The sequence below is a fragment of the Chitinophaga parva genome (genome assembly GCF_003071345.1).
In the GTDB taxonomy this organism is placed as follows: domain Bacteria; phylum Bacteroidota; class Bacteroidia; order Chitinophagales; family Chitinophagaceae; genus Chitinophaga; species Chitinophaga parva.
Window position 1 is genome coordinate 1095757 of sequence record NZ_QCYK01000003.1, and the last position, 57671, is coordinate 1153427.

The following is a 57671-nucleotide window of genomic DNA, read 5'->3' on the forward strand; positions in this document are numbered from 1 at the left end:
CGAGGCAGCCGGCTATGCAGCCAAGGGCCAGCGTACCGGTGAGAAAGCCCTCCCACACCGGGTCCAGCACAAACTGTACCCGCAGGAAAGGCAACGCGCCGGCTATCACGGCAAAGTCAAAACCAAAGAGGTACCCGCCCAGCGCGGATATAAATGAGATGCCTATAATATAGGTGTTGTTGTATGTATTGGATGTCTGCATTACTGAGTTTAAAAATGGTGCAAATTCCCGCCGCAAACAATGGACGTTACTTTTGAATGGATGGATTATCTGACCATCGTATTTTTAAAATGATAAATGATCTGCTCCTGGTAGCGCTGGCCTGCCTTTAGCGTGATGGACGGAAACGTAACATGATTGGGCGCATCCGGGTAGTGCTGGCATTCCAGGCATACGCCGCCAAATGCCGCATAGGGTTCCCCCAGGATGCCCGCTGCCTTACTGGCTAAATAATCCGCAGCATATACCATCAGGCCCGGGTAAGTAGTATGCACTTCCAGACTATGACCGGATGCCGGGTGTTCCAGTATGGCGGCCAGTTTCAGCGGTTGCTTACTATCGAGTATATAATAATCGTTCAATCCCGTGCGGAGCAACTGCGGTGCTTCAAATGATTTGCTTTGTGCAGGGATCACCTTTCCCGTGGGAATATAGGCTGCGCTGGTTTCCAGCACCTGGCTGGCCGGTATGTGCAGCACGTGGTCCTGCACGTTGCCGTGCGCGCCGGACAAATTGAAGTAAGCGTGGTTGGTGATGTTCACAACAGCAGCTTTATCCGCCACTGCTTCGTAACGGATGCGCAGCATGCTGTTATCATCCCATTGATAATACACGGTGAGCTGTATATTCCCCGGAAATCCGCCATCGCCATTTGGCATAGTGTAATGCAGTACCAGCGCGTCTTCCGGCAGTTCCTTGTCAAATACTTTGGCATGCACGCCGGCGCTGCCGCTGTGATTGTTGTTTACACCATCATTGGCCTCCAGGTGATAAGTATGTCCATCCAGGGTAAAGCGTGCCGCCCCTATCCTGTTTGCCACGGGGCCTACGGTACTACCCATGTAGGCACGGTCTTCCAGGTAGGCCTGCAACGTATCAAAGCCCAGCACCTGGTGCGTTCCATCGGCCAGTTGCACCGCTACCAGGGTGGCCCCGTAGTTGGTCACCTGTACCCGGGCGCCGGCATTGTTGGCCAGCGTGTACAGGTACACGGACTTACCATCGTGTATGCCCCATTTTTCATACGTGATCTTCATCAGCCTTTAATCTTCTGCGCGTACAATATTGACCAGCACTGCATCAGCAGCATTCGCGGTCAGCGTGAAATTATTTTGTGTTTTATCTAACGTAGCCATAGTGGCATTGGTGAGAAAATCCTGCAGCACATATCCTTTGCCGGCTTCCAGGTGCAGTGAGTCACGGGTGAAGGTTTGCTGGAAAGCGTGCTGCCGGTCAAAGTTGAATAACGCCAGTTTGGGCACACTGTCCTGCAGGTAAAACACCATTTGCTGGTCCATGCTGTCGCCATCTGCAAACCGCAGGGGCGTGAATGCGTGCGGGTGGGCAAAAAAGGCGCACAGTGCCGGGTTGTCCAGGTACCTGCGGGCACGCTGTGCAGCCACCGGGTTGCGGTAGTCAGAACCATCGCCCAGGATGCTGCCCATTACCATCATGCTGTACAATCTCACTTTTATTTCCTGTTCTGAAAGATCGGGATTATGCTGGAAATTTTTCATGATGGCCACGTCCAGGTTCGTAAAGGGCCAGAGCGTACCCTGCACCCAGCCCAGGTGCGATCCATTGGCCAGCGAAGCCTCCGTGCTGCCCCAGTTGGGGAAGCCCGGCTGGTCATTGCGCAGGTGGGAATACACGTCTGTAGAGATAAAGCGGGTATGCGCATACTGGTGCGGGAACATGGGCGAAATGGCCTGGGTAATAAAAATATCCTGGCCCAGGATGGAATCTGCCAGGTGTTTCAGCATACGCATGCCCTGGTTGTAGGCCTGTATGCCGGTGCGCACCGTGGTATCGTACCGGTAAGTGGTTTCCATGGCGCCGGCAGTGAGAAAATCTATTTTCAGGAAAGTGGCGCCAATGGCCTTTGCCTTCTGCAACTGGGAGATCACATGCGCACGGATGGCGGGATGCGTGGGGTCCATGGCGTAGGCGCAGAAATCGCCGGCCTTGTACAGGATGGGCTCATTGTGCGTATCGCGGAGCACTACGTCTTTCAAAAGGTATTCGGAGCCGGGCACTTTTTGGGTGTTGATATTGTTTTTCCAGGTCCACATGGCAAAGGGGGTGAAGTAGAAGCCCATCTGCTGGTGGTTGTGGGCGGCATACCGGCCCAGGGAAGCCAGCAGCTCCGTGGTGTAGATCTGCTGGTCGTAAGAGTCTACGCTCATGACAGGCTTCGAGTAGGCGTTCACGTTAGTGAGGCTGTGCAGGAAGTCGCTGATCTTACTGACGCCGGGGGGCATCATTACTTTTTCGTAACCAAGCACCCCTTCCACGCCAAAGGAGTTCCAGTACACCGGCGCAGGGCCGCTCCAGGACTGGCTTCCATTAATGAGGGCGTTTAGTTTACCATAAGCGGTGAGTGCGGCGCGCATGTCCATGCCGCCAGCCAGGAAGATGAGTGGGGAGTGCACGCGCAGGCCTTGCAGGGTGCCATGGGGCACTACATCGTGGGTGCCGTCTTTGCCACCGTAGTTCGGCGGAAGTTTGTCATTGTCGGCGGTGGCGGCACCACCGTAGATGATGAGGGAATCCCCGCCGCCGGGGAGGTGGCTCCCCTGCCCTGCCCCGCGGAGACTTTGCATATTATAAGCTATGCCTGTTTTCCATGTATCGTGCTGCACGCTGCCGGCTACGATGCCGGTGAAAGTCTGCTGATCGTAGAGTGCTGCAAATTCATAACTGGTACCGGAACCAGGCCTGGCCCAGTTGCGTTCCACGATGTCTGTCCAGTTATCATTATCAAAAGGAACGTCCAGGATGCGGGGGTGGCTGCCGGCTACCTGGTATGTTCCGCCATGGGCGCTACTTACAGCCAGCGGGGAAATATTGCGGGTTTCCACCGGCCGGGTACCGTGCTGCTGCGCTACCACATCGAGCAGCAGGTAGTCCAGTTCGGGGTACAGTGTAATGTGCTGCTCCAGGGAAAGCGGGTGTTGATCGTCGCGGTGTTGCAATGTTAGTTTCAGGCCGGTGCCCAGGTCATCGCGCACCTGGTCCAGCTGGTAAGTGTGGTTACCAAAGTCCGTGCTGGCCAGCATCCCGGCGTGCACGTCTTCCACGTATGCTACCGTGTTTTGCAAATAGCTGCCGCCGGCATAGCGGTAAGTGACCGTGCCGGTGCGGAGGTTTACTGTGCAGCGCAGGCGGGCGGTGGCCAGCACCACGCTGTCTTTATACTCCTGTAGTTCCTGTGCAAACAGCCTGCTGCCAAAGGTTAGCATGCAGGCTGTTATCAAAGCGGTTCTTTTCAAATACATATGTTAGTAACCTGGATTTTGACTGGTAAGGCTCAGGGCCGGGTTGTTCTGCAGTTCAGACAGTGGTATGGGATACAGGTAGTTGATATCCGATACGTTCTGCGGCAGGTGCGGGTCTCCTTCCCCATTGCGGGCCACGTAGTAGGGCCTTGGGTTGTCGTGCGTCCGCACGCGCTGCACCAGGGTGTTGGTTCGCTTCAGGTCAAACCAGCGCCAGCCTTCACCGCCCAGTTCACGGCTTCTTTCATCCATGATGGTATCGCGGAGGGCGGCTTGTGCGGTGGGTGGCACTTCGTGCAATGCATTCCCAAACGCGCGGTCACGCACTTTGTTAAGCGGCGCCAGCGCGGCGTTGGGTTGTCCCAGTTCATTGAGCACTTCCGCATACATAAGGAACACGTCTGCGCTGCGCAGGTAGATCACGTTCTTGGCAGAGTTATAAATGTCAATAGAGCCGGAGCTGGTAGTGATATCATATTTCTTCAGGTGGGGCAGGCCAATGTCTACCCACCAGTCGTAGTTAGAACTGGGATCACTGCTGGCATAGAAGTGCGGGGTGATGGACGCGGCATAGCGTTTATCATTCACTTTGTCAAACAGGGAGTCTGCATACCACGCGGTGGTGATCACTACGTTGCCGCCGTAACCCGGTGTAGTGCTGCCGGTGGGGCCGCCCGGTGTGCTGGCCAGGGAAGCGCCGAAGATATTCTGCAAGCCGTTCGTGGCGCCGCTTTGCGGGGAGTACTGTACTTCCAGTAATGACTCTGCCGTGTTCTCTTTATTGAACAGGTCTGCGTAATCGGTATTGAGCACGATGCCTTTATTGTTGATCAGATCTTCAAACAGGGGCTTTGCATCGTTGTAGCGGTGCAGGGTCAGGTACACCTTGCCCAGCAGGGCTTCCGCCGCTTCCACGGTGGCGCGGCCGGCATCAGGTGTTTTGCTTCTTACCCACAGGTTTTGCTGCGCGTATTGCAGGTCGGCAATGATCAGTTCATAGATCTTGTCCTGCGGTGCACGGGGCACTCCATCGCCAAAGGGCATGTTCTCTATCCGCAAGGGCACGTCGCCCCAGAATTGTACTAACTGGAAGTAGAACAATGCGCGCAGGAACCTGGCTTCTGCCAGCAGGCGGTTCTGCACTGTCACATCTGCAAAATTCTTGATCTGCGGAATATACTGGATAGCATAATTGGCATTGGCAATGCCCACGTAGCAATAGTTCCAGTAATAACCCATTACGTCATTCTGGCTGTTAAAGGTAATGTCGTAACTGTCCAAGCCGGCTACCTTGGCCCAATAGCCGCCCCAGGCCTGCGCCTGGTATTCAAACCGCATTTCATCCGTGCCAATGATGCCCATGAGGGACACTTCGTTCTTCTTAATGGATTGCAGTTGCTGGTAAATCCCGGTTACGCCGGCGGTAGCTCCTGCCTGGTCTTTGTACACCTGCTGTGCGGACAGGAACACTTCCGGTGTGTAATCGAGGTCTTTTTTGCAGCTGCTGCCGGCCAGCAACAGCAGCGCGGCGGGAAGCAACAGTAATTTTTTATGCAGTTGTTTATAGCGTGTCATGTGTAAGGTCTTTAGTGATTACAGTCCCAGTTTTAAGCCCAGCAGGAAAGTGCGGTAACGCGGGTACAGCTCATTGGAGGAGTTGCCGCCGGAAACGTCCGGGTCCACGCCCTTGTAGCCGGTGAAGAGGAAGGGGTTCAGCACCTGTGCATATACATTCAGGCTGTTCATGTGCATACGTTTCAGCACGTTGCCATCCACATCATAGCCCAGGGTAATGTGCTGGATCTTGATGTAGGCTGCCTTCTGGATAGAATAGCTGGAACCCTGTCCTGTGCCGCCTGGCAGTGTACGCAGGGAGGTGCCAAATGCATCCGGGCGGGGAATGTTGGTGTTCGGATTTTCCGGTGTCCAGTATTTACCGCCCTCCACGGTTACGTTGGCAGTATTGCCAAAACCGGCATTGTAGTAAGTAAGGTTAGTGTAAGTGAGGTTATTCAGCTGGTGCCCGTACTGGTAAGTGCTGTACACCACCAGGTTAAAGCGGCCCAGGCGGAAGTAGTTCCACCAGCTTCCCCATCCTTTGGGAATGCTGCTGCCCACTACCACTTCATCCTGCGGCGTGATCTTGCCATCGCCATTGACGTCTTTGATGCGGATGTCACCCGGCTTGCCGTTGGGGTTGAGCTTAAAGTCGTCCCCTTTCTGGTACAGCCCATCATACACATAGTTTACGTACGTGCCGCTGGGCGGCAGGCCTACGCGCAGGGAAAGGCTGATAGAGTCCCTGCCGGGAAACAGCTTGGTAATACGGCTCTGGTATTTGGACCAGTTCACACTTGTTTGCCAGGCAAAGCGCTTGGTCTCTATGGGCGTAGCTTTCAGCATTACATCAATACCCTTGGTTTGCATGGCGGCCACATTCACCTGTTCATTATAAAAGCCGGAAGAAGGTGCCAGGGTGAGTGGCATGAGCAGGGCGCTGATATTCTTTTTATACACATCCACGGAAAGGGAAATGCGGTTGTTCAGCACCGCGATGTCTGTACCGGCATTGAGCTGGTGCTGGCGCTCCCATTCCAGGGAAGTGTTGCCCGCCGTGCCGCCAATGGTGTAACCACTGGTCACCGAAGAACCATTGAAGGGATATTGTGCCTGGTTAAAGCGGGTGTAGATCGCATCGTAAGGCAGGTTCTGGTTGCCCACCAGGCCATAGCTGGCCCGGAGTTTAAAATCACTCAGCACGGTTTTCAGTTTGTAGCCAATGAAGGGCTCATCCACTACGCGCCATGCGCCACTCACGGTGGGGAAGAAACCGAACTTATTATCGGGGCCAAAGCGGCTGGAACCATCCTGGCGGGCGGTCACGTTCAGGATGTAGCGGCCTTTGAATTTATAAATGGCGCGGGCCAGCAGGGAACGCACGGACCAGCCGTCGTAGTTACTGTTATCCTGCACCTTTACACCGGCGCTGCCCATGTTCTTAAAGCTAAGTAAGTCTGTAGGAAAGTACTGTCCCTGCATGTCAGTGGCAAAATTTTCGTGGCGCTCAAAGGTGAAGCCACCCAGTACATTCAATTCATGCCTGCCTTTAGTAAGGTAATAGTTAGCCGTGTTTTCCCACAGCACATCCGTGGAGCGGGTGTTGTAGATCTCACCGGAACCATTGGTAGAAAAGCCTCCACCGGTATTGCGCGGCCAGTAAGTATCTGCCTCTGCCTGGTAAATGTCTGCCCCAATGCTGGAACGCAGGGTAAGGTTTTTAAACGGCGTAAGCTCCAGGTATAAATTAGCATTGGTCCGGTTGGTCGTATACATGTTGGTTGCATACAGCGCCGTGGTCAATGGGTTGATGATGGTTGAAATGCCGGTGGAGTTATCAATGATGATCAGGGGCTGGTTAGTACTGTCGTAAGGCGGCATCAGCGGGCTTTGGGTAAGGGATTGCTGGAACTCGCCCGGCATGGCATTGCGCGTTTGATCATGTGTGAAATTTACGCTGCCGCCTATCTTCAGGAAAGAGCGGATCTGCGATTCATCCGCCAGGTAACCTGCATATTTTTTATAGCCGGTGTTGATGAGGATGCCCTGCTGGTCCATATAGTTACCGCTGAAGTACACGCGGTTGGAACCGGTGCCGTTGGCCAGGGAAATATTATAGTTCTGGATGGGCGCATTGTTATGCGCGATAGCGTTTTGCCAGTTATAGCTTTGGAATCCGTTGGTAATGCTCTTCAGCTCGTACTGGTTAAAGATCTTACCATCAGTGGTATCTGCATTGGGTGGAAAAGATACCGGGTCTGCGTTGGTAAAAGCGGTGCGCTTCAACTTATAGTAATCCTTTGCGCCCAGCATTTTGTAAGCAGGATTATTTACCTGGATGCCGGCGTACATGTCAAAGTTCACGGCAGTTTGTCCTGCCTTGGGTTTCTTGGTGGTGATGAGCACCACGCCTTCGGCGGCGCGGGAGCCGTAAATACCCGCCGCTGCCGCATCTTTGAGGATCTCCACGGATTCAATGTCGGCAGGATTTACATTGCGGATATCACCTACCAGGGCCACCCCGTCTACAATGTACAGGGGGCCTTGCAGCTGTGAAATGGAGTTCAGCCCGCGAATGTTTACGGACACGCCGGCACCGGGCTGTGTGCTGTTTGCATGCACTTCCAGGCCAGGTGTGCGCGATGCGAGTGCGGAAGCCAGGTTGGTAGACGGCATTTCCACGATCTCCTTGCCAGACACAGTAGCCACTGCGCTGGTGAGGTCTTTACGGCGCTCCTTGCCATAGCCGATCACCACTACCTCGGAAAGGGCAGCATTTGCATTTTGCAGCATGATGTTCCAGTGCGTGGAATCATTTTCCTTTACGATCATGGCCATCGTGTTGTAGCCGGTAAAGCTGATCATTACCGTAGCGCCAGGCTGTGCGTCTATCTTAAACTGGCCCTTGTTGTCGGCCATCGAGCTGGAAGTGGCGCCGGCCGGGCTTTTTACCCGGATGGTGGCAAAGGGCAGGTTGTCGTGGGTGCCGGCATCCTTTACCACGCCTTCAATGTGTTTTTGCTGGGCCATGGCACTGGTTATACAACCGGTGAAGACCACCAGCAGGCAGAGTAGTTTTCTCATATCAGGGATTGAATAATCTTAAATGTGCGGGACGTGTTTTTTAAGTGTAAGATGGACAATATAGCCTGCCTGGAAAACAGGTGGCGATGGCGTGTCCGCAAAGCGGTTGTTTACGTGGAGACTAAAAGCAGCATATATGTCGTGGAATTAGATTGATTGTACGGTAAAGCTACGTTTACCCTGGTGCGGAAAAAATGGATTAAATACAAAAAAGGATGGATTATATTATCCTTTGGAATATTTTGTACATTAGGTGTTTCAAGGACACGTTATGCATGCAAAAACGAAAGGGATCAAAGAGGGATTCGTGGGCCAGCAAATGGTGGTATTGCCTCCTAACATCAAACGCCAGTTCACCCAGAATCCGCTGATCAAGGGATTTTACCTCACGGCCATCGGTTATTATCCCAAAGCCACTAACCACGACCGGGAGCGCAAATCCGGCAGCGACCAGTATATCCTGATCTACTGCATTGAAGGGGAAGGCAATATCTACCTGCACGATACGGCCTATGTGCTCCGTGCCAACAGCTATTTTATCATCCCGCGCAATGTGCCCCACCGCTATACGAGCTATGGGGCCAATTCCTGGAGTATTTACTGGGTACACTTCAGCGGGGAAATGGCGCCGCTCATCTACCACCGTTTTGCACAGGACGGTGCGCCGGCCGTAATGACCGTACCGTACGACGAAGCACGCATCCGGTTGTTTGAACAGATCTTCCACCTGGTAGAGCGTAGTTATAATGAACGCGAGATGGAGATCCTCAACTTTAACCTGCTGGCCTTCGTCAACTCCCTGATCTACCATGCGGAGGCCAATCCCGCTATCCATAGCGATGATGTGGTGGGCAGTTCCATTGCTTTTATGAAAAAGCACCTCCAGGAAAAATTCAGCATCGAAGAGCTGGCGCAGCAGCAGGGCATTTCCGTATCGCACTATGCCCGTATTTTCAAACAAAAAACGGGCAGCTCCCCTATTAATTATTTCAACCAGCTGAAGGTGCAGAAGGCCTGCCAGCACCTGTATTTTACAGACCGCACCATCAAAGAGATCAGCGCGGAGCTGGGCGTTGATGACCAGTATTACTTTTCAAGGCTGTTTACAAAGGTGATCGGCGTATCACCTGCCCACTACCGGAAGCGCCACCGGGGCGGCAAATAGCAGCAGGACAGTACCGGACAGAAAGCTGGTAAAATTGACTATTTTACGGCGAAACGGAACTTCCATGACCTATCCACGTATAAAGGGCTGCCTTGCCGTATTAGGCCTGCTGCTTGGCTGTGGCACGCACACCATGGCGCAAACCACGCCCACCCCGCAATGGAGGCCGGTGTACCATTTTACACCGCCCCAAAACTGGACCAACGATCCCAATGGATTATTTTACCAGGACGGCACCTTCCACCTTTATTACCAGCACAATCCTTTTGAAAATAAATGGGGCCACATGAGCTGGGGCCATGCCACCAGCAAAGACCTGGTGCACTGGCAGCACCTGCCCGTAGCCATTCCCGAGCGGGTAACCGCGGATACCACTACCATGATCTTTTCCGGCTGCGCGGTAGTGGATGCAGCCAATACCAGCGGGTTTGGTACCAACGGCAAAGCGCCGGTGGTGGCTATCTTCACAGCACACCTGCCCAAGCAGAAAAAGGAATGCCAATACCTGGCTTACAGCAATGATAACGGTAACACCTATACGCTGTATGACCATAATCCCATTATAGACCTGGACATGGCAGATTTCCGTGACCCCAACGTGTTCTGGTACGCGCCTACTAAAAGCTGGGTGATGACGGTGGCCCTGGTCAATGAGCACCAGGTACGCTTTTACGGCTCCAGGGACCTGAAGCACTGGGAAAAGCTGAGCGACTTTGGCCCCGCCGGGTACACGAAGAATGGCTGGGAATGCCCGTCTTTGCTGCATTTGCCGGTAGCAGGCAGTAAGGAAGAAAAGTGGGTGCTCTTGGTATCCTGCTTCCAGGACCACGGACCGCTGATGCAATACTATACCGGCAGTTTTGATGGCAAACAATTCCACAACGATAATCCAGCGGATAAGGAACTGGTGGTAGACTATGGCGATGCTTTCTATGCCGCCATTGCCTGGCGGGATGCGCCCCAGCGCAATCCCATCCTGCTGGGCTGGATCCAGAACGGCCGCCCCGAAACGTATCCCTGGAAAGGTCAGCTGTCCATTCCGCAGGACCTTTCCCTGTACCAAAGCGGGGAAGGCCTGCGCCTGCGCCACCAGCCGGCGGCACGGGTAGTGAAAGCCCTTCCCCGCTACACCAGCGGCCAGCCATTGGTGCAGTACAACCCGGCATCCCACCCCGTAAAAGATACCACGGTGACACTACCCGGCAATAACGGGAACGCCTATTGGCTGACTGCCAGCTTTGCGGTGAATGGCTCTTCCACCGCGGGTTTCAACGTATTTGAAAACAAGCAGGACGGGCGCAGGATCACCGTGGGGTATGATGCCGCCAAAGAAGAACTGTTCGTAGATTGCACGGCTTCCGAAAAGCAAAACAAGTCGCCGGAAAACCTGGTGATGCGGGCACCTATGAAAGCCGTCAATGGTAAGGTGCAAATACAGATCCTGGCAGATAGGTCGTCCCTGGAAGTATTTGGCAACGACGGGGAACAGGTGATCTCCACGATGGTGTATCCCGCGGCTAACGATACTGGTATTTCAATGTTTACAAAAAGCAATGCCATCCTGAAAAAACTGGAACTGCGCAACATTCAACTTTAATTATTCATGAAGCATTATATCATCGGAATAGCGCTGCTGCTCTCCCTCCTACCCGCGCGTGCCCAGCAAAGCCCGCGCATTGTGAACATCGTAAATTTTATCCGCCTGCTGGAGCCCCGCGACCCTGCCATTACGGAGGACGTGCTGTATCAGACCGTAGTGGCACAGGTACAGCTGATGCGGGCCAACAAACTGCCCGGCACCTTCCTGCTGCAATACGATGCGCTGATGGACCCGCGCTACCAGCAACTGCTAAGATCCCTGCCCAGGGATAGTTTTGAAATAGGCGCCTGGTGGGAAATACCGCAGCCGCTGGTAGAACAATCCGGCCTCCCCTGGCGGGGCCGTTACCCGTGGGACTGGCGCGCCAACATTGGGTTCTCCACCGGCTACTCACCTGCGGAAAGGGAAAAGCTGATCGACACCTACATGCATGCATTCAAAAAGGTTTTCGGCTACTATCCCAGGTCTGTGGCCTCCTGGTTTATTGATGCGCACAGTTTGCAGTACATGTACGATCACTATCACATTGTGGCATCCGCCAATTGCAAAGACCAATATGGCACGGATGGCTACACGCTGTGGGGTGGCTACTGGAACCAGGCCTACTACCCCAGCCAGCGGAATGCATATATGCCTGCGCAACGTGCCGCTATGCAAATACCGGTACCCATCTTCCGCATGCTGGGCAGTGACCCTATCCGGCAGTACGATGATGGGCTGGAACATGAAAGGCAGGGCGTGATCACCCTGGAACCGGTGTACCCCAAAGCAGGTGGCGATTCTGTATGGATAAACTGGTTCATGCAGCAATTAGTGCAGCAACCTGCCCTTGCGTTTGGTTATACACAAGCCGGCCAGGAAAATTCTTTCACGTGGAATGCCATGGAAAAAGGATTGCGCCTGCAATTCCCCCTCATAGCCCGCCTGCGCGATCAAAAGAAAGTGCGGGTGGAAACACTGGCGGCATCCGGTGCCTGGTTCCGCAAAACATTCCCTGTAACACCCGCTACAGCGGTAGTGGCGCTGGAAGACCTGCCAGGTGGTGATAAAAATACCGTTTGGTATAATAGCCGCTTCTACCGGGCTAACCTGTTGTGGCAAGATGGCCACCTCCGCTTCCGTGACATCCACCTGTTTGATGAACAACTGGCATCCCTATACGAAAACAAGCCCGCCACTGAAAATGAATGCAGCTTCTACACCTTACCAGTAATTGACGGCTACCTGTGGAGCAACCGGGATACGCTGGCCGGCCTGCGGTTTAAAGCAGTAGTGAATGGTGATACGGTAAACATTGCCGGCGGCAAGCCCACCGTGTCGGAGCAACCGAACACGCTGGTCATCCACTGGCCGCTAAAGGACCAAAGCGGCAGCTTTACCATCACTTTAAAGGAACGCCAGGTGAGTGTTGCCTTCTCCGGGAAGGCGCCCCTGCAATGGTTCCTGGACTTTAGCGCCGCCGCCCGCAAACCGTTGCCATTCCTTGGCCTTGATGCTACGACACTTACTGCAAAGTTTGAAAACATGCAATACGCACTGACCACTCAAAGTGGCACACTGCAAGGAAATAACACCGCCTTCAGGATGCTGCCCGCCAACAACAAGATCATCCTTACTTTTAAAACGGATATTCATTAAAACAGGAAGGCCCCGGAAAAATCCGGGGCCCTTTTGCTTACTTGTACAACAGGTCAATTACCGTTATAAGGGATAGCGGTCAGTTTATATTTTCCATTTTCCAGCACCTTCTTTTCCACCTGCATCACTACTTCCTGCTGCTCACCTTTAAAGAGCGTGAAGTAGTTGTCAGACATGAGCAGGGGCAATACCTGCTGGTTATTGTCTGCCCGCAGCAATTGCACGCGCACCGCAAAAGCCGTTGTGGACGCTGGATTACGCACGATAGCCCGGATGCGGATGCTATCACCTACGGTTTCCATCTTTGACGTAATGGTCAGCTTTACCGGCGCCAGCTTATTCAGCGCGGTATAATCCGCTGCGCGGTTGCTGCGCCAGTAGAAGTTGTCAGACAATACTCTGCCGGTGCCATCTTTCAGGTACAGGCGGATGAACTGCACATCGCTCAGCGTACTACTGCGCTTTCCATACACTTCAAAATCGTAGAGGGAATACCCCCATTCCGTGGCGCGCTTATCGCCCTGCATCTTTACATAGCGGGCTTTTACAGGCGGGAAGTTTACCGTTTCCATCCCCCCTTTGCCATCCGTGGTCTGGTAGATCTCTTTCCAGTTTTGCGCATCGTCCGATACCAGCAGGCGGAACGCTTTGGCGTGGGCGGTTTCCCAGTTGAGCACCACGCTGCTGATCTCCTGTGGCGCTTGCAGGTCCACGTACACCCATTCATGGTCTGTGTAGTGACTGCTCCAGCGGCTGCCGGTGCTGCCATCCGCCACTGCGCCGGCGTCTCCCCCGTCATTGGAAGTGGAAGAAGCCACCGCGGGTTTGCGAAAGGCCAGGTTGTCAATATTAAAGTTCAGGTTAAAGCAGGGTGTGGCTGCACCGGCGGCAGCATCTACTTTTACGGTCTTGGCAAATTCTTTTGCCGGGCGGCCATCCACGTTGTACACCATGGCTTCCGCGGTGAGACCGGGAGCGTTTTGCAACGTGGTGTTGATCACCTTCACGGAGTTGTCACCTGCGCTCCACTGGATGTGCAGGGGCTCACAAGCTTTCTTTACACCGAAATAAGCACCGGTGAGATCGTAGTAGTAGTCATAGGTCTGCCATACAAAGCTGGGGTAAGCAGATTGGCTCATCCAGGTCATGATGCCGGAAGCATCATTCCACATGTTGTGCAGCCAGCCTTCGTACATGGCTTTGTTGGTCTCAATATTGAGCAATTGTGCTTTGCGGCAATAATCATCAATACCGGTGGGCGCGCCATAGCTTTTGGTGATAGCATCATCATAACGGTCCGGTCCTGCATTGAAGGCATTCTTGCCAAAGAAATGCTTGTTCCACATTTCATTGCGCGGCCACCAGCTGCTATCCGGCATAAAGCGCTTAAAGCTTTCCACGTTTGTAAATACGGCCGTGCCTATTTCCGTGCGAAGGCCCCAGCCGGGTGTACCGCCAAAGCCGCCAGGGAAGCGGGTAAAGTACCAGGATGGCAGGAAGTTGGCCCAGGGGCCACTGCCGGTCAGCCCATCGGCGTGGGAATTGGCCTGGTACAAACGGTCGCCGGCGTCAAAGGTGGCCACGTCCTCACGCAACCAGCCATTGAGCGGAGGCAAGGGATAGCCTTCGTTATCACCGCACCATACTGCTATGGACGGGTGGTTGCGCAGGCGCTTGATCTTTTCTACCGCGTTCCTGTTAAAGGCAAAAACATCGTCCGGTAAGTTAGGATGGGAGTTCAGCCAGAAATCGTCCCACACCATGAGGCCATACTTGTCACAGGCTTCATAAAACTCTTCATCCGTGGTACTGCCTATCCAGTTGCGCACCATGTTCAGGTGCATGTCATGGTGCAGTTTCAGCTTGGTTTCATACTCACCGCCCCGGCAGCGCAGCATGTACTCAGACATGCCCCAGTTGCCGCCTTTGATGAAGATGCGTTGCCCGTTAATATGCAGGTGCAGCACCCCACCCAGGGTATCGTAGCTGTACTGTTTTATACCAAACTTCACCCGCTTTTCATCGGATACTTTTGTGGCGGCGGTAAATTGCAGGTCACAGGTATAAAGCGGCTGCGCGCCATAACCATTGGGCCACCAGAGCTGCGGGTGCTCCGCTTTTTCCTGGAAGCTCACATGATCTGTCCTGCCCGCGCCCACCTTTACTTTGCGGGAGAAGGTGATATTGCCCGGTGTGATCGTACCTGTTACGGTTCCCTCCTGCTCACTGTCGCCGTCATTGTGCAGGTCCATGCTGATGTGCAGCATAGCATGCGCCGTATCCGGCACCAGGGTACGGATCCAGGGATCGTTGATGGTCACGGCGCCGGAGCTGCCCAGGTATACATCATCGGTGATGCCCATGTTGAGGCCCGGCACATAAGGCATCCAATCCCAACTGGCGGCGGAAATGTAAGTAGGGCTGGAGTAATTCACGATCGGGGTGCCCGGCCACTTTACCAGCACGGCCAACACGTTAGGTTGCCCCGGGCGCAGGATATGGGTCACGTCAAACTTACCCCGGTCCATGAAGCCGTCCAGCAGGCCAAGGCGCTGCCCGTTAAGGAACACTTCGCCTTTGCGGTTCACACCTTCAAAGATGAGCCACTGTTTTTCCTGCCGGTTAGCCGCCGGTGTAAATACCGTGCGGTACCAAAAGTCGCGGTCGTACTTTGATTTGTCTACCTTGTAAATGTTGTCGCCAAAGTTGGGGTCTTTTTCAAGACCAGCCGCTACGTAAGCCCCAAACACGGTGCCTGGTACGTCGGCGGTCACCCAGTCCTTGTCATCGTAGTCCGTCGCCTGCAGTTGTGCAGCTGCGGGCGCTGTGGCAGCGGGTTTCACCTTCCACACTACGCCGGGTGTGCCACTGTTGAGGCGCATGCATGGCTGCTGTGCCGCGGCTTGCAGACCTGCCATCATGAGCAGGCCCGCCAGCCATTTTCCGTTCTTTTTAAGCATGTTCTGTTTTATTTCCAATTGAATACGCGCACGAAATAGGGACGGTAACGGTCAGCACTGCCCGGCACATTGAAGTTGCTGTTAAAGTCCGTGGGATTGATGTTATAAGAGATCACCAACTCCCCGTGCCGGCTCAGGGAGCGGTGCACAAAGGCGTTATAGGTGATGAAATCCACTGTATATTTCTCCGGTATGTGGTACAGCGTGCGCTTGTTGGTCCACGGCCCTATGGGCGAAGTGGCTTCCTGGATGTAGATGTCCAGCCCAAAGAGGTTTTGCTGTGACACCAGGTAGTATTTACCATCTTCATAAAACACGTTGGGTTGGGTGATATCGCTGCACACAGTTTTCTTCTGCGGTGTAGTGCTCCAGCCATTATCGCCATAGTATTCCCAGGTACCGGTAAGATCATGCCCGGCCACGCGCGCCACGTACATGTAAGTGGTGAGGTAACCGTTCTCTGTGGCATACATATACGTGTAGCCATCCGGTGCGGCCATGCTGGCGGCGCTGTAGTTCTGGTAGGTGTCTTTGTTTTCCTGGATATGGTCCAGCTGCATGGAGGGCAGGTTGTAAAGGGCCAGGTCCGTGGAGACGATCGCAAAGTCCCAGGTGCCATTGCCGGTCTTGCGTACATGGGCCAGCAACATTTGCAGCTGGTTGCCATGTACCTGGCTGGTGCCGGGCCAGTACCAGTCCTGGTCTTCCGGCGCATCGCGGTACTTCACCCAGGTTTCACTGGTGTTGCCGGTGCCGGGATTGAGCTGCACAAAACTTTGTACGGAGGTATCCAGTTCCAGGTTGGCAGCGTTGCGGCACATCTTGTTGTTGGTGCGGTTGCGGTCCTGGCTTACGTTACCAAAGAAGCTATCCTGGAAGCTCCAGAGCAGGCGCCCGTCCGGCAGCATTACGGTGTAGCAGCCATCTGCCCCGTTCCAGTTGCGGTAGCGGGTCAGGTAATCATTGTAATCCAGGTCGCTGTACACGGTCACCCCCGGGTCCCATTTGCCCAGGTTGGGCAGCAGTTGCAGGCGCGGGCCGGTGGGGTCCGCGGGCTTCACCACGTGCACATACCATTTGCGCACCTTGCCGGCGGCGGAGGTCACTGTGTACGTATATCCGTTACCGTTATCCGCAAAGTTTACCTTCACACCTGGCGCCGGTAGTACTTTGGCGCCTGGTGATACGGTAACGATAGGGTTGATAGTGGTAAGGTCCAGGTCTTTCTCCGCGCTCACCGTGATGGTACCGGAGTCCGGTGTATTCACGATAATGGCGTTACCTACCTGGCCGGCAGGCAGTTTGAAAGATGTGATGGCGCACTCCCAGCTTTTGTAGTCCTCCATGGGACTGCGCATGCAGGAAGCGAGCAGTGATATAGCCGTGGCCAGCAGTATAGTCATTTTCATAGCTGCTTTTTATTTGAGACCTATTTGTACCCCTACATTTACCACGCGCTGGTTGAAGTAAGCATCACCGGCGGTGTTGCTGGCTACTTCAGGGTCCTGCTGGTATTTCTTGTAGTTGGTCCAGGTAAACAGGTTATAAGCGCTCAGGTACAGGCGTGCGTTGTTAACTCCTTTGGGCAGTAAGGTGCTGGGCAGCTGGTAGCCCATGTCCACCGTTTTCAGGCGCAGGTAGCGCGCATCGATCAGCCAGAAATCAGACATGTAAGTGCTGGCGCTGTTGATCGTGGTGGGGTTACTGGTGAGGCGCGGAAACTGTGCATTGGCGGCGGTTTCCGGGGTCCAGCGCTGCTGGTGGATGGGCTGGAACTGGCTCTGGAATGTTTCAATGCCCGTACCCACTACCGCAAAGCTGTAACCGAAGGCGCCCTGGAACAGCAGGTTTATACTGAAGCCTTTGTAACCCCCACCCAGGGTGAGGCCCAGCACTGTGCTGGCCAGGTTAGGCTTACCAATGGCGCGGCGGTCGTTGTTATCTATCACACCATCGCCGTTCACGTCCTGGTATTTCAGGTCGCCCGCCTGGATGGGATATTCACTGAGCGGTGTAGCCGGAGCATCGTGCGCATTGCTCTGGATCTTGGCAATGTCTTCCGGCGTGTAGTAACCTATCCAGTGATAACCAAAGGGCTGGTCAATGGGGTGACCGGTTTCCCGCAGCCAGGGGTAAGCCGGCTGTGCTTCATCCTTAAACAACACCTCGTTGTGGAAGTGCTGGAAAACCAGGCTGGTATTGATGTTCCAGCGGCGTATGTTGGTGCGGTAGTTGATCTGGCCGTCAAAGCCTTCGTTCTTGGTACGCGCCACGTTAGTAGGGCTGTAACCCACACCGATGATGTTGGGAATAGACCCTTTCTTTACCAGCTGGTCGTAGCGTACGTCATGGAAATAATCCACGGTTACAGACAGGTGATCGTTAAACAGGTTCATGTCCAGGCCTGCATCGGCCTTCCTGGCCTTTTCCCAGGTCACGTACATGCTACCCAGGTCGCCTTCATAAATGGTGCCCTGGCCGGCATCACTTTCGCCAAAGCTGTAGCCGGGGCCATTCAGGTACTCCTGGCGGAACAGGTAGTGGTTACCCGCCGTTACGTCAGAGCCTACCACACCGTAGGAACCACGCAGTTTCAAGAGGCTTACCACGCTATTGAGGTCACTGAAGAATTTCTCTTTTGAGATGGCCCACCCCGCGCCCACAGCCGGGAAAAAGCCATTGCGCCGGGCTGCCTGGAAGCGGTCGGAGCCATTGTAGGCACCATTGAAATCCAGCAGGTATTTTTCCTTGTAGTTATAACCGGCTTTGAAAGACCAGCCCCGGAAGTTAGAAGGGATATCCGCCATGGACGTGGTGCTCTGCAGGTTATAAAGCAGCAGGCCGTTGAAGTTATTATCACCAAAGCTGCGCGCATAGTTGGCAAACACCTGGGTGTTCACATTCCGGCTGTACAGGTCTGTGCTGCCCGTTACCGCGTAAGGTTGTAAGCGGTAGAAGCCACGCGGATCCAGGGTGTAAGAGCCATCCTCCGGATTGTAGTGGTAAGAGGGAGGATCTGCACCGCGGAACAGGTTCCGCGAATATTGCTCAATGCCGGCATATGCCACGCGCGCGGTGAGGGACAAGCCTTTGGTGAGCATATCCAGTTGCTGGGTGCCGCCAAAGAGCGCGTTAAAGTCTGTGCGCTTGCTACGGGTGTAGCCACCGTTTGCCAGGCGTGCGTTGATGGTGGGCAGTTCATCTTTCGTGTCTGCAGCAAATGCATAGGAACCATTCGGGTTCATGATGGGCGCAGAGTACGGATGGATCTTTTCAAAGTTGTATACTTCCGATACCACGTTGGCGCTATGCGGCTGGTTGATGTCTGCAAAGCGGGTGGTCAGGTCCAGGCGCAGGTTCAGCGTTTTGGTGGCCTGCATGTCCAGGTTAGAGCGGAAGTTATAACGGCGGAAGAAATAGTTGGTGTTCACTTCATTGCGCGGATCGGAGAAATCGCGCACCAGGCCGTTCTGCGTGAGGAAGCCTCCGGAGATGAAGTACTTCACCGCCGGGGTACCACCGGAAATGTCAATGTTGCTATTGGTCTGGTAGCTGTGTTTTTTGAACACGGTATTGTACCAGTCGATGTTCGGATGGCCGTAGGGATCTTTCCCGTTCTTAAACAGCTCCAGGTCTTCACCGGTGAATTTGGGTGCCAGGCCGTCATTCTTATACGCTTCATTTACCAGCACCGCGGTGTTGTAGGCATCGAGGAATTTAGGCGTCTTTACCGGTGATTGCTGGCCACCTTCAATGCGGGCATTCACCTGGGGCTGGCCCATTTTACCACGGCGGGTAGTTACCACCAGTACACCGTTGGCACCTTTGATACCGTAAATAGCCGTAGTAGAGGCGTCTTTGAGGATGGAAATGCTTTCAATCTCGTTCACGTTGATCTGCTGCAGCTGGTCATACGTATATTCAATATCATCCACGATGATCAGCGGTTTGTTACCATCACTGTTCAGGGAGCTTACACCACGGATAAAGAAGTCAGAAGCATCTTTACCCGGCTGGCCGCTGCGCTGCATGGATACAAAGCCGGGCAGCTTACCCATGAGGGCATTCTGCACATTGGCCGTGGGCACATTGCGGATCTCCGCGCCGGTAATGGCGCTTACCGCACCGGTGTTGGTAATACGTTTGGCCTGGTTAAAGCCTACTACCACCACTTCATCCAGCCCCTGGTTAGATGGCTGCAACACCACGTCCACCGTGGCTTTGCCGGCTACGTCTATTTCCTGTTTGGTATATCCTACCAGCTTCACCTCGATGGTGTGACCGGCGCCTTTGAGCGTAAGATGGAAGCGGCCATCCCCGTCTACGATGGAGCCATTGGTAGGCAGCCCCTTTTCCGTAACGGCGGCACCGGGCAGTACCCCGTTCTGGTCTTTCACCGTGCCGGAGACCACTTTTGTTTGCGCGGGCAGCAGCCGTGGTGCAGCCATTACCAGCAGGACTAAAAGAAAAATATGTTTCATGTCAGTCATTTAAATTTCATGTAAGTAATAGGGATCACCAGCCGGGGTTCTGTACCATGTGATCATTCTTCACCACTTCATCGTAGGGAATGGGATACAGGTACATCTTCTTGCTGAAGGACGGTTTGAACACAGATACCAGGTTGTAGGTGAGCGTAGCGCCATCCTTGATGATCTGCATGCCATGCAGCGGGTTGTTGAGCACCTGCTCTGCAATGCGCCAGCGGCGCACGTCCCAGTAGCGTTGCTCTTCAAAGGCCATTTCTATGCGGCGCTCGTTGCGGATCACCTGGCGCATGGAGTCCTGGGTCATATTGGCCGCAAGGCCATACATCCCATCATCGCCGGGTGCAATGCCGGCGCGGGCACGCAGGTCTTTCAGCACCTGGTACACCTCTTCCGTGGGACCACTATACTCGTTCTGCGCTTCGGCAAAATTGAGCACCACTTCCGTGTAGCGCAGGATCAGCCAGTCATGGCTGGTTATATCACTGTACTGGGTAGCGGTTTCAAAATTGCCCATGAACTTGCGCATGTAATAAGCCGTTTTGGTGCCGGGTGTTTGCCCTGCCGGTTTGTTCTGGCCACCGTCAAACATCTGCAACTGGGTATTCAGCCAGGTGCAGCCGTTGTACAGGATGGTCATGCCAAAACGGGGGTCACGGTTGGCATAGGGATCGTCTGCGTTGTAGCCGGACTGGGGGTCTGTGATCGCCCGCCCGTTGGCCATGGGAAAGGCATCCACCAGTTCCTGGGTAGGATTGGTGCGGCCATTGGCCACTTTTGCAAAGCCCAAAGGACCGTTGGTACTTTCTATCGTGGAGTTGTTACTGCCCTGGCGGAAGAAGATCACTTCACTGTTATTTTGTGTGATGAAGATGTCCTTAAAATTGGGCAGCAACGCAAAAGTTCTTTCGTTGATCAGGTCGCGGGCCGCGTCTGCCGCCAGTTTCCAGCGTTCTTTATCATAGGTGGTGTAGCCGGTGAGCGGATTGTTGGCGTCAATATTCTGTCCATTGAACAAGGGGCTGGCCGCATACAGCAGGATCTTGGCTTTGAGCGCCAGGGCCGCACCGCGGGTGGCGCGGTGGCTGTTCAGCTCCGGTGCCACCACGGGATTGGGGCGCAGGCTGTCTTTAATAGCATCACATTCCTTTACCAGGTAGCTTACGCAATCGGCAAAGGAGCTGCGGGCTACCTGTACATCATCTCCCAGTTTACGGGCGCTGTCGCCCATGAGGGGAATGCCGCCGTAACGCTTCAGCAGCTCAAAATAGAAGAGTGCACGCAGGAAGCGGGCTTCCGCCTTCCAGGCATAGCGGATGGAATAACCGTTTGGCAGCTTTTCCTTTACCGGGCTTACATCAATGTTGCTCACAAAAATGTTTGCCTGGCGGATGGCTGCATAGCAGCTGGCCCAGGGCGTTTCTGAGGCAATGGTAGCATAGGAAGTGTAGCCACCGGTAGCCAGCAGGGACACATCCGTGGTGCTGGTGGAGATAGACACAGCATCATCACTCGCGGCGTCCAGGATGTCGTTATTCAGCCGGTTATAGCCTTGTGGCAGGTCAGAGTAGATGGTGTTCAAAAATTTATTTGCGTAAGTGCCCAGGGAGTCGTCCTTGTCAAACACGTATTCGATCGTGAATTTTTCAAGGGGCACTTTTTCATAATCCTTGCTGCAGGAAGCCATGGTGGCGGCTACGGCGGCTATGACGAGAAAAATGCGGAGTTGCTTCATACAAGATTTATTTAGAGGGCGCACTAAAATTTAACATTGATACCGGTGTTCACTACCCGCTGTATGGGGTATGCCCCCACGCCTACTTCGGGATCTACAAAGTCGTACGCCGCATGTGTAAAGAGGTTCAGCCCATTCACGAAGATCCTGGCACTGCCTATCTTCAGGCGGCTGGTCCATGCATAAGGCAGGTTGTACGCCAGGCTTACATTCTTCAGGCGGAAGTAGTTGCCATTGTGCATCCAGAAAGTGGAGCTGGCCTTATTATACCCGTAGTTGGCATCGGCCGTGAGGCGCGGGTAGGTGGCGGTGAGCGCGGTTTCCGGGGTCCAGCGGCCGGTGATCTGCTGGTAGGCCTGGCCGTAAGTGAAGTTATTGAACTGGAAACCACCTTCCGTAGCAAAGTTGGCTACATACTCATCGCGGTTTGATACACCTTGCAGCAAAGCGCTGAACTCAATGCCCTTGTAAGAGAAGCCCGCGGTAAGCCCGTAATAGAAAGTAGGTTTATACGTGCCAATGGGCGCTTCATCAAACTGGTTGATCTCCCCGTCCCCATTCAGGTCTTTGTAATGGATGTCGCCGGCCAGGGGCTTGTAACCTGCAATGGTGGCGCTGCCATTGGCTTCATCTGCCGTCTGGAACAGGCCTTCCGCAATGTAGCCGAATGGCATGCCCACCGGCTGGCCGGTACGGCGGTTCCAGCTATAATCGCGGCGCTGCTCATCCATGTACAACACTTTGGTGGCAAACAGGTTTGCATTGCCGGTAATGAAGTAGTTGAACGCACCGGCGCGGCCGTTGTAGGTCACCTGCAGCTCACCGCCCTGGTACAGGTTGCGGCCAATGTTCTCCGCGGGATAAGCGGCGCCGATCAGGGCAATGCTCTTACCACGGGTCTGTAACAGGTTCGCATATACGTCGTGGTAATAATCACCGGTGATCACCAGTTTATTTTTGAAGAAGGCGGCGTCAAAACCCACGTCTGTCTTACTGGCCGTTTCCCAGGAAATATTCACGTTTGCCAGGCCATTCTCCCGCACACCGGAACCGGCAGAGCGCACCGTGCCCTGTGAGTAAATGCCACCACCTATACCATTGTCTTCAGAAAAATCCTGGCGCCAGATATAGTAGCCGGAGTTGTCTATCCCATTGCCGGTACGCCCGTACACGCCCCGGACCTTCAACTGGTCCAGCCAGCTGGAGGCGTCCTGCAGGAAGCCTTCCCGGGCCAGGTCCCAGCCCGCCCCGAAAGCGTAGAAGGTGCCGTATTGATGACCGGGCATATAACGGTTGTAACCACTGCGGTTAATGGCTGCTTCCAGGAAGTAACGGCCTGCATAGTTGTAGCCGCCTTTTGCGGAAAGATTGGTCGCCACACCCGGCAGGTCATAGTTATAAATGGTCTGGCGGCGGTCCACATATAAGCCCCCGGTTACGTTGCTGCGGCCAAACGCGTGGTCATATTGGAAAGACAGCTGCCCGAAGAAGTTCTGGGAATTGAACACCGGTGCAAAGCTGTTGGACTGGGAATTGCCAGCGCCTGATTTGGTGTAGATCGTATCGCCCTGGTCAATGCTCATGTGGTACACCAGGTCGGATTTATTGCGGATCAGTGCATTCTGCGACTGGATGGACAAATTGCCCTTACCCACGAAAGCCAGGCCTGGCAGTAGTTTGGAGAGATCGTAGCGGATGTCCACGTTAGACATCACGTCTTTGCTCTGATCCTGGATATAGCCGCTGTTGATGGTCTGTGATAAGAGGTTGGCCGTCAGGTTGCCGGTGCCACCCCAGGTCCCGTTCGGGTTCTTAATGGGATAAGCGTTGTTAGGCGTATTCAAAAGCGTGCCCAGGATATTAGCCATACCGGCGCCAGGCTGCCAACCGTCCTGGATGCGGCCAAAGATCTGCAGGCCTACGTTCAGGTTGCGGGTCACATCCACGTTCACGTCTGCATTGATCAGGTAACGTTTCAGTTCTGCGTTGGTGTTATAGTTTTCCGTATTGCTTTCGCGGAAGAGGCCTTTCTGGTCAGTATAGTTCAGCGCCACTGCGTAGCGGGCCACGTTGCCGCCGCCATTGATGGCCAGGTTGTAATCGGAAATGGGGGCGGTCTTGCGCAGGATGGTATGGTACCAGTTCACATCCGGGTGGCCATAAGGGTCCGTGTGATCGCGGTAGGCTTTGATATCGCTTTCTGTGTACAACGGGTCTTTGCCATCATTTTGCAGGGCCTCATTGAGCAGGTAAGCATATTGCCACGCAGGCAGGGGCTTGGGCATGCTGATGGCTTCCTGTATGCCGGTTTGCGCGGTGAAAGACAAGCGGGGCTTACCGGCGCGGGCCCGCTTGGTGGTAATGAGCAATACGCCGCGGGAGCTGCGCTGGCCCAGCAGGATAGTAGACATGGCGTCTTTCAGCACGGAGATGGACTCAATGTTTTCCGGGTCTATGGAATACACATCGCGCTGCACACCATCAATGATGGTCACCGGCTTATTTCCCCGGAGTGACAGGCCTATCTCTGTATTATCACTGGTTTCGCCGGCACCGCTGTGCGGGATGTTGCCAAGGAAAATATTCACATCATAGTTATTGCCCGTGGCGGGATTACGGAAGCCGCTGGTCTGGTACGTGTACAGGCCTGGCAGGCGGCCGGAGAGCGCGTAGGCGTACAGGGTGGCTGGCGTGGTAGACAACTGGTTAGTATACACAGATGCCACGGATCCAACCATGGTGGCGGGTGTAGCCTCACCATACAGTACGGGTATGCGCCTGGGGGACTGCAGGTAGCTTTCTTCCATGCGCAGGCGGATATCCTGCGTGGCGCCGGCCACTTTATGGGTAATGGCATTGTACCCCTCGTGCTGCAGGATAATAGTTTGCTGCGGACCGGCCTTTATTTTGAACTCGCCGGAAAGCCCGGTGTATGTAGTGTCTGCGCTGCCTTTTACTACCACGGCGGCGGCGCGTACGGGCTGCCCGTATCCATCGAGCAGGGTACCGGTCACAAAGCCCCCGTCCTGCGCAGACACCCGCCCCGGGAGGGCAAAGGCCAGCAGTGCGAGCGCCAGTACCGGTAAATATTGTTGTATAGAGCGGTGAACCATTGTATTAGTTTTTTAACGGGAATTATTGGCATTTGAACGTGAAGGGGAATGGTGTGGTGCTGGAGTTGGCAAAGCCCACTTTCACGGTGCCGCTGGCATCGGTGAAGAAGAAATCAAATTTCTTCAGCTTCTTGCCTTCCGGTGCTTTGAAGAAAGCGCGGGGCCAGATGGTGATAGCGGATTTCTTACCGGTATAGGGCATCAGCAGCGTATTGGCCGTGCTTTCGCAGGTGGTCAGCGTATCGCCATCCCCTGTATAGGCGGTGCCGCACAGGTACACGTTGCCCATGCCTTCCAGCGCGGTTTGCACCACAGAGGGGTCAAAGCTGATGGTGAGCCAGTCGTTGTCCGTTGTATTGCCCGGCGTAAAAGCCGCGATCTGCGGGTTACAGAAGTCTACCAGGTCGCCCTGCCCGTCTGTTACGTTAAAGCAATCCTTGAACAGGTTCTTGTACACGTTATTGGCGCCAAATACATCACTCAGGCCTTCGGTGCTGCAGCCCAGGAAGTAGCCGGTCTTAAACTGTGTGTTCTCCGGGCCTGCCTTGGTGTTAATGGTCACCACGATGTTGTCATTGGCGCCATTGGGCATGTTGTAAGCAGTGGTGCTCCAGAAGGCCACCCATTCCAGGTCGTCTACCATATAATTGCCTCCCATGCCAAAGCGGTCTTTCAGGGCGGCCGGCCAGTTCTTGTTATTCGCAGCGATCACGGAAGCCGGGATGGGCACCATGCTGCCGTTGCCATCATTATCCGTGGTATAGGTTACGGTACTGTTCATGGCGGCGGCCCAGCTCTTAGGCGCCAGGAAAGCGATGATGAGGCGCTCATTGCTGCGGCCTCCGTCGGCCACGCTCACATGGCAGTTCATGGTGATAGTGAAGGTCTCCCCTGCCTTTACAGACGCGGGCTGGTCTACGCTATCCAGGAAAACGCAGCTGGCAATAGCCATGAGCAGAAGCGCCAGCGTGCCGTATAGTAATTTCTTTTTCATATCGTGGAAAGCTATTGATTAAGGTTGCACGCGTTGCAGCGTATAGAGGTACACGTTAGCCCCGCATCCCGGGCTGAACGTGAAGATGATATTGCGGGCGCCGGCAGCTACCGGGTAATTGAAAGTGGTGCTTACGGCGGTATCCCCGTCTGGCGTGAATTTCAGGCGGAAGGGGTATTTCGGGTCGTCCAGGGCATAGGTGCCATTCTTGCTTACCACGAAAGGCAGTACGTTATCCATGGTATACTTGCCATCTGTGGTAAAATGGATCCTGAACTGTGAAAAGTCGGCCAGGGTGGTAATGTCCACCCCGTTGCGCACACATTTGGTAATGCGCCATTCGCCGGAGATGTCTTTCGTGCTCTCGGCCACCAGCATATCGTTATGGTGACAGCCAAAGGTGCCCATCAGCAACAGTACAATACCGATGCGGCCTGCTACGCGGAATAATGTTGTGAGATTCATGTGTTGCTGTTGTTTTACCAGGAGGGATTTTGTTTCAGCTCAGGGCTCTTTGCGGTTTCATGCTGCGGGATGGCCCACAGGTACATGGCCGTGCGGAAGTTGTGCTTGCGTACCGGGAAGAGCTTATAAGTTACACTGCTGCCATTGCGTGTTACCTCCATACCGGTCATCGTTTGATTCTCCGTCTGGCCGGCTATCTTCCATCTTCTCACATCCCAGAAGCGGTGCCCTTCAAACGCAAGCTCCACGCGTCTTTCCGCACGTATGCTGTTGCGCATGGAGTCCTTGCTGATGCCCACCGGCAGCTGGTAAGGATGGAGGCCTGCGCGGCGGCGCACCAGTTCCACGGCGTTGTACACATCCGGGGTGGGGCCATTCACTTCATTGGCCGCTTCCGCATAGTTGAGCAACACTTCTGCGTAACGCAGGAGCGGGAAGCAGCGCTGGGTGCCGTGAATATAGTTGGCTGCAATGTTGGAGTCCAGCATCTTGTTGGTATAGTAACCCGTGGGCGTACCGGCATACACGGCATCCTGTGATACCCCTTTACCGCTGGGGCCCAGGTAGATATTTACCGGCGCTCTCACGCTGGTATTCTGGATCAGGGGCGTCTGGTCGCGGATGATGGAGAAAGCAAAGCGGGGCTCGCGGCCGGCATAGGGATTATTGGGATCATAACCGGAGTTGGGATCGGTAATAGGCAGGCCGTTCGCCATAAAGAAAGCGTCCACGGTGCCCTGGTAAGGGAAGCCTCCCTGGCCACCGCCACGGGATGGTGGCTCCCAGGCTGTTTCCAGGTCTTTGTTACCGCCCTGCATGCGGGCAAAAATATATTCTTTGTTGAGGCGTGTTACAAATAAGGAGTAAAAGCCCATGCCCGGCGCGGTGGTATTGTCTTCCACCAGTGAAAAGGCATTGGTGTTCATCACCGCCCTGGCAGCATCTGCCGCCAGTTGCCAGCGGTTGGGATCATTGTCCGTGTAACCGGTGAGCGGGTTTTGCGGATCAATATTGCCGCCATTAAAAAGCGGGCTGGCGGCATACAGCAGCACCCTTGCCTTGAGGGCCAGGGCGGCGCCGGCGCTTACGCGGCCATAGTCTTCGCGCACGCGAGTCATGGGCAGGGCGCCCGCCACGTAATCGCATTCAGACACGATATAGTCCACGCATTCCTTGAAGGTGTTGCGCGCTGCGCTGATATGATCACTCACGTCATACACGGTATCGCCTATGAGCGGAATGCCGCCATAGTGCTTCAACATAATAAAGTAATACCAAGCGCGCAGGAAGCGGCCTTCAGCGCCCATGGCATTGCGGATGTACTGGGGTACGGGGATGCCGGACAAATGTTTCAGCAGTTGGTTTACCCGGCGGATGTTGGTGTAAGGCGTGTTCCAGGCATCATCCGAAATGATAGCGGGGTTTACCGTGCCGGTGGCAAACTGCACGGAAGTGGTCACGGACGCGGATTTCTGGGGCTCTGCCTCATCGCAGGCAGCGTCCAGGCCCCCGTTACCAAAGCGGGTGGCACTTTCAGAGAATCCAATATCCACATAGATCTGGTTAAGGAACTGTACCGAGCGGGCACTGTCGGAAAAGACCGTCTCTTCATTCAGGTTGGTGGTCTCGGTCTGGTCCAGGAAGTTCTTTTTACTGCATGCAGCAAACAGCAGGATGCCCAGGCCCAGCCACACGGGAGCAGCAAACGAGCGTTTCATTTTCATAACGTGGTAAACGTGGAAGCGTTTAGCTTTTTGGTGATAAAAATTCTTTCATACAAGGGAATAATAGCCCACACGGGTAAAAGCAAGCTTTCACCCGGAAAGGCAAAAGTGGAACCTGTCTAATTGGTATGACACCTCAAAAAACAGGTTCCGCCATTGGGAATTAAAAAATATTATTGGATGCCCCAGTTTTTATTGGGCTGAGCGCCCATTTCCAGTTCCAGTGTGCCACCGGCTGCTACTACCGCGTGGTCAAGGTAGCTATGGTCATAAGGTTTCCCATTGAGCCATGCGCGTTGAATATAAAGGTTTTGCGGCCCGTTGTTGCGCGCAGTGATGGTAAATGTTTTGCCACTGGCGTATTTCGGGTCCAGTTTAAAAGTGATGCTGCTGAACACCGGGCTGGTGATCTCGTACCGGTTGCTGCCGGGGCAGAGCGGGTGCAGGCCGCTGGCCGCCAGCACATACCAGGCGCTCATCTGGCCTACGTCTTCATTGCCCACCAGGCCTTCCACGGAATTGTGGTAAGCCCGGTCGCAAATGGTACGCGTCCATCGCTGGGTGAGCCAGGGCGCCCCCAGTTCGTTGAACAGGAAAGGCACGTGGTGCACGGGCTCATTGGCGTGGTTGTAATAATCGTTCCACATCATATTTTCCGGCACTTTCTCAAAGAAGGTGTCCAGGTCTGCCAGCACTTTTTCCCTGCCCCCCATGAGCTGCACCATGCCGGGTACGTCCTGGGGCACAAACCAGCCTTGCTGGTAGGGACTGCTTTCAATGGTACCATAGCCTTGTTTCATGCGGCCTTCCGCGGGCCAGGGCTGCCAGCTGCCATCCTCATTGCGTGGACGGAACCAGCCTACTGACGGGTCAAATACATTTTTGTAATTTCCCCCGGCAGCCTGGTAATGCGCGGCGTCTTCCTGCCTGCCCAGGTCCTGGGCAAACTTACCGAGGCACCATTCTGCATACGCATATTCCAGGGTGAGGGACACACTCAGGTCGCCGGCGCTGTAGCCCTTATCACCATTGCCAAATTTGGCTACGGTGTTCTTTGCCACGGCGTAAGCCTTTTGTGCATCAAAGCCTCGGATGCCTTTTGCATATGCATCGGCAATCACGGGAATGGCCGGGTTGCCGATCATGCAGCCACTGTAGGCATTGAGAAATTCCCAGCGCTCCAGGTACTGGTGGCCGCTTTCATCTGCCAGCGTTACCAGGGAGTTGATCATATCATTCACCACACCGGGATTAATGATGGTCTGCAAAGGGAACTGGCTGCGGAACACGTCCCATCCGCTGAAGATGGTGCGCTTGCGGAAGCCTTTCAGTTGATGAATCTTACCATCGCCTCCGGGATACTGCCCGTTCACGTCGCAGAAGTTACGCGGGTCTATCATGCTGTGATAAAGGGCGGTGTAAAAGATGGCCTTCTCCGTTTCCGTACCACCGCTCACGGTAGCCTTGCCCAGGGCAGTGTTCCACAACCGGGTAGCCTGCTGGCGCACACCGTCAAAGTTCCAGTCTTTGATCTCCGCCTGCAGGTTGGCTTTGGCGCCGGCCACGCTGACGAAGGAGATACCGGCTTTCAGTAATACCGGCTCCCGGTCTTTGGTCTCAAATTCCGTGTAGAAGCCAAGATGCTTGCCAGCCTTGGTTTTCACGCCGGGCAATACGGCCGCATGTGCAATGATGTCCTGGTACTTTGCACTGGTCACATCATCGCGGTGGCGGCTTTGTCCATCAGGGATATTGGCGCTCCATACACCGTATTTTTTCAGCGGCTTGCTGAACTGCGCATAGAAGTATACGGTGTAATCCGCCTTGCCCGCACCATCGCCCCAGCCGCCGCCATCAGGTGTGCAGCGCATGTAGCCGGCGATGGTGTGGTCATCCACTACCTTCACTTCCTGCCAGGTGGAGGTGCCGCCCACGCGGCGGGCCAGGTCCACCTGTATGCGGGACTGCGCATTAGCCGGGAAGGTAAAGCGCATGATGCCGCTATGGGGTGCGGCGCTCATCTCTGCCCGGATATGTTGCTCGGTGAGCTGCACGCTGTAATAGCCGGCGCTGGCCTTTTCCGAGCTTTTATCATATGGTGAGCGGTAACCTTCCTCCGGGTGTGCGGCCGGTCCGCTGGCCGTCTGTAACGGGCCGGTGGTGGGCATTACCAGGAAATTACCCAGGTCGCCAAACCAGCCTACACCGCTCATTTGCGTAAAGGCAAAACCTTCAATGGTCTTGTGCTCATCGCTGTAGCCGGAGCCGTTATCGCCGCCGGTGATGGTGTTGGGGCTCAGCTGCGTCATACCAAACGGCGTGGCGGCACCGGGAAAGGTTTTGCCAAGGCCGTGGTAAATGCCGGCCGCGCCTTCACTGGTGCTGGCGCCAATGAATGGATTGACATAAGCCGCCGGTTCTCTGGCCGGCGTTTGTGCGCTTACCAGCACCGGCAGGGCCAGCAGCGCTAACATGCATACAGCAGGTTTATGGTTCACGGTTTCAGTTTTTTACGATCTCGATATGGTGGGTAGCCGGCTTGTTCAGCTTATACACCAGGGCAATGATGGTATCTATCTCATGCTGCCATGCGGCGCGCATTTCCGGGTAGATAGCCGTTTCATACGTGCCTTCGTGGAAGCGGAGGAACACGTCTGTCTTAGTACCTGCGCGGGCGCTATCCAGTGCGGCAGCGTTATCCTTCAGGCGCAGGCCACGCTTGTCCATAAAATCCGCCTGCACCCAGTAGTAAGAACGGAAGCGGGCTTCCAGCTCCTGGCGACGGATGTTGAGCTGCATGATGGATTGTGCCTGTTTGTACTCCGGCGTTTCACCTTGCAATGCCAGGTTAATGCCGGCTGCGAATGCCGCTGCATCCCACTCCCCTACTTTATGGCCGTCCATCAGCAGGGAGTAAGTACCTGCTTCCAGGCCCGGCACGGTGATCATTTCCTTGTCAAATTCTTCCGCAAACGGGATCCATTGCAGCGCATCGATCTGCTTCTGCGGGTTGCCAAAAATGCGGGGCACGGTGTCCAGCGGGAAAGGCAGCGACTCCGCAAGATAATCAAAGCTTACTTTGCCTGCTGCATGTGTTACGTTGCTGATCTTACAGTTTTCCGCTTTGGCTACCTTACCGGCAGCGTCCACGCTGAAATCCGCCACGGGCTTGCCTGCCAGGCCCTGGTCCTTCAGGAACTGGGCGGCCATGATCAGGTGGCCGGCATTACCGGGGTGAATACGGTCGTGACCAAGGCCGGTAGATGCGGGGTTCTCCTGCAGCAGGCGCTCGTTGATGGCCGTGAGGGGGCGCAGCAGGTCTACAAATCCCCAGTTGTTTTTCTTTGCAGATGCTTCCTGGAACTCCGCGATCTTCAGCATGGCTTTGGATTTACCCTTGAACACATCACCTTTCAGATCAGATATTTCATCATAGGGCGGAGACGACATGAGGATCTTTGTTACCTGGGGCATTGCCTTCAGGCGCGCCTCTATTTTGCCATAGTTTTCCGCGGAGGCAGCAATGCGTTGCCTGGCTGTTTCATCCGCATTGGCCTGGTTAAATTCAAAATAACCGGTATCATTCATGCCAAACGTGAGGACCAGCACGTTCGGGTGCTTGGCCATAATATCATAATCAAGGCGGCGGTATATTTCAGCAGCCCTGTCGCCACCTACACCCCCGTTCATGATCACGAGGGGGCGGCCCGGGAAGTGGGTCATGTAATAGAGATAAACGTAAGACACATAAGCGCCGGCTTCCGTGATGCTGTTGCCCACGAATATTACGCGATCCTTGGCCTGGAAAGGTTTTACGGGAGCCTGGGCCTGCGCGCTGAGCGAAGCCATGCCCAGACCAAACGCATACAACAGTTTTTTCATATCGTGTTTGTTTATGGGTTGATGATTACATGTTTAAATCGAAGGGTGCGGATGCCGAAGCGGGGCATGGCCAGTGTGACCGCAGCGCCGCCTTTGGCGCCGGCTTTGATCTTGAGCACCTGCAGCACACTGCCATCCAGTTGTTCCAGCTGTGCAGCACTGGCTTTGCCATTCAGGCGCACCGTGTAAGGCTTTGCATCTCCGGCAGCATTGTAAATACGCACCAGCAGGTCTTTACCATCCATCATCATGGTGGGCGCCTGCCATTGTGCATTATCAAAACTTACCAGGGAAAATTCCTTTGTATCGCCGGCAGGCATTACCAGCAGCGGTTCGCACCATTTGGCCTCTTCCTCTGCCATGCCACCATTATCCCAGCTGCCGGTATGCGGCACAATGGCGTAGCGTACATCCGTGGGCCCGGTAAGATCATAGTTGCGGCCCCAGAGGGCGCGGCCGGAATAAGCCAGGGTAAGGCCCAGCGGGTAGTTTCTCCCGTGCACGTAACTGGTGGTATGATCGGTGAATAAGGCAAGCCCATTGCGCCGGTCATTCACATCCACCCAGTGCAGGATCACGTTGTTCTTGATGCTATCCCAGCTGCTGAAGAAAGTATTATCCAGTGCACTTGCTGTAACATCATACGGTGCGTCCTTGTACACGTGCTGCTGTGCTATGTTTGCGGGGAAGAGCACCTGCAGTTTCGTACTGTCGTTGTAAAATGCTTTTTGCAGCGCATCCAGGCGGAAGCCTTTTTCCTGGGAGTAAGCGCCTATGCCGGGGTTGCCCTGCCAGTCTATCTTCACGCGCAGGTCTATCCGGCGCTGGCCTTCGGCCAATGTGATCCATTGTGTGAAAGGATGCGGGCCTACCATACCCTGCACCTGCAACGTGGTATGCCCGCCCCCATCCTCCAGCACCGTTACCGTGGCCGGCTTGTCCATGCTGGAGTACCAGGCATTGTCATTATAGAAATAGCCGCGCAGTTCATTGAAGCCGCGGGCGTTGGTGGTATCCACTACCTGGTGACCTGCTTTGGTAGTGAGGCTCGTGATCACGCCCCCTTTTGCGGGATCTATGGTCAAAGTATACAGATCAGTGGCAACGCGGTACCGGCCATTGGCCAGTAACGTGCATTGCCGGCCAGTAGCAGGCGGCGTGGCAGGCACGGTATAAGTGGCAAAGCCCATGGGCGGCACTTTTGCCCTGAAGGAAAAATGGCCTGCGGTGACCCATTCCTCTCTTGCCAGGGGTGTGGTGTTTACAATGCGTACGCTGTTTCCTGCTGCCGTCGGCTGTTGCAGGATGCTGTCTGTTTCATGCAGGGTATTGCCCGTCCATACTTTTACCTTGTCTATCCAGGTATCTCCCTTGTGGCCATTGTAAGGTACTATCCAGCAGTCGTGGTGCTGGGAAAGCAACAGTGTTTTCCACGCGGTGTCTATGGAAACGCCCGGCCATGGCTGCTTTTCCAGCAAGGTGCGCATGGCGGCGTATTTCTCCGCGGCTACCAGCTTATTTTCGGAGGCACGTACTTCCTGCGCTATCTGCTGCAATACCTGGCTGCCCCATACCAGGCTTACCTGCACATCTTCCTGGCTTACGTGCCAGTCCGTAGCATGTTTTTGATCAGCAATATGGCCTATGTATTCCCGCCAGGTCACGTAGCGGGCGTGCTGGCGCAGCCAGGGGCCATTGCGCCAGCCGGCGTCCTGCAGGCACATGCCCACAGGGTCTGTGATACCGGCATTCAGGGCAGATTGGATATAGTCAGGCCCGTTATTCCACGCGGTGGTTTGCCAGGTGGAACCGGTTAATAATTTCTCGGTAGCATAACGGGGCACCATGAGGATGGGTGTACCATCCGGCCCTATCCAGCGCACCAGCTGCCCGCCATGGGCGCGGGTATAGCCTCCCCAGCAGGTGTTGGGATTTTTCAAGGAGGCGTATTGAAAACCAAAAGAGCGCAGTACCTGTGGCAGGGCGCTGGTAAAGCAGGGCTCTTCACTGGAGTAGCTGCTGAAACGCAGCGTGGGGAAATGGCGCTTCAGCGTTTGCATGCCGTAGTACAACTGCCGGATCATGCTTTCACCGGAGCTGGTGTACAGGTAGCTCTGCCCGTAGCCGGGGTTCACGTACTCAATGCGGCTATTGTCGTCCTGCGCGGCTATGAGTTGCCGGAACTCCGCATAGGCGGCGGGCTCCTGCTGCTTCACCACATCCCAGGTTCCCGGTTCTATTTCCAGGTTGATCTTCCAGTCAGGGTTTGCTTTCAGCTGTTCGTTGATGAACTGCGTATAACCGTTGGGGTAATGTCCCCATACGCCCCCGTGGAAACCGTCAATAAAATAATTTTTTGTCTGGGCAAAGCATGCCTGGGCCAGCACCATGCAGAGCATGGCGCCACCAATTCTCATCCGTTTCATCGTGTTTGTTAGAGGGCTAAATCTGGATTTTTCTGGACTTCCGCCAGTGGTAAAGGAAATTGCAGGTCTGTGGTATCAAAGGCCCGCACATGGTTGGGCGCCTTGTAGCCAACCAGGTTGGTCATGGTGCCGTTGCTTACGTCAAGGGCCCTGCGCGTGCGCAGCATGTCGTACCAGGTCTGGAACTCAAAGCAAAACTCCCAGCACCGTTCTTTCAGTATTTGGTCTGTCGTGAGCGAGGCCGGCCTTGTTTCCGCAGGGAAGGCACGGTGCCGCACGGCATAATAAGCATCAATGGCTGCAGCGTCGGCGGTTACACCGCCATCCAGGTTGCTCCTGGCTTCTGCCGCTGTAAGCAGTACATCCGCATACCGGATGAGGGGAAAGTTCTCACCGGAGCGCCCTGTCTTTTCGGCATCTGCATCCCAATATTTGAAGATGTAAGGTGCCGGCAGCACAATGGTATCCGCAGGATTGCCATAGCGTGGAAAGCGGGTGTAGAAAAAGGCCTGTTCCGCTTTGCGCCCGTCATTGGCCGCATAGGAATCGTAGAATGCCTGTGCGGGCGCCATGGCCCCGCCATACGCGGGTTGTATGGAAATGGGCTGATCCGGGTAAGGCAGGTAAGCCTCGTGGATATAGCTGGGCGCCACGGTAGCCTGGCGCTGCAGCATGAATAGATGCTCCCGTGTGTTCTGGTAAGCCGGATCGCGCAGGTCTGCGTAATGATCGAACAGGGAAAAGTTATGGCTGTTGATCACTTCCATTGCCTTATCATATGCCAGCTGGTAGTAAGGATTGCCCAGCTTCAGCGGGTAGCCCGCCATGGTAAGGTACACTTTTGCCAGCAAGGCTTTCACGGCGCCCAGGCATATGTGCCCGCTCTGGTCCTGCCAGGGTAGCCCGCATTGCTCTGCCGCCAGCAGGTCTTTCACGATCTGTTCATACACGGCCTGCCTGGGTGAGCGGTAGATCCGCGTGTTATTAATATCCGTGGTGCTCGTGAGCTTCAGCGGCACATCGCCAAACAGGCGCACCAACTGGAAATAGTACCATGCGCGCAGGAAGTAGGCCTGGCCCAGGTAGCGCTGTTTTGTGATATCATCCACCACGTTGGTCACCAGCACATGTTCTATCACGCTGTTACAATTTTCCACCGGGTAGTAAGTCGCATTCCACCAGGATTGCAGGCGCGAGTTATTCGGGTCCAGTTTGTCCAGGTGCAGGAACTGGTCGTCCTCAAAGCCGGAAGGCCTGGGGCGGCGGCTGTAGCCGGTGATGTACTCCAGTGCATAGCCAGGGCATACCGATACGCCAATGCCGTTAATGTACACATATCCCAGCCCGTCGTAGCAGCCGTTCACCGCAGCAGCTACCTGTGCGGCTGTTTGGTAAAACTTTGCCGGGTCCAGCGTGCCTTCCGGTGATTCCTGCAGGAAAGATTTGCAGGAAGCAAGCCCGGTGCACAGCAGCAACATCGCCCAATATCTCCATCTCATACAATGCATTTTCATCAGAACGAAACATTCAAGGTGAACGCCAGTGTTTTTGCTTTCGGGTATTGATAGAGGTCTACGCCCTGGTTGAAGTCTCCGTCAAAGGAAGATGCTTCCGGGTCGTAGCCCTTGTATTTCGTGAACAAAAAATAATTCTCTGCATTCAGCGTCAGCGTGGCGCCTTGCAGGTGGTAGCGGCGCAGCCATTCATCGCGCAGGCGGTATGCCAGTGCTATGTTACGCACGCGCAGGAAAGAGCCATTCTCCACGATGTAGCTGTCTATCTCGTTGTCAAATCCATCGCCGGGCAGGCGCAACTGCCCGTTCATCACGTCCTGGTGGTCTGGCCTCCAGGCATCCAGCACGCTGCGGTAACTGTTAGTAGCGGGTGCCGGGCTTTCCATGATGGCGCGCGTCAGGTTAGCGAGACTATGGCCATAGATCGTTTGCAGGTCTATGTACAGGGAAAATTGCTTATAGGTGAACGTATTGGTCATAGACGATTCAAACTTGGGCATCCCGTTGCCGAGCACCGTGCGGTCGTTGGCGTCCTTAATGCCGTTGTTGTTCAGGTCTGCGTATTTAATATCGCCCGGTTTGCGGCCATACATGGCGGCTTCCGTGGCTTCCTTGGTGCTCCAGGTGCCCAGTCTTTTATACCCGTAAAATTCATTCAGCGGCCGTCCTTCCATGATGCGCCCGGCCCAGGGATACATGATGTCCCCATTGAGGCGCAGCACCAGGGAGCGGTTCATCGCATACACCCAGGTGGTGTTCCAGGTAAAATCCCTGCTGCGGATATTGCTGCTGGAGAGCGATAGTTCCAGGCCGTGGTTGCGGATGGCGCCTATGTTCTGGTACACGCCTTCATACCCTGTGGTGGAAGGCAGCAGTTTATAATACAGCAGGTCATTGGTAATGCGGTTGTACACATCACCGGTGAACTGCAGCCTGGCGTCAAACAGGGAGGCATCCACGCCAAAATCAAGCTGGTGGGCCCTTTCCCACTTCAGGTCTTTATTGCCCAGCGCGGCCAGCGTAGCAGAAGCTTCCGTGTTGCCATTGAACACAGCCTGCCCGCTGTTCATGCGGCCCTGCGTTACATAGTCGCCTATGTCTGCATTGCCTACCACGCCATAACTGGCGCGTATCTTCAGGTCTGTGACCTGGGGCACATCCCGCAGGAATGCCGCTGATGAAAGGCGCCATGCCGCGGAAAAGCTGGGAAAATACCCGTACACGTTATTGGCGCCAAAGCGCGATGAGCCGTCTGCCCGGAAAGAAAACCCGAGCAGGTAGCGGTTGTTATAATCATAGTTCCAGCGCGTATAATAGGAATTCATCGCGGTCTGGCTGGAGCCGGAAGTGGGCTTCTGCGGCACCAGGCCTGTTTGCAGGCTGTAATATGAAAACGCATCGTCGTAGAATCCTTCAGCACCCGCGGTAGTGTTCATGTTTGCCGCGTAGTACCAGCTGGCGCCCGCCACCCCGGTGATATGGTGGTCACCATAATTGTTGCTCCAGGTCAGGTAGTCTTCCGAGGTCCAGGCACCGGAGTTGCCATTGCCACGGGTGGCCACCCCTTGCTGCGTATCGGAGTAGCCCCGTATATCGCGGCCGGCAAAATACAGGCTGTAGTTGGAGCCCGTGGTGCCACTAAGGCCCGTGGTGAGGCTCAACTGGCTGTTCAGCCGGAAAGTGGCCTGCAGGTTGCCCATGGTGTTGGTACGGCCGGCCACGGATTTTACTTCGCGCATGAGGCGTACCGGGTTTTCAGAATCTTCCGCGCCGGGGTAATCCCCTTTGCGGGAGTACGTGCCATCTGCATATTGTACCGGCAGGAATGGCAGGAACTCGTAGATCTGCCGCACAGCATTAAGGCCCAGCGTATTGATGTCTACATTATTTTGTTTAAACGCACCGCTGCTGATCATGCCCTGCAGGTGCAGCCATTTCTTCACATCCCAGCCCACGTTGATGAATGCATTCACCTGTTTGGAATAACTATTGATCAAAATGCCCTGCTGGTCATTGTATGTAAGACTTACCAGTGCATTCAAACCATCCCTGGCGGCGGCAAACTGCAACGCGTGCTCGTGGGAAATGGCGGTGCGGCTGGATGCTTTCTGCCAATCCGTATGATACCTGGGCGAGCCGTCTGCATTGAACAGTTCCGCCTTACGCGGGAAATACCACGTGGGATCTAGATGGGGCGCGGTGCGGCCGGGCACATACTCATACTGCCGTTTGAACATTTCCAGGGCCTGGTCTGCATCCAGCAGTTTTACTTCCCGGGCCAGCCTGCCCATGCTCACCGTGTTGCGGAAAGTGATGGCAGGTGCGCCTTTTGTGCCCCTTTTGGTGGTGATCACGATCACGCCATTGGAGCCCCTTGAACCATAAATGGCCGAAGCGGCGGCATCTTTCAGCACATCTACTGAGGCCACTATATTGGGATCAATACTATTCGGATCGGCCCCCACGATGCCATCCACCACGTACAACGGCCCGTTGTAGGCATTGATAGAGCCGGTACCGCGGATCTTCACAATAGGATTGCCACCTGGCTTCCCGGAATTCATCATCACACTCACCCCGGCTATTTTCCCGGCCAGTCCCTGCATCACGTTCATGGTGGTGGGGCGCTCTTTCACATCATTGCCTTTCACGGTGCTCACCGCCGTGGTGAGCCTTTCTTTCACCAGCGTGCCATAACCGATCACTACTACTGTACGCAAAGCCGAAAGACTGGGCGACAGGGAAACGAACATGAGCGATTCATCTGCCACGGGCACTTCCAGCGTATTGAACCCGATGAGTGAAAACGCCACCGTGTCCTTTGCGCCCGCGCGGATGGTAAACACCCCGGACTGGTCCGTGATGGCGCGTTTGGCGGTGCCTTTGATGGCAATGCTTACACCGGGTAAGGCATTGCCCTGGAGGTCTGTAACCCGGCCACCCTGGAAGAGTTGCGCATCTGCGGTATGCGGCTCCTGGCGGGTGATGAGGATATTACGGCCTCTCAATTCATATTGCAAAGTGGCGGGCAGGTTTTTCAAGACCTGCTCCACCGAAATATGTTCTTTGTTCAGGGTAAAGCGCCCGCTCCCGGCGATGTCGGAAGGGTTGTACACAAATTTTAACGTGGTGCTGGCCTCTATCTGTTCAAATACTTTATCCAGCGTTTCATCGGTTACCTGCACATTCACCAGGGTACGACGCAACTCATCCCAATGCCCTTGCTGGGCTATGGACACAGGTATATCCAGGCACCCTAACAGTACCGTTATCACCAGCAATCTGTACCACAGGGGCCCTGCGCAGGGGCGCCCTGTTGTTCTTTCCCTCATAACATGTAAAATAGTTGACCTTCGCAAAGGTATTTCCCCTGTTGTTATTTATATACTACATAAGTGGCATTAGCTTCTTCTTTATACTTAAATCCATAGATAGCGCATAATTTCCCCAGTACCCCGGTAAGCGGCTCGCGCTCTTCGAAACTGGCCGTGAGCAGGGCATTGGCCACCTCCGGACTTCCAAAACGGATGTGCGTATTATAACGGCGTTCCAGGCGCATGGCAATATCCTGGAAGGTAGCTTTGCGGAACACCAGCTGCCCGGTGGTCCATGCACTGCAATCTGCAGCGGTAATGGCCTGGGTGGTGATGCCGCCGGTGGCAGTGGTAAAAACAGCCTGTTGATTGGCCGTGAGCGTGGTGCGGCCTGCACCTGCGCCCACCGCTACTTTCCCATTCACCACCGTTACGGTCACGGCGCGGGCAGGGCTGTAGGCATCCACGTTAAAGCTGGTGCCCAGCACCTGCACATCCAGCTTGCCGGCGTGTACGGTGAAGGCATTATTATCCTGCGGTCTCACTTCAAAATACCCCTCGCCTTCCAGCCACACTTCGCGTGCAGCGTGGATGCCGGCCTGGGAGAAGTGCACCTTACTGTCAAAATTGAGCCATACTACGCTGCTATCCGGCAGGGATATCCTGCGGATGCCGCTACGGTTGGACGTTTCCGTGAGCGCAATGGCCTGCGGGGCAGGATGCATGCGCTGCACGGCATAGTAACCGCCTATGCCCAGCACCGCCGCCACAACGGCTGCGGCCACCCAGTGGCGGGTGCGCATGCGCACCACCCTTGCCGGTGCCGCCTCGCTGATCGCAGTGCGGATGCGCAGGAGCAGCAATTGTTCCAGCGTGTCCTTTTCCGATGCCGTGAGCTGGTCCGTAAGGCCGGCGTGGGTATCGAAGGATCGATACCAATCATCCACCTCCCGGACTTCCTGCTCGGAGGCGGAACCTTCCAGGTATTTGTGCAATAATTCTTTTAACCGGTTGTTGTTCATTTCCATGTAATGCTCTCTTACAATAGACACTTAAAAAATGGGGTACCGCCACTGCGGGTGAAAATACTTTGGAAACCGGCTTAACGCAGCAGCCGGGCGGCAAAGCAAAGCAGGGCCCAGAGCAAAGTGAAATTATACTCCTTGAGATGGGAGCGCAGGATCTTCAGCGCCTTTACCATATGCTTTTCCACGGTATTCACCGAAATGCCCAGTTGGTCTGCAATGTGCTGGTACGACAAATGTTCGCGCCGGCTCAGGTAAAAGACCTCCCTGCACTTTTCGGGCATGGCAGCACAGGACGCATCTATCTGCTCCTGCAATTCCTTTAACCGTAACGCGCTGGCGGCATCGGGCTGGGAAGCCTGCCCGCTGGCGGCCATGCGCTGCTGGTAAGTATTGCGGACCAGCTCTGCGCGGATGCTGTTCAGTACTTTATTCTTAAGCGCCGTATGGAGATAGTTGCGGAGGGAAGTTCTGAGTTGAATGCGCTCCCGCTTCAAATACAACTGCACTAAAAGGCCCTGGACCAGTTCCATGGCTGCTTCCTGCGACTTCACCCTGCGGTACGCGGCATCCAGCAGCTCTTTCCAGAACCGCCGGTATATCTCCTCTACTGCTTCTTCTTGACCTTGTTTTAAGCGCAGGAATACTTCTTCGTCACCTAACGTGGAAAAATCTCTAAGCATCGCCTTGTTTCAACTGGCACTAAGTTAATCGATTCAGCAGATTTTTTCCAGATATGGCAGAAATTTCCTATAACCGCTACAGTAGCGGGTTTACAGCTATTTTGACAGCGAAAAAGGCTTGTCGGCCTCGGCCACACCACGCTGCATGGCCGGCTGGTCGCCCATCTCCAGCACGAGGGTGCCACCGTTCATGATATCTGCATGGTGGATGAAGTTATGCGTGAAGGGCTGGCCATTCAGCGTGGCAGCCTGGATGTACACGTTCTTATCACTGTTGTTGTGCGCTATCACGGTGAACTTGTTCCCGTTCTCCAAGGTAATGGTCGCCCTAGGGAATACAGGACTGCCTATCACGTATTCATCTGTACCCGGGCACACGCTGTAGAAGCCCAGGGCGCTCAGTACGTACCAGGACGACATCTGGCCCTGGTCTTCATCACCGGGATAGCCGTCCGGCGTGGCATTGTACAGGCGCTTCATCACATCACGGATGTGCTGCTGCGCTTTCCAGGGCTGGCCGGCATAATTGTACAGGTAGATCATATGCTGCACCGGCTGGTTGCCGTGGGCATACTGGCCCATGTTGGCATCCACCATTTCCTGCATTTCATGGATCATCTGTTTGTAGTAGCCTACATTCACTTTATTGGGGACACTGAACACGGAATCCAGGCGGGCTATAAAACGTTGCTCCCCGCCCATGAGGCGGATAAGGCCTTTTACGTCGTGGAATACAGACCATTGCCACTGGAAGGCATTGCCCTCCGTGTATGGCCCGCCCCACTCATACGGGTCGAAAGGCGTCACCCAGCTGCCATCCAGCTTGCGCCCGCGCATGTAACCCGTGACGCTATCGTACTGGTAGCGGTAATTGTACATGGTGCGCGCAAACACGTCGCGGTAAAAATCATGACCGGTGGCTTTGGCCAGTTGATAGCCGCAGAAATCGTCATACGCATATTCCAGGGTTTGTGAAGTGCTGCCGTAAGACTCCGGGAAGGTTACGTAACCCAGCTGGTAATATTCCTTCCAGCCTGCGCGCCCGTTAGCGCCGCCCCAGGGGCCTTTGTTCATCGCTTCATGGAAATACGCTTCCAGGGCCTGTTCGGGGTCAAAGGTGCGGATGCCTTTCACCCATGCATCGGTGAGCAGGGAAATGGCATGGTTGCCCAGCATGCCCCCGGTTTCCCCGGGAAATGACCAGGCGGGAAACCAGCCACACTCCTTTTGCGCGGCCAGGAGGGCCTGCATATAACGGCCTTCCATGGTGGGATGCAGGATGGTATTGAGCGGGAACTGTGCACGGAAGGTGTCCCAGAAACCGTTGTCGGTGAACATGTACCCGTCATGCACCCTGGCATCGTAAGGGCTGTAGTAGTAAGGCTTGCCTTCTTTGTTGTACTCGAAGAACTGGTGGGAGAAAAGATTGGCGCGGAACAGGCAGGAATAGAACGTGGCCTTGTCTTCTTCGCTGCCTCCTTCCACGGCTACGCGCTCAAACAATTGTTCCCAGGTATTGTGCGCTATGTTGCGTGTTTGCTCAAACGTAGTATGCTGGCCCAGCTCCTGCTGCCAGGTAACTTCCGCCTGTTCAGGGCTGATGTAGGAAGAGGCAATGCGGGCCTGCACCCTGGCGCCGGGGCGGAAGCGCACATACGCCCCTACACCTTTACCTGTTGCCTCCAGGCTATCCGCATGCACTGCGCCTTTTTCGTTCTCCCAGGTGCCACTGGCTTCAAAAGGCTGGTCAAATACAATGACGAAGTAATTTTTAAAATCCTTCGGAATAAAACGGCCATTGCCTACAAAGCCGGTGATCTTATGTTCCCTGGGCCAGATCTTTACACCACTGAGGGCATTGTAACCATCCAGCACCAGGTAGGCCGGGCTTTTTGCCGGGAAGCTGAAACGCAGGTGGGCGCCGCGTTCCGTGGCGGTCATCTCCGTAGTGATCTTATTGGCGAAAGTGACTTTATAATAATCCGGGTGCGCGGTTTCGTCTTTATGGCTGAAAGTGGTGGCCCGTTCATCTTCCATCACTTTGAGGGTGCCGGTTTCCGGCATGAGGGAGAACACGGCATAGTCGCCCACCCAGGGGCTGCAGGCGTGGGCCTGCTGGAAGCCGCGGATGGTGGTGGCGGGGTACTGGTATTTCCAGCCGTCGCCGTTCTTCCCGGTCTGGGCGGTCCACCCGTGCATACCAAAAGGTAGCGCCGTGGTAGGATACACGCTGCCATGGCTCAGGCCAAAGTTGGAATTAGTGCCTTGTAAAGTGCTGGCATAGGTTACCAGGTCTTTTTTCTGTGCATGCACCACCAGGGTCAGTGCGCAGCTGACGGCGGCAGCAAGATGTTTCCGTTTAACGATCATAACGCGTGGTATTGGGCGCTGTTTTTTCAGGACAGACTATCTTAATGACACGTGCAGGATCGGTTACCGCCATCCGGTAGCGGATTTTTTTCATTGCCCGCACACTGCCACAGCTACCCTGCTATCGGCGCAGCCGTAATACAGGAACCACTTCTTTTTATAATACACCATCCCCTCCACAAACACCGTCCCGGCGGGGTATTGCCCGCTTTTCTCAAACGGCTCCGTGGGCACAAAGAAAGGCTTATCCAGTCTTGCCACTACTTTGCCGGGATCATTCACATCAAACAACACCTGGCCTGCGGCGTAGGTATTAGCCGTATAGTTCTTATCACCGCCATCCCCGCTTTTGTTCTTACCGTTATAGAGCACCAGGATGCCTTTGTCTGTAAGGATAGCCGGCGGGCCGCATTCGGTAAGGTCACTGTCAAAGTAATGTGGGCGCGGACGCACTACAGCTTTCAGTTCATTGTTTTCATCGAGCTGGGGCGTCCAGTGCACCAGGTCTTCAGAAGTGGCGATGTTGATGAAATGCTCTCCCCAGTACATCATGTATTTGCCATTCACTTTAGTGATCACCTGTTTACCCTCCACTACTTTTGTAACGATGGATGCAGACTTGCTGGCCAGGTCTTTGAAGCGGCCATCGTAAGCGTTATAAAACGCAGGGCCATGCTTGTCCCAATGCACCAGGTCCCTGGAAGTAGCCACTCCCAGGCGGGGTACCTTTTTATTCCATTCGGTATAAAACATCACATATACACCGTTTTCCGTTACGGCTACACGCGGGTCTTCACAGCCACCGGGCCATTCGAATGTTTGCTGGTTATCTGCTGCCGGGTAGAGCACCGGTTTGGAGCGGCGTTTCATGTGGATGCCGTCTGTGCTCACCGCCATGCCCAGGCGGGACGTACGTTGTCCTATGCCCTGGCCGGACCGGTCTTCCGAACGGTAGAGCACATAGATCTTGCCCCCCTTTACCGCGGCCGCGGGATTAAATACGTCATTGGCTTCCCAGGCTACCTGCTGTTTGCTCATCGGGTCCGGGAAGGTGCTGGCTGGATTGGGGGCAATGATCGGGTTTACGCCGGCAGGTCTTACAAAGGGGCCTATGGCCCAACCGGGCAGCGTGTCCTGCGCCATAGCGCCCATACTGATGGTAAGCAGGAAAATGGCGCACCAAAGGCGCATGCAGATGTTCTTACTGTTGATCATGGTTCCGTGTTATTGAAATGCAGGACGCATCCTGGTTTTTATAGCATTATTGAAATGAAGGAGGCGCGGTGCGGGTGCCCCGGTTCTTATGGGGCGTTTTGCCCGGTTCAACATGCAGGGAGCCACCGTTGCGCATGGCCTGCCAGGGCAGCCAGGTATTATCATACCCCTTGCCATTCATTTGCAGGGATTGAATATAAGGTTTGTTTTCCGAACCGCCGGTGATCTCCATAGCCCGGCGCTTGTATGGCCGGGCTAATAGTAAAGACACCTGTAAATGGAGGCTCCGTAGTGGGGTGTAAAAATTATTTCAGCTGGTGAAGCAGCTTTTGGGCCTGGTCCGTCTTCAATAACTGCTCTCCCACGATCAGTGTGAAACAAAGTTCTATGGCCAGCATGAGCAACAGGTAACGCAGCACGATGCCAGCGGAGGTAACACTGAAAGCAAATTCCGCGCAGGCAAATAACAGGACGAGCAATAATACCTTGTTAGACAACGGGGGTTGCGTTTTATACAGTTTCGTATAGCATACGCCCACCGCCACCATTAAAAATGCCAGTTGTATAATACCCGCCAGTGCCATGGCTGGCAGCAGGAGCAAATTCCGCAGGCTCACGCCAAAGCTGCGGCATTCCAGCGTGGTAAGATGAAACCATTCAGCAGTGGGCTTTCCAAGCACTTTGTCCTTATGTAGGACAAAAGGCGACGGGGAGTCGTAGGACTCCATCGGTGGCAGGAAGTGCCGCTGCACATTGGGCAGCAGGAAGTACCGGGCAAAGGCAAAGGGATTCCGCTTCACCAGGTATCTTCCGTAGGCGCCATACAGCGGGGACATTGGCATAGATTGATCCAGTATAATGAAGGAGGTAGAACGCTGCTCCTGCTCAGACATGTACAATGTAAGCGGGGAATAAGGATGGAACATGTAAACGCTCCCGGAAGTAATGGCGCCGTAATTGTACATATCGTCCGGCCCGTTCACTTCAAAGCTCAGGCGGACCAGGGAATCCAGCCGCGCAAACTTCGCGGGTACCGGCCTGGGATCTGTTTTATAAAAATGCCCGTAACCAAAGAGCGCATTGTTCAATATTTTCCAATCGGAGAACACCGTGAAGCCACTTACACCGGTAGCCTGCTTCATCTGGTTGCGGGTAAATACGATAAAACCCAGTACCATACCGCCGGCCAGCGCAATGGCCACCAGCTTTTTCCATAACCGGAAGCTGCTGAACAGGAAGGCCACCGCCGCCACAAACGGGTAGAACATGGCATTGTAACGGATGGAAAACAACACCAGCAGCAACAGGGCATGTACCCAGATCATGTAATCCCTGGGGCGGAACACCACCCAGATCAGCAAGGTAAACCACGCCACGCTTAGTGTGGTATACAGCCCATCCGTCAGCACAAAATTATTGATGTAATAAAAAAGCGGGTTAGCAAATAGAAACACGAACATGCCTGTTTTCACCCATTTACCGGGATTAAAAATATACAGCAGCGTAAAAAAGAAATACATACACGCCAGCACCATGCCCATGTACTGCACCCATACCAGCAACATGGCGGAATGCGAGACGTATCCCAGCAGTACCAGGAACTTGGAATACCCAATGGGCCACACTTCCACGTTGGCGCCACTGATAGCGCCCCTTACCAGGCAGTAGGAATCCAGCACCATATTAGGATTGGGATATACCCATTTGAACAGGCACCATCCTATGATGCTCAGGCCCAGCGCAGCCCAGCACCAGCGCCGGTTTTCCTGGTTGCGGAATATAAAATCAAAAAAGCGGGGGCCCGGCTGTTGTGGCCCAACAATGGATGCAGTCTGTTTCATATGTTGTGTCTATAAGGTCAACGTACCATGCCACATTCCGCTGCAAGCCGCATGGCCGGTGCGGCACGGCTAATCCATCGTGCCTTCCAGGTCGTACACGCCGCTGCCCATCTGCCGGGGCGCCTTGCCCGGTACATATACCAGGGCGGTGCTGCCAGCGGGGATCTCCACGTGCATTTTCAACCGCTTGCCATCCAGCTCCCAGTTGGACACCACCTGTCCGCCGGCGGTCTTATAGCTGGCCTTTGCCCAGGTAAGCCCCCCGCCCACATGCGGATGGATGACCAGCTGGCGGTATCCCGGTGCCGCCATATCAATGCCGGCCACGTAACTGTATAACCACGCTCCCACGGCTCCATACGCATAGTGGTTGAATGACACCTGTTGCAGCGTACCATCCGGCATTTGCGCATCCCACTTTTCCCAGATGGTAGTGGCGCCCTGCTTCACGGGGTATAGCCATGAAGGACAGGTTTCCTGCATGAGCAGGGTAAATGCGAGGTCGCTGTAACCATGGTCCGATAAGGCAAAGAGCAGGAATGGCGTACCCAGGAAACCGGTGGCCAGGTGGTTGTTATTGGCTTTTACCAGTGCCGCCAGCTCCGCCGCTGCATGGGCCTGCAGGCTATCCGGCAGCAGGTGGAACTGCAGGGCCAGCACATAGGCCGTCTGCGTGGGTGTCACCTTGGTTTTGCCATCTGCGGTAATATAATTTTCCAGGAAAGCTGCCTTGATATGATCCAGCTGATCCTGATAATAGGCAATGTCTGCCGGTTTGTGCAGCACCTTTGCCGCATTGATCACCAGTTGGGTGGAATATGCCCACCAGCACTGGTCTATGTAGGGTAGCGACGTGGAATCGCCGGGGGCCAGCCAGTCGCCGAAGCCACGGCTTTTCCAGAGAAAACCGGGCGCGTTGGCACTCACAAAATCCACCCAGCGTTTCATACCATCGTAATGTGATTGCAATACCGCGGTATCATTATATACTTCAAAATGTTGCCAGGGCAGCACGGTCACCGCGTCGCCCCAGCCGGCCACCAGGCGGGGGGGCCTTGCCTTTGCAATGCCATAGACATCCGGCACCACCCAAGGCATGGAACCATCCGCTCCCTGTTCTATGGCAATGTCTGCCATCCATTTTTCAAAGAAAGTTTTCACATCATAATTGAAGGCTGCTGTGCGGAAAAACACCTGTGCGTCTGCCGTCCATCCCAGGCGCTCACTGCGCTGGGGACAGTCCGTAGGCACGTCCAGGAAATTGCCCCGCAGGCTCCAGGTGATGTTCTGTTGCAGGCGGTCCACCAGTGGGCTGGAACAGCTGAAAGTGCCGCTGGGCGCCATATCCGAGTACAATACCACCGCGGTAAAATCTTCCGGCTTTACCGTGCAGCCCTGCACCTTCACATACCGGAACCCATGCCAGGTGAAATGGGGCGCAAAGGTTTCCTCTCCTTTTCCGCTCAAAATATACCGATCGGTACTTTCTGCAGACCGCAGGTTGCCTGTATAAAAATTCCCATCCCGGTCCAGGACCTCTGCATGTGCCAGGGTAATGGTATCACCGGCATTTCCTTTCACTTTGAAACGCACCCAACCTACCAGGTTTTGCCCAAAGTCGATGACCTGCTCCCCTTTCGGCGTGGTGAATACTTTCAGTGCCTTCACTACTTCATGTTCCTTCACCGGCGGTGCTATGGAAGGCACCAGTATATCTTTGGCATAATCACCCACCACAGCGGATGTCCATTGGTCCGGCTGTACCCGGGCATCATAGGTTTCGCCGTTATAAATATTAGCGTAGCGGATGGGGCCGGGCGCTGTTTTCCAGGTACTGTCTGTGAAAACCGTTGCCTCACTTCCATCCATATACGTAATGTGCAGCTGGCAAATGAGGCCTGCATCTTTGCCCCATAAATCCGGGGTCTGCCGGTTGCCAAATGCACCACGGTACCAGCCTTCCCCTATATTCACCCGGAGCTTGTTCTGCCCTTTTTTGAGGAGGGGCGTTACATCATAATCCTGGTACTGGATGCGGGCCTGGTAACTGGTCCATCCCGGGGTGAGCCAGGCATTGCCTACCCGTTTATCATTAAGCCAGGCCTCGTACAGGCCATGGGCGCTGATCCGCAGGCTAGCGGCTTTCACTTTCCGCGCAGCGGTAAAATCCTTTGCAAACACGGGGCACGGACGGCGGCCGGAGGCCTCTTCATAACCGGGGTTAATCCAATATGCATGATCGCTGAATGCCGGCTGCTGCTGGCTGAACGCGGTGTCTTTTCCTAAAAAGATCAAACAACAAACGAGGAGCAAATGAAGTCTCATAATGGCTGCAAAATTTTGGCGCGCCTAAATGTAAGGCAATCCATCCGCCGCCATGTTAATGTTATGTAAATGACGCCAACTTCCCGTCTGCATGGCCCCGGTGCCCGGGGAGGGTAAACATAGGCCAGCCGGCTGCCATGTGGCTGCAGGGATAATTATTGTAGTGGGATATGGACAAAAAAAGCTAAAGCGGGTACCGGGCTAACGCGTCATTTATCAATTCACTAAATAAGCCCATCCGTCATTCACCCCATCGCACAGGTCTGCTATGCGCCGGGTAGTGAAGAAAGCCTTGATCTGGTCGCGGGCCGGCTTAAAATCATGGTGCATCGGGCAGGGCTGGGTAGAAGAGCATTTATTAAGCCCCAGCACGCATGCCGTGAAAAGCTCATTCCCGTCAATGGCCTGCAACACGTTCATCACCGGTTGGCGGCGCTGCGCCCTGGTGATATAGAACCCGCCGGAAGGGCCTTTCATGCTATTGATCACCCCCTTTTTTACCAGCACCTGCAGCAGCTTACCTACGGTATGCTCGCTGGCATTGATGGACGCGGCAATCTCCTTGATACCGGTATGCTCCCCAAACCGGTATGCCAGGTAAATAACCGCTTTGATCCCTATTTTACAGGTAATGCTCAGCATGTGTCATGCATTTAAAAATTTACGGCCTTCTTCGGAGATCCTTTCATAACTCCAGGGTGGATCAAAGGTCAGTGTCACCTCCACCCCGTAGCCCGGGAAATGGGTTTGCAACTGCGCCTTCACACTGTCCACGATGGATGCACCCATAGGGCAATGCCGGGTGCTCAGGGTCATCACGGTTTCCAGCCTGCGGTGCACTTCATCAAAGTTCAATGCGTAGATCAAACCCAGGTCCACCACGTTCAGTCCCAGCTCGGGGTCCATCACTTCCTGCAGCAGTGCCAGTGCGATGGTACATTTAAGATCAAAATTTGTTTTCACCATCATCACTATCCAGGTTTATGAAACGCAACCCTAAAGGTATTCAAATTGTAAAGAAAGGCGCATACCAGTAATAATGCAGCACCCAGCCTGATCATCCCGCCCTGCTGTACAAGCATGCCGCCCGTGAACAACAGGAACCCCAGCAGGTAACTCAGTGCTGTGCCATTAAACAGCTTGTTGCTGAACAGGTCTTGGGGGCTGGGCGTGCCTCCCCTGCCCGCCTGGATATGATACACGTTGTTCCAGATGATAAATGGCAATGTTTCAAACGTCATACCCAGGATGATGGCGGTGAGCCATCCAAAGAAAATTGAAAACCCATATACCATGACCAGTCTTGTATTCTCCGTGGTAACCAACAGCAAAACGGTGACCACTACCAGCAAGGCCAGTGGAATCAGCATCATGGAAACGGAAAGCAGGGATAGTTTCACCTGCTTATTCACCCGCCGCCGGATGCGCTCCTTATAACAGTTGTAACAATAACGGATCAGCAGGATGATAGCCGCCAGGATGCTGGCCAGTGGCAGGAAATATACAACAGGACGATGGAGGTAAAGGAATAAAAGGACAAACCCTGCCAGTCCCCCGTTCACTAACCCATAGATCCACCATAACAATCCCGGTCTCGTATATTTTGAAACCAGGAACATGGGAATCAGGCGGGAGCCTACACCCGTAACCAGCAACAGGAACCAGCCGGCAATGCCAAGGTGTGCATGCAGCGGCAAATAATGCAAAGCGTCTTCCTGCAGCAACGGCTGTGTAAAATTGAACACCAGCAACAGGCCCGCAAACGTGGTAGTAAACAGCCAGCAGGTGGCCGTTACCACGAAAACAACATGTACATTATCCTGCTTAGCCCTGCTGCAAAGGATATTGACAAGGAAGAGCGCTACGGCCGTGTTAATCAGGATAGCACCGGTCTTTGCGGGCCAGCCCATATTGAAGGTATAAAAGGCATACACCAGCAGGGGAATGCCCACAGCCGCACAACAGAACGTGAGGTGAGCCAGCTTATGGCTATATAACTTCCCCTCCACGAGCACCGGCACCAGCTGGTGGCTGGCCCCCAGGATGATCATGGTGCCCCATCCCAGCGCCATCACATGGGTAATGGCCAGGGTATGCGGGGAAAAGTAGTGATCACCAGGGCTCACAGGTGATGCACATAAGAGGAAAGTCGCCACCAGGAAGGATAGCGCTGCATACAAATAAAACGGCACTACCACGTTTGGCGCGGTAACGGTCCCGGCATCGCCCTGTTTATTTACTGTAAACATCAGTTCCTGAAGATTAATAAGTGTACTGCTCCTGCTCTCATTATTTTCACCCGGTAATCAAATTTCCTTTGCCTGATCTCCGGCAGCAGGTACACGGGCACCCGTTTGTGATATACAAACAGGGCCATGTCCGCCGGCAGCGCGTCCAGCGCTTCCAGGATGGCCAGCATCGGTTTGGGCATGGCCAGCCCGCGGACGTCCAACACACGGAGGCGCGACTCAAACGCCTGCATCAACGCGTCCCAGTCGCCGGCAGGGGCAATGGGGCCGGCCTCCGTGTGCGGCGTTTCCGCATGCTTATAAAACAGGGTTTCTACTTCGTTGTCCGAGATCACTGTTACCGTGGCGGCGTATCCTTGCTGCTTCAGCAGGCGGATCAAAGGCGCCGGCTCAAAGGTGTTGATCACCTTCAACGCCTGGCCTGGCACCAGTGCTTTCACCACTTTCATGATAATGGCCAGCGGATCATCACCGGCGGCACTGATGGGGCGTACGTCCAGGTTTATCACCGTTACGTCCGCGCCGGGGAACCATGCAGGCACTTGTCCCGGCGCCGGAGGTGCGGCCATGTTTTCATCCACTTCAAAGCCCAGCGGTTGCAGCTTTTCAAAGAAGGCCTGCACCCCGCAATTGCCTACATTACCGGCCATGGCAATGGAAGTACGCCCGGCCATCAACCTGCGCAACAACGGGTTGCGCAGCTTCTCAAACCTGGGAGAAATGCTGATGATCGCTTCCAGGGCCGCCGGTTCCTGCTTCAGGATGGCGGCTATTTTCGTATTTGCATTAATGATCATGCCCGGTTGTGTTTTTTATTGATGAACAGGCAGGCTATCGCATCCGCACGTTTATGCGTTCACGTTATTAAGCTCTTTCTCAAGCTGGATGGCTTTGGGGAAAAGGATGTTATTCTCCAGGTGCACGTGGATGTGCAGGTCTTCCTCAAACTCATCCAGCATGCGGTATAACAGGCTATAGCTGGCGCAGGCGTCTTCCGGTAATGTATAGTTATCGCTCACGCGCCGGATGATGTCCAGGCTCCGGCCCACGGATTCATGTTCCGTTTCCATCACATCTATGGGCTGGCGCACGGTGGCAGAATATTGCACAGGAAATGCCTGTCGGGCATGTTTCAGCTTCACCATTTCCCGGATATGCGGGAATAGCACCTGTTCTTCTTTCAGCAGGTGGGAAGACAGTTCCTGGCCCATTTCCGTTACCAGTTGATGTATGGTCAGCAGCTCCGGATGCCGGTCCCCGTGTACGCGGGCCACTTTACCGGCGTAAGCAGTGATATCCGGCAATACGCCTTTAATGTAGCTGTGATGGGTGTTCACAATATAGTCTGCCAGGAAATCCAGGCTCCAGTCGCTATAGGGCAACGGGCGGGCAGATAGCTGCTTATCCGCCTGGCGCAATTCTTCCGCTACCGCTGCCAGGTCCAGTCCCTTTTCGGCGCAGGCCTGGGCCACCGTCTTCTTTCCACCACAACAGAAGTCAAGGCCATATTTCCTGAATACCTGGGCCTTACGCAGGTCCTGGGCCGCAATCTGTCCCAGTGTTTCTCCATTGCCGGCACTTATATTCTTGCTGATACATACTTTCCACCACGCAGGGCCTTGTTCCAGGTAGGCCCATGTAAAGATATTTCCTCTTTCACCCAGCAGCTGATAGTACAGTGGTTTAGGATCATGATCGTTGTGGATCACGAGGCTTTCCCCTTCCAGCAGTTGGTCAAACCGGGCAAAAATGGCAGGATGTTTTTGTCTTGGCTCCAGTAATGTTACGTTTAAAATATTAACGTGTTCCATGGGTATTTGTGCTTTATAACTGGTGTAAAAAATGAGGTATCTGATTGATTGAATAAAGGTATTTGTATACTTTTATTGCTGCGCTGCTTTTTGTCATTTCAAAATATGACAACTATCATAAATCCTATAAAACAAGCCATCACACAGCATTTCATTTAGTAATCCGCCTTAAAAATAAAAGACAAATTTATCCCTTATTTTAAAACCGCCTATCTTTATAACGGAAAATGGCCCGGGGGTAAACCTGTTGTGTCATGCTAACATCATCCATTTTAAAAGGAGCATCATGGTAAAGGCAGAAAAAAGATGGCTGACCATTTCATTGGTCAACCTGTCCATTGTGGCGCTACTAGGCACACTGCTGCGGTCAAAAATATTATTTCCCCTTCCGGGCATCAACTTCGGGAACCTGTTGCATGCGCATTCTCACTTTGCATTCAGCGGTTGGGTAACGCTCTGCCTCCTGGCGTTGATCGTTTATGAGCTACTGCCACCCGACCTTAGCAGGAAGCGGGTGTACACCTGGCTCCTGGCGGGCATGCTGCTGAGCGCTAACGGCATGTTACTGAGCTTTCCCTTCCAGGGGTATGGGCCTGTTTCCATCACCTTCTCTACTTTGCTGATCTTTGTTTCCTACGCGTTTAGCTGGGTGCTGATAAAAGATCTTTCCCGGTCTGCCATCAGCCGGCCGGTGAAGATCCTGCTCTACACGGCACTTGCAGCCCTGGTGGCTTCTTCCGCAGGCCCTTTTACACTGGCTTATGTAATGGCGTCCCACCACGGGAACGCGGTCTTATACCGGAATGCCATTTACACTTACCTGCACTTGCAGTACAATGGTTTCTTTACGCTGGGGGTACTGGCGTTGTTTGCACACCAGTTAAGTGCGCATGACCATACAGCGGTAGCACGCAACCTGTACCGCTTTGCTGTGATCCTTTCTTTTTCCGTATGGCCTACGTTATGTCTTTCCTACCTCTGGAACACACCCAATATACTGGTACGCACCATGGCCATGGCAGGCAGTATCAGCCTTGTAGTAACGCTGGTCTGGTTCATTGCTTTAATAAGGTCTTCAAAAGTAATGCTGGACACCGTAAGCCCTTTTGCAAAAAAAGTAGGCGCCCTGGCCCTGATGGCGTTTGTGTTTAAAACCGCCCTGCAGGCGGCAACGGTGCTGCCGGTGGTGGGGAACATCGCATTTGGGAACCGGCCTGTTATTATCGGTTACCTGCACCTGGTGTTACTTGGTTTCATTACGCTGTACCTGCTGGCCTGCCTGGTGCACAAAGGGTATTTTCAAACAGGTGAGCACCTGGCTAAAGTGGGTATCTGTATTTTAACGGGGGCTATCGTGGTCAATGAAGTGATACTAATGCTACAGGGCTTATCTCCTATCCTTCCCTTATACAGTGCCGGTTACCCCTGGTTGCTTTGGGGCGCCGCCATCGGGCTGCTCACCGGCACTGTTACCATTGTAGCTGCTGCCGCCAGGCAGGGCTCAGAGGTCCTTCCGCTTAAAGATGCGGACCGCCATTATCAACGGGAACACCGTCCAGCAGCACATACAAACAACCGTGTATATACTGCCAGTCACTGAGCCCAGGAATTCTTTGAACAAGGCGCCGGAATAACCCATCATCACGGCTACGTCCAGTTGCAGCAGTACCAGTATCCTGGCCAGGTCCACCGGGTTCAGGGAAATAAATGCCAGCAAGGGCCGTTCTATGGGATAATCACTGAAAGTATAAATGAAGGAAAGTAACAAGCCATCAAAGAGCAACATGAAGAACAGCGCAGTAACAATAGCGGCGCCAATACCTTTTGTTTTGTCCTTGAACAATACAAAAACCAGCAGGGCCAGTGCAGCAAAGATCAGCGTGAGGAATAACCCGCTTATCACCAGGGTGATAGCCGCCGGACTGCCATATAACAGGCCCACCGGCAGCCCTACGCCCAGCAGGTAGGCAATACCCAGGGCAATGGCCATCCCGGTGTATTCTGCCAGGAGCAATGTTTTCCTGCGGATAGGCTGTGCCAGCAACAGCTCTGCAAATTCTACCGCGTTAAAGAAATAAATGGTGGAAAAAAGAATGCTGATAATAGGGACAAATAGTAATGTGACATTCAGCAGGCTTAGTACAGCCTTGGCAGCATTATCTTCCATACCCGCTATGCTGATGGACAGCGCGGCCAGTATAACGGTATATACGATCACGGTCCTGTTCCTCAACAGGTCCAGCAGTACGTATTTAATGATCGTTTTCATAAAACAGGTATTCTTTGGGTTACGTTCCTTTGCATAATTGCCGCCATCACTTTGTTCAGCTTTTCTTCGCCGGTGGACTCCTTCAGTTCGTCCACTGTTTTATAGCACACCAGTTTACCTTCCTGCAGGTACACGATATGGCTGGTAATATCATCCAGGTCGCTGAGCACGTGGGAAGTGATCAGGATCAGCTTTCCCATTGCACGTTCCCGGCTGATCTTGGCTTTCAGCAATTCACTGGCTACCGGGTCCAGGCCGGCGGTAGGCTCATCCAGGATCAGGATATCTGGTGAGAACAGGAATGCCAGGCAGGCGCTCACCTTCTGCCGGGTGCCACCGGAAAGGCTGCGCATCATCTTGTTTTTAACCGCCTGCAGGTCAAAATCCCGGACCAGTTCTTCATCATATACCTTACAGTCTTTCCGGATATCCTTCAGCATTTGCAATACCTGGCCAATGGTCATATTCTCCGGGTAGCGGCCTATCTGCGGCATGTATCCTATGCGGGACCGGTATTCCCAGCGGGTTTTCGTCTCCTCCCCGTTTATCCGGATCACGCCTGTATCTGGCGTAACCAATCCAAGGATTGATTTTATCAGCGTGGTTTTGCCGGAGCCATTAGGCCCCAGCAGGGAAATGGTCTGGCCTTCCCGGAATTCCAGGCTGATATCATCCAGGGCCTTAAACTTCCGGAATGATTTTGTTAAATGTGCTATCTCGATCATAGTTGCAGTTTTTTCATTTCCGGGTGATCATCCTTTAATTTATCCGGGATCAGTCCGGGCATCACTTTTTCCACCTGTTCTATCATGGTGGTAAAAAAGCTCCTGTATAATATCATGGCCGGTGGGATCTTTTCCGTGATCACCGCGTACGCACTGACAGGGTAATACGGCACATCCCCTATATTGTCTTTATCGAGGTCGTACCCATCGTATTTATCCCAGTAGTTGTTGTTGAATGTATTCAGCATAGCGGTGCCGTTGGTGATCACGTCAAAGGAATTGCCGCTAAAATTATTCTTCACAAAGTTGCCGCCACTGCAGCTGGCCATCACCCGGAGAGCCCAGCCATTATCCTGGAAGAGGTTGCGCTCCACGTCCACGCGGGTAGTACCTTCCATATGAATGCCGATAGTGTTCCTGGTGAACTGGTTGTGTATTATTTTACTATCCGTGATCTCCTTCAGCAGCAGCCCGTAAGACGCGCCGCCCCAGTTGTGGAAAAATTCATTGTCATACATGCTTACGCCATGAGAATACATCACAGCTACGCCGGCTCCGTTGTCCATGAACGTGTTCTGCCGGTAAGTATCATCGTTGGAAAACATGAAGTGCAGCCCGTAGCGGGCGTTGCGGAAAGAGCGGTTCCCCTGGATATAAGTGTCTGTCACAAATTCAAAATAGATGCCATCGCGGTGACCGGAGATGGTATTATCTTTTATAAGCAGGTGGTTACTCTTCCATGCATGGACCCCGTTGCCGTCATTCACGCCGTCCCCAATGGTGGAGCGGATCATGTTGCCAGCCACGGTGCAGGCAGTGGCATTCTGCAGGTAAATGCCATAGGTATTGTCCAAAAATTTATTATTCCGGATAATAACCCGGGCGGCATTGGCGATCCGGACGCCAGCCATATCCGTAACAGACGACTTGCCTGTATGCTGTATCTGCAGGCCTTCTATCACTACGGAATCGGCGGTAACAATGAAGAGCTGGTATTTATCTTCCCCGTCTATCACCGGCCAGTCTTTCCCGGTGATGTATAGTTTGCGGGACACTATAATGTCGTGTTCCTTATAATTGCCTGGCAGGAGCAGCAGGGTATCTCCGCGTTGTGCGTTCTTTACGGCACTACTGACACCACCGGCATGCACTTTTATCACTGCCGCCGTGCTGGCGGGCATCTGCAACAGGAGGGCAATTCCGGGCAATAAGCATAGCAAAATGTGTTTCATAGACTTCCTGTTATTGCAGCAGGCGCTCCCATTTTAACGGGCCTTTCAGGGTGCTGTCTGCCGGGGGCGCGCTGGCCCCTTGTGAAAAAGCGGCGTAGTTGCCATTCATGGGAGAATTGAATTTTTCGCTATAGAAGAACACGGCCTGGGATGCTTCCATAAAACTTCCATCCGGCTTGTTATAGTCACTCACATAGATCGCTGCCACGTCGCCACTATTCCTGCCTGCTTTGATATAGTCCACCATACAGGCAATATCATCAAACGGGTAGGCCCTTCCTTTCCTTGTTACAATCTCCGCGGCAAAGCGTTTGTCCACGATCGTCATTTTACAATGTGTGCAGGCGTCATATCCGTACCTGATAGGCTGCGGGCCCTGCTTACAGCTTGTGAAGGCCGCAATGCCTGCTACCAGGCCTGTCCATATTAACTGTTTCATGCTAGCGTTTTTTCCATTCATAGATTGCGACGGATGCCAGTATTATACCGCTTACTATGTAGCACCAGCCTGCAACGTCCGGCTGGGACAATACTTCAAAGTTCAACAGTTGCTTGTACCCGATCAAAGGTGGCTGGTAAGCCATGCCAGGCACCTGTATGGGCGCTCCCGGGTCCAGGTTATGCCCATAGTCGTACTCCCATTTGTAAAAGTCGATAAAGGAATACGCGGCGATCACCACAAAAACACCGGTCCAGATATAATACGGCAATTTCTTTCCCATCAGTAACACCACGATCCCCAGCACCGCGAATACGCCCATAGCAACGGG

At 54.2% G+C, this 57671-nt stretch carries 39 protein-coding genes (2 of these 39 only partly in view); 4 read left to right on the forward strand and 35 right to left on the reverse strand.

All coding sequences use genetic code 11. The features are described 5' to 3' along the window. From DCC81_RS23625 to DCC81_RS23645, 5 genes are all read right to left on the reverse strand, one after another. Positions 1 to 202, reverse strand: partial view of a sugar porter family MFS transporter gene (locus DCC81_RS23625; RefSeq protein ID WP_108689153.1) — the 5' portion only. Its footprint begins 1139 nt before the window's first position; the window shows 202 of its 1341 coding nt (coding positions 1-202); the start codon lies at positions 200 to 202; the stop codon falls past the left edge of the window. Between the two features lie 65 nt (positions 203 to 267). Beyond that, positions 268 to 1257: an aldose epimerase family protein gene (locus DCC81_RS23630; protein ID WP_108689155.1), complete on the reverse strand. Its 990-nt coding sequence runs from the start codon at positions 1255 to 1257 to the stop codon at positions 268 to 270. Between the two features lie 6 nt (positions 1258 to 1263). Then, complete coding sequence (locus DCC81_RS23635) at positions 1264 to 3462, reverse strand: alpha-amylase family protein (protein WP_240613060.1); 2199 nt, start codon at positions 3460 to 3462, stop codon at positions 1264 to 1266. Between the two features lie 39 nt (positions 3463 to 3501). Continuing rightward, positions 3502 to 5073: a RagB/SusD family nutrient uptake outer membrane protein gene (locus tag DCC81_RS23640; RefSeq protein ID WP_108689160.1), complete on the reverse strand. Its 1572-nt coding sequence runs from the start codon at positions 5071 to 5073 to the stop codon at positions 3502 to 3504. 18 nt (positions 5074 to 5091) lie between these two features. Then, positions 5092 to 8139: a SusC/RagA family TonB-linked outer membrane protein gene (locus tag DCC81_RS23645; RefSeq protein WP_108689162.1), complete on the reverse strand. Its 3048-nt coding sequence runs from the start codon at positions 8137 to 8139 to the stop codon at positions 5092 to 5094. A gap of 271 nt (positions 8140 to 8410) precedes the next feature. Here DCC81_RS23645 and DCC81_RS23650 point away from each other — a divergent pair, with 271 nt between their 5' ends. The 3 genes from DCC81_RS23650 to DCC81_RS23660 all read left to right on the forward strand — a co-directional run bounded on the left by DCC81_RS23650 (position 8411) and on the right by DCC81_RS23660 (position 12542). After that, complete coding sequence (locus DCC81_RS23650) at positions 8411 to 9304, forward strand: AraC family transcriptional regulator (RefSeq protein ID WP_108689164.1); 894 nt, start codon at positions 8411 to 8413, stop codon at positions 9302 to 9304. A 64-nt stretch (positions 9305 to 9368) separates the two neighbouring features. After that, the gene (locus DCC81_RS23655) at positions 9369 to 10901 is read left to right on the forward strand and encodes a glycoside hydrolase family 32 protein (protein ID WP_108689166.1); all 1533 of its coding nucleotides are present in this window, start codon (positions 9369 to 9371) and stop codon (positions 10899 to 10901) included. Positions 10902 to 10907: 6 nt separating this feature from the next. Then, positions 10908 to 12542, forward strand: a complete 1635-nt coding sequence (locus DCC81_RS23660; RefSeq protein WP_108689168.1) for a hypothetical protein — start codon at positions 10908 to 10910, stop codon at positions 12540 to 12542. A gap of 53 nt (positions 12543 to 12595) precedes the next feature. Here DCC81_RS23660 and DCC81_RS23665 read toward each other — a convergent pair whose 3' ends face one another. The 25 genes from DCC81_RS23665 to ric all read right to left on the reverse strand — a co-directional run bounded on the left by DCC81_RS23665 (position 12596) and on the right by ric (position 52675). After that, positions 12596 to 15502, reverse strand: a complete 2907-nt coding sequence (locus tag DCC81_RS23665; protein ID WP_108689307.1) for a discoidin domain-containing protein — start codon at positions 15500 to 15502, stop codon at positions 12596 to 12598. An 8-nt stretch (positions 15503 to 15510) separates the two neighbouring features. Continuing rightward, positions 15511 to 16911, reverse strand: a complete 1401-nt coding sequence (locus tag DCC81_RS23670) for a DUF5005 domain-containing protein (protein WP_108689170.1) — start codon at positions 16909 to 16911, stop codon at positions 15511 to 15513. Positions 16912 to 16920: 9 nt separating this feature from the next. Next, the gene (locus DCC81_RS23675; protein ID WP_108689172.1) at positions 16921 to 19983 is read right to left on the reverse strand and encodes a SusC/RagA family TonB-linked outer membrane protein; all 3063 of its coding nucleotides are present in this window, start codon (positions 19981 to 19983) and stop codon (positions 16921 to 16923) included. A 34-nt stretch (positions 19984 to 20017) separates the two neighbouring features. Further along, positions 20018 to 21724: a RagB/SusD family nutrient uptake outer membrane protein gene (locus DCC81_RS23680; protein WP_108689174.1), complete on the reverse strand. Its 1707-nt coding sequence runs from the start codon at positions 21722 to 21724 to the stop codon at positions 20018 to 20020. Positions 21725 to 21747: 23 nt separating this feature from the next. Further along, a complete protein-coding gene (locus DCC81_RS23685; RefSeq protein ID WP_108689176.1) occupies positions 21748 to 24837 on the reverse strand; it encodes a SusC/RagA family TonB-linked outer membrane protein in 3090 nt (1029 codons plus the stop codon). Between the two features lie 22 nt (positions 24838 to 24859). Then, complete coding sequence (locus tag DCC81_RS23690; RefSeq protein WP_108689178.1) at positions 24860 to 25831, reverse strand: DUF4961 domain-containing protein; 972 nt, start codon at positions 25829 to 25831, stop codon at positions 24860 to 24862. An 18-nt stretch (positions 25832 to 25849) separates the two neighbouring features. Then, a complete protein-coding gene (locus tag DCC81_RS23695; protein WP_108689180.1) occupies positions 25850 to 26296 on the reverse strand; it encodes a DUF5004 domain-containing protein in 447 nt (148 codons plus the stop codon). A gap of 14 nt (positions 26297 to 26310) precedes the next feature. Continuing rightward, complete coding sequence (locus tag DCC81_RS23700) at positions 26311 to 28014, reverse strand: RagB/SusD family nutrient uptake outer membrane protein (RefSeq protein ID WP_108689182.1); 1704 nt, start codon at positions 28012 to 28014, stop codon at positions 26311 to 26313. 179 nt (positions 28015 to 28193) lie between these two features. Then, the gene (locus tag DCC81_RS23705) at positions 28194 to 30494 is read right to left on the reverse strand and encodes a GH92 family glycosyl hydrolase (protein ID WP_108689184.1); all 2301 of its coding nucleotides are present in this window, start codon (positions 30492 to 30494) and stop codon (positions 28194 to 28196) included. Between the two features lie 28 nt (positions 30495 to 30522). Then, on the reverse strand, positions 30523 to 31902 hold the full coding sequence (locus DCC81_RS23710; protein ID WP_108689186.1) for an SGNH/GDSL hydrolase family protein: 1380 nt from the start codon (positions 31900 to 31902) through the stop codon (positions 30523 to 30525). Positions 31903 to 31913: 11 nt separating this feature from the next. Then, positions 31914 to 34328, reverse strand: coding sequence for a glycoside hydrolase family 38 C-terminal domain-containing protein (locus DCC81_RS23715; protein ID WP_108689188.1), 2415 nt, complete (start codon positions 34326 to 34328; stop codon positions 31914 to 31916). Between the two features lie 8 nt (positions 34329 to 34336). Then, a complete protein-coding gene (locus DCC81_RS23720) occupies positions 34337 to 35827 on the reverse strand; it encodes a RagB/SusD family nutrient uptake outer membrane protein (RefSeq protein ID WP_205686417.1) in 1491 nt (496 codons plus the stop codon). 14 nt (positions 35828 to 35841) lie between these two features. Then, positions 35842 to 39174, reverse strand: coding sequence for a SusC/RagA family TonB-linked outer membrane protein (locus tag DCC81_RS23725; protein ID WP_108689190.1), 3333 nt, complete (start codon positions 39172 to 39174; stop codon positions 35842 to 35844). Positions 39175 to 39218: 44 nt separating this feature from the next. Beyond that, positions 39219 to 40208: a FecR family protein gene (locus DCC81_RS23730; protein WP_133177781.1), complete on the reverse strand. Its 990-nt coding sequence runs from the start codon at positions 40206 to 40208 to the stop codon at positions 39219 to 39221. A 50-nt stretch (positions 40209 to 40258) separates the two neighbouring features. Continuing rightward, on the reverse strand, positions 40259 to 40864 hold the full coding sequence (locus DCC81_RS23735; RefSeq protein WP_108689195.1) for an RNA polymerase sigma-70 factor: 606 nt from the start codon (positions 40862 to 40864) through the stop codon (positions 40259 to 40261). Between the two features lie 96 nt (positions 40865 to 40960). After that, positions 40961 to 43234 (reverse strand): GH92 family glycosyl hydrolase, encoded by a 2274-nt coding sequence (locus DCC81_RS23740; protein WP_108689196.1) that lies wholly within the window; start codon positions 43232 to 43234, stop codon positions 40961 to 40963. Positions 43235 to 43324: 90 nt separating this feature from the next. After that, positions 43325 to 44449: a glycoside hydrolase family 130 protein gene (locus DCC81_RS23745; protein ID WP_240613061.1), complete on the reverse strand. Its 1125-nt coding sequence runs from the start codon at positions 44447 to 44449 to the stop codon at positions 43325 to 43327. Positions 44450 to 44495: 46 nt separating this feature from the next. Beyond that, positions 44496 to 44720: a glycoside hydrolase family 92 protein gene (locus DCC81_RS23750; RefSeq protein ID WP_262510183.1), complete on the reverse strand. Its 225-nt coding sequence runs from the start codon at positions 44718 to 44720 to the stop codon at positions 44496 to 44498. 34 nt (positions 44721 to 44754) lie between these two features. Then, on the reverse strand, positions 44755 to 46290 hold the full coding sequence (locus DCC81_RS23755; RefSeq protein ID WP_108689199.1) for a hypothetical protein: 1536 nt from the start codon (positions 46288 to 46290) through the stop codon (positions 44755 to 44757). A 69-nt stretch (positions 46291 to 46359) separates the two neighbouring features. Further along, complete coding sequence (locus DCC81_RS23760; protein ID WP_108689200.1) at positions 46360 to 48615, reverse strand: alpha-L-rhamnosidase; 2256 nt, start codon at positions 48613 to 48615, stop codon at positions 46360 to 46362. Positions 48616 to 48831: 216 nt separating this feature from the next. After that, positions 48832 to 49257 (reverse strand): RrF2 family transcriptional regulator, encoded by a 426-nt coding sequence (locus DCC81_RS23765; protein ID WP_108689202.1) that lies wholly within the window; start codon positions 49255 to 49257, stop codon positions 48832 to 48834. Between the two features lie 3 nt (positions 49258 to 49260). After that, positions 49261 to 49584 (reverse strand): metal-sulfur cluster assembly factor, encoded by a 324-nt coding sequence (locus DCC81_RS23770; protein WP_108689203.1) that lies wholly within the window; start codon positions 49582 to 49584, stop codon positions 49261 to 49263. A 2-nt stretch (positions 49585 to 49586) separates the two neighbouring features. Next, complete coding sequence (locus DCC81_RS23775) at positions 49587 to 50864, reverse strand: cytochrome C oxidase subunit I (RefSeq protein ID WP_108689204.1); 1278 nt, start codon at positions 50862 to 50864, stop codon at positions 49587 to 49589. Beyond that, the gene (locus DCC81_RS23780; RefSeq protein ID WP_108689205.1) at positions 50864 to 51661 is read right to left on the reverse strand and encodes a DUF2249 domain-containing protein; all 798 of its coding nucleotides are present in this window, start codon (positions 51659 to 51661) and stop codon (positions 50864 to 50866) included. Before DCC81_RS23780 ends, DCC81_RS23775 begins: the two co-directional genes overlap by 1 nt. A gap of 51 nt (positions 51662 to 51712) precedes the next feature. Continuing rightward, entirely contained in the window at positions 51713 to 52675 is a 963-nt protein-coding gene (gene ric / locus DCC81_RS23785; protein WP_108689206.1) for an iron-sulfur cluster repair di-iron protein, read from the reverse strand. A 286-nt stretch (positions 52676 to 52961) separates the two neighbouring features. Between ric and DCC81_RS23790 the strand changes: the two genes are divergently transcribed. Beyond that, entirely contained in the window at positions 52962 to 54275 is a 1314-nt protein-coding gene (locus DCC81_RS23790; protein WP_108689207.1) for a hypothetical protein, read from the forward strand. Here DCC81_RS23790 and DCC81_RS23795 read toward each other — a convergent pair. The 5 genes in view from DCC81_RS23795 to DCC81_RS23815 are tightly spaced (at most 10 nt apart) and all read right to left on the reverse strand, a layout consistent with a single transcriptional unit that may run on beyond the window. After that, a complete protein-coding gene (locus tag DCC81_RS23795) occupies positions 54177 to 54944 on the reverse strand; it encodes an ABC transporter permease subunit (RefSeq protein ID WP_108689208.1) in 768 nt (255 codons plus the stop codon). The genes DCC81_RS23790 and DCC81_RS23795 overlap by 99 nt on opposite strands. Beyond that, the gene (locus DCC81_RS23800; RefSeq protein ID WP_108689209.1) at positions 54941 to 55669 is read right to left on the reverse strand and encodes an ABC transporter ATP-binding protein; all 729 of its coding nucleotides are present in this window, start codon (positions 55667 to 55669) and stop codon (positions 54941 to 54943) included. Before DCC81_RS23800 ends, DCC81_RS23795 begins: the two co-directional genes overlap by 4 nt. Beyond that, positions 55666 to 56901, reverse strand: a complete 1236-nt coding sequence (gene nosD, locus DCC81_RS23805) for a nitrous oxide reductase family maturation protein NosD (protein ID WP_240613062.1) — start codon at positions 56899 to 56901, stop codon at positions 55666 to 55668. Before nosD ends, DCC81_RS23800 begins: the two co-directional genes overlap by 4 nt. 10 nt (positions 56902 to 56911) lie before the next feature. Beyond that, complete coding sequence (locus tag DCC81_RS23810) at positions 56912 to 57340, reverse strand: nitrous oxide reductase accessory protein NosL (protein ID WP_165806718.1); 429 nt, start codon at positions 57338 to 57340, stop codon at positions 56912 to 56914. 1 nt (position 57341) lies between these two features. Then, a protein-coding gene (locus DCC81_RS23815) for a hypothetical protein (protein WP_108689211.1) crosses the window boundary here: on the reverse strand, positions 57342 to 57671 show its 3' portion. The gene runs 240 nt beyond the window's last position; the window shows 330 of its 570 coding nt (coding positions 241-570); the start codon falls outside the window, past its right edge — the gene reads right to left on this strand; the stop codon is at positions 57342 to 57344.

Bases quoted from the DNA above. Each gene is read 5' to 3' on its own strand.
- DCC81_RS23715 (WP_108689188.1), bottom strand. From the start codon at position 34,328: ATGAAACGGATGAGAATTGGTGGCGCCATGCTCTGCATGGTGCTGGCC.
- DCC81_RS23755 (WP_108689199.1), bottom strand. From the start codon at position 46,290: ATGAAACAGACTGCATCCATTGTTGGGCCACAACAGCCGGGCCCCCGC.
- DCC81_RS23680 (WP_108689174.1), bottom strand. From the start codon at position 21,724: ATGAAGCAACTCCGCATTTTTCTCGTCATAGCCGCCGTAGCCGCCACC.
- DCC81_RS23725 (WP_108689190.1), bottom strand. From the start codon at position 39,174: ATGAGGGAAAGAACAACAGGGCGCCCCTGCGCAGGGCCCCTGTGGTAC.
- nosD (WP_240613062.1), bottom strand. From the start codon at position 56,901: ATGAAACACATTTTGCTATGCTTATTGCCCGGAATTGCCCTCCTGTTG.
- DCC81_RS23720 (WP_205686417.1), bottom strand. From the start codon at position 35,827: ATGAGATGGAGATATTGGGCGATGTTGCTGCTGTGCACCGGGCTTGCT.
- DCC81_RS23630 (WP_108689155.1), bottom strand. From the start codon at position 1,257: ATGAAGATCACGTATGAAAAATGGGGCATACACGATGGTAAGTCCGTG.
- DCC81_RS23655 (WP_108689166.1), top strand. From the start codon at position 9,369: ATGACCTATCCACGTATAAAGGGCTGCCTTGCCGTATTAGGCCTGCTG.
- DCC81_RS23710 (WP_108689186.1), bottom strand. From the start codon at position 31,902: ATGAAAAAACTGTTGTATGCGTTTGGTCTGGGCATGGCTTCGCTCAGC.
- DCC81_RS23645 (WP_108689162.1), bottom strand. From the start codon at position 8,139: ATGAGAAAACTACTCTGCCTGCTGGTGGTCTTCACCGGTTGTATAACC.
- DCC81_RS23810 (WP_165806718.1), bottom strand. From the start codon at position 57,340: ATGAAACAGTTAATATGGACAGGCCTGGTAGCAGGCATTGCGGCCTTC.
- DCC81_RS23635 (WP_240613060.1), bottom strand. From the start codon at position 3,462: ATGCTAACCTTTGGCAGCAGGCTGTTTGCACAGGAACTACAGGAGTAT.
- DCC81_RS23775 (WP_108689204.1), bottom strand. From the start codon at position 50,864: ATGTTTACAGTAAATAAACAGGGCGATGCCGGGACCGTTACCGCGCCA.
- DCC81_RS23735 (WP_108689195.1), bottom strand. From the start codon at position 40,864: ATGCTTAGAGATTTTTCCACGTTAGGTGACGAAGAAGTATTCCTGCGC.
- DCC81_RS23670 (WP_108689170.1), bottom strand. From the start codon at position 16,911: ATGAAAATGACTATACTGCTGGCCACGGCTATATCACTGCTCGCTTCC.
- DCC81_RS23640 (WP_108689160.1), bottom strand. From the start codon at position 5,073: ATGACACGCTATAAACAACTGCATAAAAAATTACTGTTGCTTCCCGCC.
- DCC81_RS23690 (WP_108689178.1), bottom strand. From the start codon at position 25,831: ATGAAAAAGAAATTACTATACGGCACGCTGGCGCTTCTGCTCATGGCT.
- DCC81_RS23800 (WP_108689209.1), bottom strand. From the start codon at position 55,669: ATGATCGAGATAGCACATTTAACAAAATCATTCCGGAAGTTTAAGGCC.
- DCC81_RS23770 (WP_108689203.1), bottom strand. From the start codon at position 49,584: ATGATGGTGAAAACAAATTTTGATCTTAAATGTACCATCGCACTGGCA.
- DCC81_RS23760 (WP_108689200.1), bottom strand. From the start codon at position 48,615: ATGAGACTTCATTTGCTCCTCGTTTGTTGTTTGATCTTTTTAGGAAAA.
- DCC81_RS23650 (WP_108689164.1), top strand. From the start codon at position 8,411: ATGCATGCAAAAACGAAAGGGATCAAAGAGGGATTCGTGGGCCAGCAA.
- DCC81_RS23780 (WP_108689205.1), bottom strand. From the start codon at position 51,661: ATGATCATTAATGCAAATACGAAAATAGCCGCCATCCTGAAGCAGGAA.
- DCC81_RS23695 (WP_108689180.1), bottom strand. From the start codon at position 26,296: ATGAATCTCACAACATTATTCCGCGTAGCAGGCCGCATCGGTATTGTA.
- DCC81_RS23685 (WP_108689176.1), bottom strand. From the start codon at position 24,837: ATGGTTCACCGCTCTATACAACAATATTTACCGGTACTGGCGCTCGCA.
- DCC81_RS23700 (WP_108689182.1), bottom strand. From the start codon at position 28,014: ATGAAACGCTCGTTTGCTGCTCCCGTGTGGCTGGGCCTGGGCATCCTG.
- DCC81_RS23795 (WP_108689208.1), bottom strand. From the start codon at position 54,944: ATGAAAACGATCATTAAATACGTACTGCTGGACCTGTTGAGGAACAGG.
- DCC81_RS23740 (WP_108689196.1), bottom strand. From the start codon at position 43,234: ATGATCGTTAAACGGAAACATCTTGCTGCCGCCGTCAGCTGCGCACTG.
- ric (WP_108689206.1), bottom strand. From the start codon at position 52,675: ATGGAACACGTTAATATTTTAAACGTAACATTACTGGAGCCAAGACAA.
- DCC81_RS23705 (WP_108689184.1), bottom strand. From the start codon at position 30,494: ATGTTAGCGCTGCTGGCCCTGCCGGTGCTGGTAAGCGCACAAACGCCG.
- DCC81_RS23765 (WP_108689202.1), bottom strand. From the start codon at position 49,257: ATGCTGAGCATTACCTGTAAAATAGGGATCAAAGCGGTTATTTACCTG.
- DCC81_RS23790 (WP_108689207.1), top strand. From the start codon at position 52,962: ATGGTAAAGGCAGAAAAAAGATGGCTGACCATTTCATTGGTCAACCTG.
- DCC81_RS23665 (WP_108689307.1), bottom strand. From the start codon at position 15,502: ATGCTTAAAAAGAACGGAAAATGGCTGGCGGGCCTGCTCATGATGGCA.
- DCC81_RS23745 (WP_240613061.1), bottom strand. From the start codon at position 44,449: ATGATCAACAGTAAGAACATCTGCATGCGCCTTTGGTGCGCCATTTTC.
- DCC81_RS23675 (WP_108689172.1), bottom strand. From the start codon at position 19,983: ATGAAACATATTTTTCTTTTAGTCCTGCTGGTAATGGCTGCACCACGG.
- DCC81_RS23660 (WP_108689168.1), top strand. From the start codon at position 10,908: ATGAAGCATTATATCATCGGAATAGCGCTGCTGCTCTCCCTCCTACCC.